Raw genomic sequence first — 55,291 nt, 5'->3', positions numbered from 1 at the left:
CCTGGGCCGGGCACTACGACTACAACACGCTCGACCAGAACGCGGTGATCGGGCCGCATCCGGAGGTCGAAAACTTCATCTTCGCCAACGGCTTTTCCGGCCACGGCCTGCAGCAGGCGCCGGCGGTGGGCAAGGCGCTGGCCGAGTTTCTGGTCCATGGCGACTATCGCAGCATCGACTGCTCGGCCTTCGGCTACGCCCGCATCGCAGAGGGCCGGCCGTTCCGCGAACTCAACGTCATCTAAGGGCAGGCTGTTGCCGGACATGTCGCATGCGGTGCCTCTTTGATTCACCGCATGCTTTGTGTAAAGCAAGGGCGAAACATTCCCCGGAAACAGAACGGGTCAGATACGATGGAAAAGTTCACCAAGCTCACCGGCGTCGCCGCTCCCTTGCCGATCGTCAATGTCGACACCGACATGATCATCCCCAAGGACTACCTCAAGACGATCAAGCGCACCGGGCTCGGTACGGGGCTTTTCGCCGAGATGCGCTACAATGAGGACGGCTCGGAAAACCCCGATTTCGTGCTCAACAAGCCGGCCTACCGCAAGGCGCAGATTCTCGTCGCCGGCGACAATTTCGGCTGCGGCTCCAGCCGCGAGCATGCGCCGTGGGCGCTGCTCGACTTCGGCATCCGCTGCGTGATCTCGACCTCGTTCGCCGACATCTTCTACAACAACTGCTTCAAGAACGGCATTTTGCCGATCACGGTCAGCCAGGAAGACCTCGACAAGCTGATGGACGACGCCTCGCGCGGCGCCAACGCGACCATCTCCATCGATCTCGAGGCCAAGGAAATCCACGGGCCCGATGGCGGCGTGGTCAAGTTCGACCTCGACGATTTCAAGCGCCACTGCCTGCTCAACGGCCTCGACGACATCGGCCTGACCATGGAAAAGGCCCCGTCGATCGACAGTTTTGAGAAGAAATACGCCGAAACCCGCCCCTGGGCGTAAGCTGCGGCATCCGTGGCGCGCCGCTTCGGATTGAAACATATGCAAAGGGCCGCCTCGTGCGGCCTTTTTTCATTCAGGCAGGCACCCGGCCGGCAATGGGCACAGGACAAAAATACCGGTCGAGATGAAAACTGGTAGCTCCCGCGGGCCTGTGGCATGGTCGGGGCAGATTCGTCGCCTCGGGCCGATATTGCCGGCCATGTCGAAACTCCTGATTCGGGGTTGCCATGAACCGGACCGTTTTCTCCCTCGCCGCCGGGCTTGCCCTTGCCGCAAGTGCGCCCGCCTTCGCGCAGGAAGACCCGCCGACCTCGATCCCCTTTGCGGGCGGAACGCTGACCATCACCGAAACCCCGAACCTGGACAGGATCCTTGCCTTCAACGGCAAGCAGCTCGCGCGCAACTATGTCGTGCTCTACGACCGCACGGTCGAGCTGCAGGGTACGAAGGTGGCACTGTTTGCGGTTGGCGACGGCGGCAATGCCTGCGGCCCGGCCACGGTCATCGTCTGGAAGCCGGAGGGCGGGGGTCTCAAGACCACGACAGTGGGCGAGGACTGCGGCGCGCCGCCGGCCGCCGTCACCGACGACAACATCTATTTCGTGCCCTACCTGCGCCCCGGCGCCACCGCCGACGTGCAGAACTGGTCGCCCGAGGACGGGCTGCGCGTGGCCGGGCAGATGAGCTATGTGCCCCAACCCGGCACGCGCTGGGGCGATCTCGACCCGGCGAAAGTCGCCCACCCCTACGATCTCTTCGCCAATGGCGACTTCTACGCCGCCGCCCGCAAACTGCTGGGCGACAAGTTCTCCGATGTCGTCCTGGCGCTCTCGGTTTCCGGCGGGCTGGAAGCAACCGCTTCCGGCGTCTTCTACGGCAGCGGCTGCATCCCGCATGCCTGCGGCGAGGGCAACGGCTTCGTCGCCGTCGACCCCAAGGAAAGGGCGGTCTATTTCGCGCAGGAAAGCGGCGGCGCCACCCCCCGCGCCTGGCCGCCGCTCGATAACTGGCCGGCGGAGGTCCGCGCGGCGATGACAAAATCCTTCAGCGAAGAATAGACGGAGGTTTCATGCGCAAGCTCATCTCCACCGGATCGCCCTTCGAGAAGACCGCCGGCTATTCGCGCGCGGTGGTGCAGGGCGACTGGTGTTTTGTCTCCGGCACCACCGGCTACGACTACGCCACCATGACCATGCCCGACCGCGTGGAAGACCAGACCCGCAACTGCCTCGCCACCATCGCCAGGGCGCTGGAGGAGGGCGGCTTCGCGCTCGCCGACGTGGTGCGCGCGCACTACTACATCACCGACCAGAGTTTCGTCGACGTCGTCTTCCCCATCCTCGGCGAGGCGTTCGGCGAGATCCGGCCGGCCGCGACCATGATCGTCTGCCAGCTCAACAAGCCGGAAATGAAGATCGAGATCGAGGTGACGGCGCTGCGGCGGGGTTGATCTCGATCGGCTCGACAGGCTCTCGGTACACCCCGCCTGTCGTGATTACGTCGCGCGCGCCACAGCCCGCGCCCCTCGTGAAGGTACACGCGGACCACAGCGCATTTTGCTGCGGCAGACTGAGCAACACCCGAAAGCCGATCGCGTTTCAAGCCATCCGCTCGACCCATTGAACCCGCGAAGGGCCCGGCTCGAACGGATCAGCGAAGTATTGGGTTTCGCGGGCCACCTGCCCGTCCCTGAATTCCATGATGCTTACCGTGTAAGACGGTCGCCCGTCATAGGTCAGGATCAATTCCGTGATCCAGAGGTCAGCAGCGCCGAGTATCCGCCGCACCGTGAAGCGCTTCTTGTTCGGCTGTGCGCAACGAGATGACTGGATGTTGTGCCGACCGCGGATGCATTCCCCCGACTGCGGATACTCGAGCACCGCGTCCTCTCGGTAAATCCGGTGCTCCTCTTCGAAGTCGTTCGCGTCGGAGGCGACCCAGTGGCGATCGAGAGCAGCTCGAATCTCGCTGTCTTCCATCTCAATCTTCCTCCCGTTTTCGGTACACGCGCAGGGCCTCTTGGCCCCCTCGCATTCGAGGATACCGCTGCAAGCGCTTCAGAGTCCAAGGTTACACGATCCGGGAACCCCCTTGCGCCGGCGCGCCACATCTGAACTTGGCGCTATCCCGAAAGCGCCCAGCAGCGCACCCGAAAACACTTCCATCCCTGCACCAAGCCTTTCCGTCTTGCGCGCCGGGCGCTTGGCGTTTAGCAAGACCCCGGTTCACCCGCTTTCTGAAAGGTTTTCTCCGATGGCAACGCGCAAGCTTCTTCTCCTGCCGGGCGACGGCATTGGCCCCGAGGCAATGAACGAGGTTCGCAAGCTGATCTCGGTGATGAACGACAAGTTCGGCGCCGGCTTCGAGACCGAGGAAGGCCTGGCCGGCGGCTGCGCCTACGACGCGCACGGCCAGTCGATCTCCGATGCCGACATGGAAAAGGCGATGGCCGCCGATGCGGTTCTGTTCGGCGCCGTCGGTGGCCCGAAGTGGGCCGACGTGCCCTATGAGGTGCGCCCCGAGGCCGGCCTGCTGCGCCTGCGCAAGGACATGCAGCTCTTCGCCAATCTGCGTCCGGCGATCTGCTACCCGGCGCTGGCTTCGTCCTCGTCGCTCAAGCCCGAAGTGGTCGAGGGCCTCGACATCCTCATCCTGCGCGAGCTGACCGGCGGCGTCTATTTCGGCGAGCCCAAGGAGATTATCGATCTCGGCAACGGCCAGAAGCGCGGCATCGACACGCAGGTCTACGACACCTACGAGATCGAGCGCATCGCCGGCGTGGCCTTCGAGCTGGCGCGCACGCGCGGCAACAAGGTCACCTCGATGGAAAAGCACAATGTGATGAAGTCGGGCGTGCTGTGGAAGGAAGTGGTCACCCAGACCCACAAGGCGAAATATGCCGACGTGCAGCTCGAGCACATGCTTGCCGACGCCGGCGGCATGCAGCTGGTGCGCTGGCCCAAGCAGTTCGACGTCATCCTCACCGACAACCTGTTCGGCGACATGCTGTCGGACGTGGCCGCCATGCTCACCGGCTCGCTCGGCATGCTGCCTTCGGCTTCGCTCGGTGCGCCGGATGCCGCCACCGGCAAGCGCAAGGCGCTCTACGAGCCGGTGCACGGCTCGGCGCCCGACATCGCCGGCAAGGGCATCGCCAACCCGATCGCCATGATCGCGTCCTTTGCCATGTGCCTGCGCTATTCCTTCAACATGGTGGCCGAGGCCGACCGTCTCGAGGCGGCGATCGCCGCCGTGCTGGACGATGGCCTGCGCACCAAGGACATCATGTCGGAAGGCAAGACCGAGGTCGGCACCGTCCAGATGGGCGACGCCATCGTGGCGAAGTTCCTGTCGCTCTCGGCATAACGCCCCGGCGCTCTCTGCATTTCCCGGCAAGGCTGCGGCCTGGCCGGGGAATGTCCGGGCCGTCTTCATGTCGGCCCGCTCATTGACTATTCGCGCAAACCGCGTAAAAGCGGCGGCGAACAGGGAACCCTCCGATGCGCGGCCATTTTTCGGCTCATCTCGCATTCGACTTCCCCGGCCTCGATGACAGCCATCGAGTCGGGCGCGGAGCCGCGTCCCTGCTTTCGACCAAAACCATGGCCAAAAAAACGACCACTACGGTCTGATTTCCCTTGGCCTGCTCACCCTCTCCCGGGTCTGGCCCGGGGGTGAAGAGCCCGCAACGGCCGGCGGGCTTTCTCCAAGAAGCGAGCGGAGAGGGACAGGAGTAATCTGAAGATGGGTTTCAAGGTTGCGATCGCTGGCGCCACGGGCAATGTGGGCCGGGAAATGCTCAATATCCTCGAGGAACGCGGCTTTCCCGCCGATGAGGTGGTGCCGCTTGCCTCCCGGCGCAGCCAGGGCACCGAAGTGTCCTATGGCGACAAGACGCTGAAGGTGAAGGCGCTCGACACCTACGACTTCTCCGACACCGACATCTGCCTGATGTCGGCCGGCGGCAACATCTCCAAGGAGTGGTCGCCCAAGATCGGCAAGCAGGGCTGCGTCGTCATCGACAACTCGTCTGCCTGGCGCTACGACCAGGACGTGCCGCTGATCGTGCCGGAAGTGAATCCGGATGCCATCGTCGGCTTCTCCAGGAAGAACATCATCGCCAATCCGAACTGCTCGACCGCCCAGCTCGTTGTGGCGCTGAAGCCGCTGCACGACAAGGCGAAAATCAAGCGCGTTGTCGTCTCCACCTACCAGTCGGTCTCGGGCGCCGGCAAGGAAGGCATGGACGAGCTCTTCACCCAGACCCGCGCCGTCTTCGTGGCCGACCCGGTCGAGGCCAAGAAGTTCACCAAGCGCATCGCCTTCAACGTCATCCCGCACATCGACGTGTTCATGGAGGACGGCTACACCAAGGAAGAGTGGAAGATGGTGGCCGAGACCAAGAAGATGCTCGACCCCAAGATCAAGCTGACGGCGACCGCCGTGCGCGTGCCGGTGTTCATCGGCCATTCCGAAGCCGTCAACATCGAGTTCGAGAACCCGATCACGCCGGAGGAAGCGCGCGACATCCTGCGCGAGGCGCCGGGCTGCCTGGTCATCGACAAGCACGAGGACGGCGGCTACGTCACGCCGATCGATGCTGCGGGCGAGGACGCCACCTATATCTCGCGCATTCGCGAGGACGCTACCGTCGAGAACGGCCTTGCCATGTGGATCGTGTCCGACAATCTGCGCAAGGGGGCTGCACTGAACACGGTACAGATCGCCGAGCTTCTGGTTGCGCGCGGCCTGATCACGCCGAAGAAGAAGGCGGCCTGACCGCATTTCCTGTTCCCCGGCGCGCCGGACCTTTCCGGCGTACCGCGCTTCGAAAACCGGCGCCAAACGCCGGTTTTCTTGGCTTTCAGGCCCGCAAAACGCGCGGTTTGCCTTGACTCCGCCCCCGTTTTCCTGTCTACACGCCCACAATTCCGCGACGAGTAGTCCACTCCGAGCAGCCGACCGGGACCCATAGCGGTATAAAGAGATCCCGGAGGCCAACACCCGGCAGCGCGATGCGCCCCCGGGTGCTTTTCGGCTTTGGGCTTTTGTCTGGCCTCGATGCTTGGCTCTTGCGCGCGGAACCATTACCTCTGGCGGGGAAACCAGTCAGAGACAGAAGGAAGAACGATGTTCGATTCGCTGCAAGAGCGACTTGGCTCCATTCTCAACGGCCTCACCGGCCGTGGCGCGCTGTCGGAGGCCGATGTCTCGGCTGCCCTGCGCGAGGTGCGCCGCGCCCTGATCGAGGCCGACGTGGCGCTGGATGTCGTGCGTTCCTTCGTCGATCGCGTCCGCGAGAAGGCCGTCGGCTCTGCCGTGCTCAAGTCGATCAAACCCGGCCAGATGGTCGTCAAGATCGTCCATGACGAGCTGATCGAGATGCTGGGCGCCGAGGGCGTCGCCATCGACCTCAACGCCCCTGCCCCCGTCGTCATCATGATGGTCGGCCTGCAGGGCTCGGGCAAGACCACCACTTCGGCCAAGATCGCCAAGCGGCTGACCGAGCGCCAGGGCAAGAAAGTGCTCATGGCCTCGCTCGACACGCGCCGTCCGGCCGCGCAGGAGCAGTTGCGCCAGCTCGGCGAGCAGACCAATGTCGCCACGCTGCCGATCATCGCCGGCCAGAGCCCGGTCGACATCGCCAGGCGCGCCGTGCAGGCGGCCAAGCTCGGCGGCCATGACGTCGTCATCCTCGACACCGCCGGCCGCACCCATATCGACGAGCCGCTGATGGTCGAGATGGCCGACATCAAGCGCGCCTCGAACCCGCACGAAATCCTGCTGGTGGCCGACAGCCTCACCGGTCAGGACGCCGTCAACCTCGCCAAGAATTTCGACGAGCGCGTCGGCATCAGCGGCCTGGTGCTCACCCGCATGGACGGCGACGGCCGCGGCGGCGCGGCGCTCTCCATGCGCGCGGTCACCGGCAAGCCGATCAAGCTGATCGGCGTCGGCGAAAAGATGGATGCGCTGGAGGAGTTTTATCCCAAGCGCATCGCCGACCGCATCCTCGGCATGGGCGACATCGTTTCGCTGGTTGAGAAGGCTGCCGAAACCATCGACGCGGAAAAGGCCGCGGCGATGGCCAAAAAGATGCAGTCGGGCAAGTTCGACCTGAACGACCTCGCCGGCCAGTTGCAGCAGATGCAGAAGATGGGCGGCATGGGCGGCATCATGGGAATGATGCCCGGCATGGGCAAGATGAAGGACCAGATCGCCGCCGCCGGCTTCGACGACAAGATGTTCGCGCGCCAGCTCGCCATCATCTCCTCGATGACCAAGGCCGAGCGCGCCAACCCGGACATTCTCAAGCACAGCCGCAAGAAGCGTATCGCGAGCGGCTCGGGCACCGACGCTGCCGAGATCAACAAGCTGCTCAAGATGCACCGACAGATGGCCGACATGATGAAGGCCATGGGCGGCAAGGGCAAAGGCGGCGGCATGATGCGCGGCCTGATGGGCGGTATGGCGCAGAAGATGGGCCTTGGCGGCATGATGCCTGGAATGGGCGGCATGCCCGACCTCTCCAAGATGGACCCCAAGCAGCTCGAGGCGCTGAAGAAGCAGGCGGAAGCCGCCGGCCTCGGCAAGGGCCTGCCGGGTGGCCTGCCCGGTCTCGGCGGCAATGGCGGTCTGCCGGGCCTTCCCGGCGGCATGAAGCTGCCCGGCCTCGGTGGCGGGCTTCCGGGGTTGGGTAAGAAGAAATGAGCGCTGCGATGAACGATTTGGACGTCAAGAACCTGCTCACCCAATATCGCGCCTCGATCGACAATATCGACGCCGCGCTGGTACATATGCTGGCCGAGCGCTTCCGCTGCACCCAGGCGGTGGGCCTTCTCAAGGCCACCTACGGCCTGCCGCCGGCCGACCCGGCGCGCGAGCAGGCGCAAATCGCCCGCCTGCGCCGCCTTGCCGACGACGCGCAGCTTGACCCCGATTTCGCGGAAAAGTTCCTCAATTTCATCATCCGCGAAGTGATCCGCCATCACGAGGCCATCGCCGCTTCGTCGAACGGCTCCGAAAATTCCTCCGCATCACGCGGCGGACAATAGACCACCTGATTAGAACGAACCCTAGGAGAAAAAAATGTCGTTGAAGATCCGTCTGGCCCGCGCGGGCTCCAAGAAGCGTCCCTACTACCACATCGTCATCGCCGACGTGCGTTCGCCGCGCGATGGCCGCTTCATCGAGACCGTGGGCGCCTGGAACCCGATGCTGGCCAAGGACGCCGAGCGCGTCAAGATCGACGAAGAGCGCGTCAAGCACTGGCTTGGCCACGGCGCCCTGCCGACCGATCGCGTCGCCCGCTTCCTCGCCGAAGCCGGCCTGACCAAGCGCGAAGCCCGCAACAACCCGACCAAGGGCGAGCCGGGCAAGAAGGCGCAGGAACGCGCCGCCGCGATCAAGGCTGCCCAGGAAGCTGCTGCCGCGGCCTTGGCTGCCGCCAATGCTGCTCCCGCCGAAGAAGCTTCGGCCGAGTAATTTTCAAGCTTCGGCTGAAATTGCAGACGGCGGGTTCTGGCCCGCCGTTTTCTTTTCGCGCGTCGTCCGCCCCAAAATCCGTCCGCACCCGCGTCAGTCGCGGTGGCCAGCCTGCCGTCGCAACTTCACAGCGTCCGAAACCATGATCCGCATAGAAAACGTCAGCAAGCAGAACAGCCACCGGCTTCTCTTCATCGAGGCCTCCGCGACCTTGCAGAAGCAGGAGAAGATCGGCCTGGTCGGCCCCAACGGCGCGGGCAAGACGACGCTGTTTCGCATGATCACCGGCGCGGATCTGCCCGACGAGGGCCAGGTCTCGGTCGAGCGCGGCGTCACCATCGGCTATTTCAACCAGGATGTGGGCGAGATGGCCGGCTGCAGCGCGGTGGCCGAGGTCATGGAAGGCGCCGGCCCGGTGAGCGCGGTGGCCGCCGAGCTGCGCGAGCTGGAAGCCGCGATGGTGGACCCGGACCGCGCCGACGAACTCGAGGCTGTCATCGAGCGCTATGGCGAGGTGCAGGCGCGCTACGAGGAGCTGGACGGCTATTCGCTCGACGGCCGCGCACGCGAGGTGCTGGCCGGCCTCGGTTTCAGCCAGGAGATGATGGATGGCGATGTCGGTGGCCTGTCCGGCGGCTGGAAGATGCGCGTGGCGCTCGCCCGCATCCTCCTGATGCGGCCCGACGTCATGCTGCTCGACGAGCCGTCGAACCATCTCGACCTCGAAAGCCTGATCTGGCTGGAGGAATTCCTGAAGGGCTATGACGGCGCGCTGCTGATGACCTCGCACGACCGCGCGTTCATGAACCGCATCGTCAACAAGATCATCGAGATCGACGGCGGCTCGCTGACGACCTATTCCGGCGACTATGAATTCTACGAGCAGCAGCGCCAGCTGGCCGACAAGCAGCAGCAGGCCCAGTTCGAGCGCCAGCAGGCGATGCTCGCCAAGGAGATCAAGTTCATCGAGCGTTTCAAGGCGCGCGCCTCGCATGCCTCCCAGGTGCAGAGCCGGGTGAAGAAGCTGGAGAAGATCGACCGCGTCGAGCCGCCCAAGCGCCGCCAGACGGTTTCATTCGAGTTCCAGCCGGCGCCGCGCTCGGGCGAGGACGTGGTCACGCTCAGGAATGTGCACAAGCGCTACGGCAGCCGGATCATCTATGAGGGCCTGGATTTCCAGGTTCGCCGCAAGGAGCGCTGGTGCATCATGGGCATAAATGGCGCCGGCAAGTCGACGCTGTTGAAACTGGTTGCCGGCGCCTCCGAGCCCGACGACGGCACGGTTGCCCGCGGCCCCAGCGTCAAGATGGGCTATTTCGCCCAGCATGCCATGGATCTGCTCGACGGAGACAGGACGGTGTTCCAGCAGCTGGAGGACTCCTTCCCTCAAGCCGGGCAGGCGCCGCTGCGTGCGCTCGCCGGCTGCTTCGGCTTTTCAGGCGACGAGATCGAGAAGAAATGCCGGGTGCTTTCGGGCGGCGAGAAGGCGCGTCTGGTCACGGCGATCATGCTGTTCGACCCGCCGAACCTTCTGGTGCTGGACGAGCCGACCAACCATCTCGACATCGCCACCAAGGAGATGCTGATCGAGGCGCTGTCACGCTACGAGGGCACCATGCTTTTCGTCTCGCACGATCGCCACTTCCTGGCCGCACTGTCCAATCGCGTGCTCGAGCTCACGCCCGACGGCGTCCACCAGTATGGCGGCGGCTATGTCGAATATGTCGAGCGCACCGGCCAGGAAGCCCCAGGCCTGCGGGGCTGAGCGGGCGGAACGTCGACGTTCAATTGGCGCTGGAAGTCGTTCGGCCTGCCTGAAACGGCATCTAGGAATAATAAAACCGCTCGGGCGCGGTCATCTTGGGCGGAGCCTCGCCCAGCGCCTCGAACACCGAGATCTCGCAGACGCGGCACAGCCCGTCCAGCGCGAGGTCGTTGGCCTGGGTGCCGAACGGGTCTTCCAACTCTTCGGACAGCGCATCGAGACCGAAGAAGGAATAGGCGATCAGCGCGGTGAAGAACGGCGTGGCCCATCCTGCCGAGAAGGCCAGGCCGAAGGGCAGCAGCATGCAGAAGATATATGCCGAGCGCTGCAAGAGCAGGGTGTAGGCGAAGGGCAGCGGCGTGCCGGCGATGCGTTCGCAGCCGGCTTGCAGCGCGGTGATCGACGCCAGGCGCTCATCGAGTATGCGGAAGTCCATCGCCTCGATCAGGGCCTCCCGCTTGAGCGCGCCGATCCGGCGTCCCATGCGCCGCACCATCTCGTCGGGCCTGTTCGTAAAGGCTAGCACGGTATCGGCTTCGGCGCCGATGAAGGCGCGCGCCTCTTCCACCGCGTCGACCTTGCGCAGCTCGCCGCGCAGGAAGTGGCAGAAGGCCAGCGCGTCCATCAGCAGGGGTCGCACCTGGCCGCTTTCGGGCGGCACCAGGGCCAGCGCCGCGCGCGAAAAATTCCGGATCTCGAACACCAGCTGCCCCCAGAGCTTGCGGGCCTCCCACCAGCGGTCATAGGCGGCGTTGTTGCGGAAGCCGAGATAGAGCGACAGCGTCACGCCGAGCAGGCCGAAGGGCGCCAGGCCATAATTGCCGAAGTCGAGCCCCAGCGCCTTGATCGCTGCCACCACCGCCAGCGCATACAGGCCGAAGCCGATGATATGCGGCGTGATGCGGGGCACGATGGAGCCGCGCATGATGAAAAACAGTTTCAGCAGCCCTGGACGGGGACGAACGATCATCGGCGGCGGGCTCTCCAAGAGCGGGAATTTGCGGCCATCATGGCCGGCGGGGAGGGTGCGGCACGGCATGATCCGCGACGCTTTTTGTCGCGCGCTTCGTCGGTCTTGTCGACGTGGCATTATGACGGGAGTGTGACAACCCGCTTAATCGAATGGTAAGTCGCCTCGCATAGGTTTCGGCCCAGGCAGCCCGCGCGGATCCCGGCGCGGAGGCATGATGCCGAGCCGCCGCACCGGCCCGCCCGGTATGAAAAACCAGCCACCGATTTGCCGCCCCAGGCGCCCTTTCCCGACGTTTATCGCGGCGGCCCGTGCGCGTGTCCGGTCTTTCGGCTACGAACGACACCCGGAGTCCCATGCCGACGACACAGCTCCTGCCGAACCGCCAGCTTCCGGCCCCGGAAGCCGAGGCCGCCGAGCGGGATTCTTTGCGCATCGACACCGAGTTCGACGACGTCAGGTTGATCCTGCGCCGCTGGCAGTCGGTGCGTCCAGCCTCGGGCGGTCTGCCGCAATATGAAGAGATGGCGCTGGGCAGCGTCGGCCGGTTCGCCGACGAGATGGCCGTGGTGCGCCAGCTGGAGGGCGACGAGCCCGTCATACTGCGTGCCGGCCCGCGCTTCGAGGCGATCGTGGGCGAGGCTTGCGTCGGTCGCATGGCCACGCGGCTGCTTGGGCCCCACGCGCTGGCCATCGGCGAGGCGCTGGCGGCAGCGCGGGAGGCGGCAAGCCCGCGCCTGACGCTGTGCCGGGCGCTGGTCGACGGCATGGTCTCCACCGTCGAGACGCTGGCGCTGCCGCTCGCCTGCCGCTGGCGCGGCGACTATTTCATGCTGTTCCTGCGCCCACGCCGCAGCCAGCTCAACCTGGCGCGCCTGCTCATCAACGCCACCGGCGAAGGCATCATGGCCCTCAGCGCCGTCGAGCGCGGCGGCGTCATTCGCGACTTCTCCATCCTCAGCATCAACGAGGCGGCCGCCCATCATCTCGGCTCGCAGGCCGACCGGCTGCAGTTCGCCCTCCTGTCAGAGGCGCTCGTGCGGCCCGGCCTGTCCGATGCCTTCGCCCGCTTTCGCGAGGCGGCACAGCATCGCCGCGCCACCAGTTTCGAGCTGGAATACAGGCTCGAAGGCCGCCAGGTCTCGCTCAAGGTCGGGGTGGCGATCGCCGACGATCTCCTGGCCGTCACCTTCACCGATGTCGGCGAGCTCAAGGCGCGCGAAACCCTGTTCCGCTCGCTGTTCGACGAAAACCCGGTGCCGATGTATGTGCGCGACGAAAGCGGCGAGCATTTCCTGAACGTCAACGAGGCCGCACTGCGCCTCTACGGCTATGAGCGCGAGGCCTTCTTCACCCTCGGCCTGGCCGGACTTCGCGCTGACGCCGACGCCGGGCAGCACCCGCCCGGGGAAGCAAGCTCCCGCCATGTAACTGCCGACGGCCGCCTGCTCGACGTGGTGGAATACGCGCGCGGCATCGTGGTGGACCATGCGCCGGCCACGCTGTCGACCATAGTCGACGTCACCGAGCGCAAGCGCGCCGAAGAGCACGTTACCTTCCTGGCGCTGCACGATCCGCTGACCGGCGTGGCCAACCGCACGTTGTTCACCCGCGAGCTTGCGCGCGCTGCCCAGAACGAGGCGGCCTTCGCGGTGCTGCTGCTCGATCTCGACGACTTCAAGGTGGTCAACGACACGCTTGGCCATGCTGCCGGCGACGCGCTTCTGGTTGAGATCACCGGCCGCCTGCGCAAGCTCCTGCGCGGCTCCGACCTTATCGCGCGGCTCGGCGGCGACGAATTCGCAGTGCTGCTTCCGGGCGCAGCCTCGCGCGAGGCGGTCTGCGGCCTGGCCGGGCGGCTGCTCGACGAGATTGCCGCCATCCGTACCGTCCAGGGCTCGCAGGTTTCGGTCACCGCCAGCGTCGGCGCCGCGCTGTCGCCGCAGGATGCGACAGATACTGAAAGCCTGCTCAAATGCGCGGACCTTGCCCTCTATCGCGCCAAGAACGTTGCCAAGGGCTCGCTACGCTTCTTCGAGCCCGAGATGGACAGCCAGGTGCGCGACCGGCGCGCGCTGGAGATGGAGCTGCGCGGCGCGGACATAGGCAGGGAGTTCGAGCTGCATTTCCAGCCCATCTTCGCGGTCAAGACCGGGCAGCTGCGCGGCTTTGAGGCGCTGTTGCGCTGGAACAACCCCAGGCGCGGCATGGTCTCGCCCGGCGTCTTCATCCCGCTTGCCGAGGAAACCGGGATGATCGACGCGCTCGGCCGCTGGGTGCTGCGCGATGCCTGCCGCCAGGCGGCCGGCTGGCCGGGACAGCTCGTCGTCGCCGTCAACGTCTCGCCGGTGCAATTCCGCGGCACGGCACTGGTCGCCACCATCGGCGAAGCGCTGGCGCTGTCGGGGTTGCAGCCGACGCGGCTGGAAATCGAGGTCACCGAATCCGTGCTGCTGGCCGACACCGAGTCCAACCTGGCCACGCTGCGCCGCATCCGCGACCTTGGCGCCCGCATCGCGCTGGACGATTTCGGCACCGGCTATTCCAGCCTCAGCTATCTGCGGCAATTCCAGTTCAGCCGCCTGAAGATCGACCGGTCCTTCATCCGCGAGATCGGCGCCAGCCCCGAAGCGCTCGCCATCGTGCGCGCCATCATTGGCCTTGGCGCCAGCCTCGGCATCGACACCACTGCCGAAGGGGTCGAGACGGTGGAGCAATTGCACGCCCTGCAAAAGGAGCAGTGCGGCGAGCTGCAGGGTTTCCTGTTCAGCCCGCCCGTGGCCAGGGATCGCGTGGCCGAGGTCATCGGCACCTATTACGAAACGTCAGCGGCCTGACGAGCGCGGGGCGGAATGCGTCCCTCTCCGATTTGACGGGCGGCACAAATGAAACGGGCGGCGGAGCTGAAAACTCCGCCGCCCGTTGCGTTCGCTCGTCTTGGGAGGTGACTTAGCGAGCCTTGCCCGCCGGCAGCGCCACCGACCCGGCGCTGTCGCCGGAGGTCTGGCGCGACGACACCGGTTCGGTGGTCTTTTCCGTGCCTGCGGTCTTGATCGAGGCGGTCGTGGAGTAGTCGAGCCTGGGTGCCGCGGCCTCGAAGCGGGGGGAATCGGGATAGCGCAGCGTGTCGGCAAAATCGGCGGCGAAAGCGGTACCCGACAGGGTCAGAAGGGCGGCGAAGCCGACAAGGGTCTTTTGCATCATCATTTCTCCAAAAATTCTGTACGTGTATAATATGACGTACATATACGGAGATGAATTCGCGTTTGCAAGCCAAAATCGTACGCGTACGAAAAATTGTCCGGTCGCGGTGCGGCTTCAGAAAAAAACGGGAAAGGGCGCCGGGCGTGCATGGACGGCCCGTGGCGGCATCTGCGCGCTGGCCAGGATCTGCCGCGCGTCGTTGCGCGGCCGCAGGATGTCGGGTCTATGGGCGGGCTAGGCTAGCAGCGCTCTTCCGGCGGCACGAGGGCTTCGACCTTCTGCGCCATCAGCCCGGCCAGCGCCACTTCCATGGAGGCCGCCAGAAATTTACCGGGCTCGCCGAAAGGATAGAAGGGAAAGGCAAGCTGGAGGGAAATGGCGCCGTGGCCGCAGCTCCACAAGAGGGTGGAGATGGCATGCACATCGCCCTTGAATATGCCGGCGTCGATGCAGGCCTGCACGCGCTTCAGCAGGATGCGCAGCGCCGGGTTCCCGCTTTCAAGCTTGCCTATCTCGGTCACCTCTTGCCCGCGGAGCCCCGCCGGGTCGCGGGTCATGAAGATGGTGCGGTACTCGTTGGGATTCTCCAGCGCGAAGACCGCATATTCCTCCATGATCTTGCGCAAGGCCGCCAGTGGCTCGGCCGGCGCGTCGCGTTCCATGCGCTGGGCAAGGGTCTCGAAGGCGTCCTCTGCCAGTGCCAGCAAGATCGCGTGCTTGTCGGCGAAATAAGAATAGACCGACATCGGCGCATACCCGACGCGCTGGGCGAGCTTGCGGATCGTCAGGCCTTCATAGCCCTCCTCCTTCACCAGCTCATGCGCGGCCTCCAGCAGTTCCGCGCGCAAAAGCGCCTTCTTGCGTTCGCGGGGGCTGGCGGGTGTTGGTGTAGGCTGGCTCATGGGATCCTGACAGGCGACAGGCAGAAACAATATACGCCGTACGGCGGCCCAGCAAGCGCGGCCGGGATTTCGCCCCAGCGGGAGGGTCGGACCGAGGCTCCGGGCCGGGTGAATTGCTGACAGCCTCACGCGCCCACCCGCGCCCTGCAGCGGATATTCCCCTCAAGCGGGGATGGAAAGGGCCCCGCAAGACATATGAGCCAGCTTGCCACATTATGCCCTTGATCATGGGGAATTTGCTCCCCAGTGCCAGCGGGACGGGCTGTACACGTCATTTTAACCATGACGCGACAAGCGTGCGGCGCGCGGCTGGCGGAAGACGCAACAGCGACGTGATTCAGGCATTCAGGAGAACAGCATGGCCTTCATAGCCAAGGGAAAGATTTTTGCGGCTGCCGCCTTTGCCGTGCTCGGTCTGGCGACCGGCAGCGCCCATGCGGCGCAATGCGGCAACGACAGCAGCGGCTTCGCCGCCTGGCTGGAAAGCTATAAGGCAGAGGCCAGGGCCCGCGGCATCGATACCTCGCCGCTTGCCGGCGTGAAATACGACACCGGCGTCATCAAGATCGACCGCAACCAGAAGGGCGCCTTCAAGGGCACGCTCGACCAGTTCATGGCGCGCCGCGCGCCGGCATCCTACGTCAAGAAGGCCAAGGGGCTGATGAAGACCCACGCCGCCACCTTCGCCAAGATTGAGCAGCACTATGGTGTCCAGCCCGAGGTTCTGCTGGCCATCTGGGGCATGGAAACCGGCTTCGGCGCCAATTCCGGCAACAGGAGCGTGTTCCAGCCGCTGGCCACGCTGGCCTATGACTGTCGCCGCTCGGCCTTCTTCACGCACGAGCTCGACGCCGCGCTGGAGATCGCCCAGAAGGGTTACATCACTGCCGACCAGATGCGCGGCGCGGGCTTCGGCGAACTTGGCCAGACCCAGTTCCTGCCCTCCAAGTACCTGCAATATGCCGTCGATTTCGACGGCAACGGCCGCCGCGACCTGATCCATTCCACCGGCGACGTGCTGGCCTCGACGGCCAACTTCCTCAAGGGCCACGGCTGGCAGGCTGGCGGCGGCTACGGCCCGGGCGAGGTCAACTACGCCATCTGGAACGAATGGAACCGCGCCACGATCTACCAGCAGGCGCTGTCCAGATTCGCCACCCTGATCGCCAACTGATCCTTTTTGGCGAAGGACAAAAAAAACCCGGCGTTTCCGCCGGGTTTTTCTTTGTGCGGGTCTGGTCGCCTCAGCCCCTGCGGTTGCGAGCGGCCAGAGTGCGCAGGCGCAGCGCGTTCAGCTTGATGAAGCCGGCGGCGTCCTTCTGGTCATAGGCGCCCTGGTCGTCCTCGAAGGTGACGAGCTTGTCGGAGTAGAGCGACTTTTCGCTCTCGCGGCCGGTGACCATGACGTTGCCCTTGTAGAGCTTCAGCGTCACTTCGCCTTCGACATTCTTCTGGCTGAGGTCGATCGCCGCCTGCAGCATCTCGCGCTCCGGCGAGAACCAGAAGCCGTAATAGATGAGCTCGGCATAGCGCGGCATCAGCTCGTCCTTGAGGTGCGCCGCACCCCGGTCGAGCGTGATCGACTCGATGGCGCGGTGCGCGGCGAGCAGGATCGTGCCGCCCGGGGTCTCATAGACGCCGCGGCTCTTCATGCCGACGAAACGGTTTTCCACCAGGTCGATGCGGCCAATGCCGTTGTCGCGGCCATAGTCGTTGAGCTTGGCCAGAAGCGTCGCCGGGCTCATGCGCACGCCGTTGATCGAGACGGCGTCGCCCTTCTCGAAGCCGATCTTGATGACGGTCGCCTGGTCAGGCGCGGATTCGGGCGAAATCGTGCGCATATGCACGTATTCGGGAGCCTCAACCGCCGGGTCTTCCAGCACCTTGCCCTCGGACGACGAGTGCAGCAGGTTGGCGTCGACGGAGAAGGGCGCCTCGCCCTTCTTGTCCTTGGCGACCGGGATCTGGTGCTTTTCGGCGAAGTCGAGCAGGTCGGTGCGGCTCTTGAACGCCCAGTCGCGCCACGGCGCGATGATCTTGATGTCGGGGTTCAGCGCATAGGCCGAAAGCTCGAAGCGGACCTGGTCGTTTCCCTTGCCGGTGGCGCCGTGGGCGATGGCGTCGGCGCCCGTCTTCTCGGCGATCTCGACGAGGTGCTTGGAGATCAGCGGGCGGGCGATCGAGGTGCCGAGCAGGTAGACGCCCTCATAGACGGCATTGGCGCGGAACATCGGGAAGACGAAATCGCGCACGAATTCCTCGCGCACGTCCTCGATGAAGATCTCCTTGATGCCGAGCATCTCGGCCTTCTTGCGGGCCGGCTCGAGTTCCTCGCCCTGGCCGAGATCGGCGGTGAAGGTCACCACTTCGGCGCCGAGCTCGGTCTGCAGCCATTTCAGGATGATGGAGGTGTCGAGGCCGCCCGAATAGGCGAGCACGACCTTTTTGACGTCTTTCCACTTGGACATTGTCGATCCGCTTCCGTTGCCGCGCAGCCGCCCTTGCGGCACCGCGCTTTCTGGCGGCACTTTTAGCAGGAACGGCGAGGCGGGCAAGCTTTGTGCGATCCGGTTTCCGCTGGCCGAGCAGGGTGGATTCGATTAACTTGCCGCCTTCTCAGCCGGGCCCGCGCAAAATGTCGTTCATCCCCGAAGTCGCCGTCATCCTGCAATTCGCCGTCGCCACCTATCTCATCGCCATCACGCCGGGCCCGGACATGACCCTGTTTGTCGGGCGGGCGCTTTCCGAGGGCCGCCGCGCGGGCTTTGCCTGCATGCTGGGCACCTTCACCGGCATCGTCGTTCACACCATGCTGGTGTCGGTCGGCCTCTCGGCGCTCATCGTGGCCGCGCCGCAGGCCTTCATGACTCTCAAGATCGTCGGCGCCGGCTATCTGGTGTGGCTCGCCTGGCAGGCTCTCCGGAACGGCTCGGCCTTTTCACCGGAGACGGTGAAGCGCGCGCCGCGCTCGCTGTTCCAGAACTGGGCGACAGGCGTCGGCATCAACCTGCTCAATCCGAAGATCGTGCTGTTCTTCATGACGTTCCTGCCGCAGTTCGTCTCGGCCCACGATCCGCATGCGCCGGGCAAGCTGTTCTTCCTCGGCATGCTGTTCATCGTGCTGTCGCTGCCGCTCGCCGTGCCGATGGTGGTCGCCGCAGACAAATTCGCCGGCCTGCTCAGGAAGAGCCCGCGGGTGACGCGCATCGTCGACTATCTGTTCGCAGGCGTGTTTTCCGCTCTCGCGCTGAAGATGCTCACGGCGCAGGCGCGCTAAGGCAAGCGCATACCCTGCCGCCAGCCTCCGGCCGTGCGGCCGGCGATCAGCCAGTAGGCCAAGCCTCCAATCATGCCCGCGCCGATGAGCAGCAATGCCATGCGCGGGTCGTCCGGGGGCAGCCAGTAGGGCTCGAGGCCATCGCCGGACACCGACTGCCAGACTGTGCCGGTACCAAATGCGAAGCCGACGACGCTGAGCGCCACCGCCCCGCCGCCGAGCGCATGGACGAGCCAGTCGCGCTTGCCGAGAAATTCGGTGAGCAGGACGACCAGCAGCGACGGGAAGAAGGCGAAATAGGCGATGACCAGCGCCATCAAGGGTATCATGAACACCAGCGAGGCGGTGGCGACGGGATCGCCCGGCTCCGCTCCAAGCGCACCGAGCGCCAGGATGTTGATGAACGCGCTGGCAGCGAGCGCCGCGCCGATATAGCCGAGAAGGACGACCGCTAGCCGGAAGATGATGGCGAGGACGCCGTTCACGCCTCGCCGTGCCCCGCGATCATCATGGCTTCCAGCGCCAGGCGCTCGGACTTCTTCAGACGCTCCGACTCCGACTTCAACTGGCCGCAGGCGGCGAGGATGTCGCGGCCGCGCGGCGTGCGGATCGGCGAGGCGTAGCCGGCCGCGTTGATGAAGTCGGCGAACTTCTCGATCTGCTCCCAGTCCGAGCACTGATAGTTGCTGCCGGGCCAGGGGTTGAAGGGGATCAGGTTGATCTTGGCCGGAATGCCCCGGAGCAGCTTCACCAGCGCCTTGGCGTCTTCGAGGCTGTCGTTGACGTCCTTCAGCATCACATATTCGAAGGTGATGCGCCGCGCATTGGAGAGGCCGGGATATTTGCGGCAGGCTTCCATCAGTTCCTTGAGCGGGAACTTCTTGTTGATCGGCACCAGCAGGTCGCGCAGGTCGTCGTTGGTGGCATGCAGCGAGATCGCCAGCATGACGCCGATCTCCTCGCCGGTGCGGTAGATTTCCGGCACGACGCCGGAGGTGGACAGCGTGATGCGGCGCTTCGAAAGCGCCAGGCCGTCGCCGTCGGACGCGATCAGCAGCGCCTTCTTCACCGCGTCGAAATTGTAGAGCGGCTCGCCCATGCCCATCATGACGATGTTGGACACCTTGCGGCCCTCGCTCGGCACGATGGCGCCGGCGGGTGTATCGCGGTCGGGGAAATCGCCCAGCCGGTCGCGGGCGGAGAGAAGCTGCGCGAGAATTTCCTCTGAGGTGAGGTTGCGCACCAGCTTCTGCGTGCCGGTGTGGCAGAACGAGCAGGTAAGCGTGCAGCCGACCTGGCTCGAGATGCATAGCGTTCCGCGGCCTTCCTCGGGGATGTAAACGGTTTCGATCTCGACCGGGCGGCCCGCACCGCGCGGCGGGAAACGGAACAGCCACTTGCGCGTGCCGTCATTGGAAATCTGCTCTTCCACGATCTCCGGCCGTGCGATGGAAAAGTGCTCGGCCAATGCCGCGCGCAAATCCTTCGATATGTTGAACATATGCGCGAAGTCGGAAACGCCGCGCACATAGAGCCAGTGCCACAGCTGCTGCACGCGCATCTTGGCCTGGCGCTCCGGCACGATGCCGGCGGCGACCAGCGCCTCGGCCATCTCGGCGCGCGTCAGGCCGATCAGCGAGGCCTTTTCCGGCGCGGCGCTGGGGCGCAATGCGTTGCGGGTGCTGTCGGCGGTGAGATCGAGCGAAAAAGCCATGGTACCGGAATTTTTCAGGGGTTGAGGCGGATGCTTCCAAAGCTCCGAATGCGCGCACATAGCACGACTTGGCGCCCGCGTCACGGCCTGTGAGATGGGGCGGGCCGCCGCCAATTCCAAGAGGTCTCCGAGTGCGTGGGCAAGCGATGCTCCTCAACCCTCTTGAGAAAAAGGCCGGATCAACGACCCGGCCTTTCGAAGAAAAAGTGCAAGCTGGCTTACTTGCAGGCCGAGATCGACTGCAGCGCCGCCGAAATGCCCTTCAGCGAGAAGGTGTAGGTGGTGGGGTTGCCGCGTCCGGACTTGGCCGCAATCTTCATGTCGGCGCCGCCCTTCATGGCGGCGATCAGCAGCGGCTCCTCGGCGGCGTTTTCCACCCAGGCCGACTTGCCGCGCGTGAACATTGTGAAGTTCTTGTCGCCGACGCTGACCGTCACCTTCGAATTGGCCTGCAGGTCATAGGAGGCGATGAACTGCGGCTCGTAGGAAACCGATTGTCCGGGGCGCTGGCTGACGAAGAAGAAAATGTCGCCATGGTCGAGATTGGCCGGCTGCTTGTCGGTCGGAACCGTCAGCACATAGCAAACCTTCCCGGTGTTGGCCTGATAGCTGTAGGTGCCCCATGCATTGTGCTGGCCGATCTTGGTGGCTGACTGGGCCAGCGAGGGGGCGGCGCTGGCAATCAGAAACAGGCTCGAAGCGAGAGCAACGAATGGGCGCATTGTTTTTTGGATCCCTGTTCTTTGCGTAATGTGCGGGGGCAGGCAGGAGTCGCGCCGCCCGTGGTAGAGTTCAATTTGGTTTAATCTGGGTTACCAAAGCGTGAATATATCTGACAAGGGTTGGTTTTCGCCATGGTATCGCCGCCTTTTCGCGCGGCCCCGCGAGGGGAAGCGCCGTCCCTGCGGACGTTTGAAGATGACGAAAACGGCAAGAATTTGACTGCCCCTGCCCCGCGATGAAGTGCCGCTATCTGGCGAAAAAAGGCTTCCGGTCGAGCGCGGCGATGAAGCGACTGTCAGTCGAGCGCCGCTAGCGATTCCTGGGCGGCAAGGCGGTGGGCGGGGGTGATGTTGGAGCGAACGGCCGCGATTGCCGCCGCCAGCACCGCGATGTCGTCAGTGAAACCAATTCCCACCATCACGTCGGGAATGGCGTCGACCGGCAGCACGAAATAGGCCAGGGCGGCCAGCAGGATTGCCTTGGCTCGCAGCGGCGTCTGCGCATCCATCGCGCAATAATACGCCGCGACCACCTCTTCCATGAACGGCACGTGTCGCACCGCCTTCCTGGCGGTTCGCCAGAACCCGTCGCGAACGCTCTTTTCGTTGCTGGCAGGATCGCCGGTGTCGAATCTTGCTTTGGCCATCTGAACCCTCCGGTTCGCGCTATGTGGTAAGTATTGCCTTCGCATGCAAGTTTTGCACGCGGCAGCCGCAGCGGGGCAAGGTCCCGATGCTATCGGCCTTTTCCACTTCCGTGTTATGGGAGGGCTGGTTCCATCGACCCCGCAGGCCACCATGACCGCGAGACTTCCGCTTTCGATCCTCTTTGTCTGCCTCGGCAATATTTGCCGGTCGCCGCTGGCAGAAGGGGTTTTTCGTGACGTCCTGGCCGAGCGCGGCTCGGAAGAACCGTTCCTGCTCGATTCGGCCGGCACCGGGGGCTGGCATGCAGGGTCAAGCCCGGACCCGCGCTCCATCGCGGTTGCCGCCCATCATGGTCTCGACATTTCGGGCCAGCGCGCCCGCAAGGTGACGTCGGAAGATTTCGCAAGCTTCGATCTGATCCTCGGCATGGACCGTTCGAATGTCGAGGACATGCGCCGCGTCGCGCCTGTCGAGTACCGTCGGAAGATCCACCTCTTCCTCGACTTTGCCTCAGGCCGGCCGCACGATGTTCCAGACCCCTATTACGGCGGCCCTGACGGCTTCTTTGACCTCTACCGCATGATCCGCGCGGCTTCGGAAGCGCTCGCCGACAGGCTGGAGCGAGACTCCCTGCCGGTCAAAGGCCAGGCTTCTTCCACGACATAGGGTCCGCCGCCGACCGAGTCGCGCGAGGACATCAGAACGAAGCGGCCGACCTTGAAGGGCGCCGCGGAGAAATTGCCGCGTTCCGACAGATACTTCGCCACGTCCTGGGTATTGGGATTTTTCAACCGGGCCAGGGTGACATGCGGCATGAACTTGCGAGCATCGGCCGAAAGGCCGAGGCGCTGGCAGATGCGCTCGATCTCGCCTTGGAGCGCGTGAAGCTCGGGCGAGGGCGAAACGCCGGCCCACACGGCATGCGGCTTTCTGGAGCCGAAGGCGCCGACGCCGGAAAGTTCGAGATGGAAGGTGGGGCGCCGCACCCGGTCCAGCGCATTGGCGATCTCGTCGGCCACATGGCCCTCGATGTCGCCGAAGAAGCGGAGCGTCAGATGGTAATTCTCGACGTCGATCCAGCGGGCTCCCGGAAGGCCTCCGCGCAGCAGGGAGAGGGAAAGCGCTGCGTCACGCGGGATTTCGAGGGCGGTGAACAATCGCGGCATCTCAGCCTCCCCGAATCGAGTTCTTGCCCCTAGCGAATCATCGATCACCGCCGGGGGCAAGCCGTTTGTTGCTCATTTCCGTTCAAGTGACGGCGAGCGCCGCGTCACGACTCCTTCGCATGGGCAGCGATCGCGCTTTCCACCACCGGCAGAATGCGCTCCACCATGCGGTCGATGCCGGCGGCATTTGGGTGCATTCCGTCCTCCAGCAGGGCGGTCTGGTCGGCCGCCACGCCGTCGAGGAAAAACGGATAGAGCGGAACATCGTACTTTTCCGCAAGCCGCGGATAGATCGCATCGAAGGCCGCGGCGTAGTCGCTGCCGAGATTGGGTGCGGCGCGCATGCCGGCAAGCAGCACCGGAATGTTCCGCGCCTTCAGGCGCTGCAGCATGGCGTCGAGGTTCTTTTCGGTGATGTCGGGAGAGATGCCGCGCAGCATGTCGTTGGCGCCGAGCTCGAGGATGACGAGGTGCGTGCCGTCCGGAACCGACCAGTCGAGGCGCGACAGGCCGCCGCTGGAGGTGTCGCCCGAAACGCCGGCATTGGCGATCACCACATCGTGACCATTCTTGCGTAGCGCTGCCTGGAGCTTTTCGGGAAAGCTGTCGCCGGGGTCGAGGCCGTAGCCAACCATCAGGCTGTCGCCGAAGCCGACGATCTGGAACGGCTCGGCGCGGGCCGGTGCTTGCGCCGGGAAGAGAGCCAGGCATGCGGCAAAGAGCGCGAAAATCAAATGTTTGAATGCCATGCCGCAAAACCCATATGATGAAAAATCCTGCATTGCCCTACTCCATATAGGATCGGATAGCCGTGACAGAAGCCGTCATCGACTTGAAGGATGTTTCGCTGACGCTGGGCAGCGGCGCCTCCTCGGTACACGTACTGAAGGGTGTCAGCCTGAGCGTGGCGGCCGGCGAGGCAACGGGCATCGTCGGGCCGTCCGGCTCGGGCAAGTCGACGCTGCTGATGGTTTTGGCCGGCCTTGAGCGGGTCGATTCGGGGACGGTACGAATTGCCGGCGAGGTTCTGAACGGCAAGAGCGAGGACCAGGTCGCGGCGTTTCGCGGCCGCAATGTCGGCATCGTCTTCCAGTCCTTTCACCTGATCCCCAATATGACGGCGCTGGAGAACGTCGCCGTGCCGCTGGAACTGGCGGGCCGGCGCGACGCCTTTGCGGTGGCCGAACGCGAGCTTGCCGCCGTTGGGCTGTCCGATCGTGTCACCCACTACCCCGGCGAATTGTCGGGTGGCGAGCAGCAGCGCGTCGCCATTGCGCGCGCACTGGCGCCCGAGCCGCGCATCCTGATCGCCGACGAACCCACCGGAAACCTCGACCAGGCGACCGGCCGGCAGATTGCCGACCTCTTGTTCGCCAAGGCCAGGGAGCGCGGCATGACGCTGGTGCTTGTCACGCATGATCCCGCGCTCGCAGCGCGCTGCACCCGGCAGGTGGCCATGCGCTCGGGCCGCATCGAGGCCGCCGAGCCGTCGCTTGCCGTCGTTTCGGCTTGAGGCGCCCGATGCCGCTTTCGCAAACCCTTCGGCTGGCGATCCGGTTTTCGCTGCGCGAGATGCGCGGCGGGCTCTCCGGCTTCCTGATCTTCCTCACCTGCATCACGCTCGGCGTTGCGGCCATAGGCGGCGTCAATTCTGTGGCGCGCTCGATCACTGCGGGCGTCGCCAACCAGGGCCAGGTGCTTCTGGGCGGCGACATGCGCTTTCAACTCAACCAGCGCGAGGCGAGTGCCGAGGAGGCCGGCTTTCTGCGCGGGCTGGGCACAGTTTCGGAAAGCATCAACATGCGCTCCATGGCGCGGCTTGAGAACGGCTCGGACCAGTCCCTGGCCGAGGTGAAGGCAGTGGATGGCGCCTACCCGCTGTTCGGTGCGCTGAAGACCGATCCGGCGCTACCGCGCGACGAGCTTTTCGCTGAAAGGGATGGGGCGTTCGGCGCCATTGCATCCGACCTGCTGTTCGAGCGCCTGGGCCTGAAACCCGGCGACCGCATCAGGCTTGGAACCGCCACCTTCCAGCTTCGTGCCAAGATCGCCAGCGAGCCGGACGCGATCTCGGAAGGTTTTGGCTTTGCGCCGCGGCTGATGGTTTCAATCGAGGGCATGCGGGCATCCGGCCTGGTACAGCCCGGCAGCCTGGTCGAATATGCCTACAAGCTGCGCCTGCCCGCTGGCAGCAGCGAGGCACGGATTGCCGACATCCGCCAGCAGGCTGGCGATGAATTTCCGCAGGCCGGCTGGAGCATCCGCACGCGCACCAACGCCGCACCGGCGCTTTCGACCAACATCGAGCGCTTCTCGCAGTTCCTCACGCTGGTCGGGCTCACCGCGCTGGTGGTCGGGGGCGTCGGCGTTGCCAATGCCGTTCGGGCCTATCTGGATGGCAAGCGCGGCGTGATTGCCACATTCAAGAGCCTCGGAGCCTCCGGCGGCTTCGTCTTCGCGGTCTATCTGGTGCAGATCCTGATGATCGCGTCGATCGGCATCGTCGTCGGCCTGGTGATCGGCGCGTTGATGCCGCTGGCGGCGAACGCAGCGCTGTCCTCGGTCATTCCGGTGCCGGCCGAAGGGGGCCTCTATCCCGGCGCGCTGGCGATTGCCGCCTTGTTCGGCTTCCTGGTGACGCTGGCCTTTGCGCTGCTCCCGCTTGGGCATGCGCGCGGTGTGCCGGCAACGGCGCTTTTTCGCGAGATGGGCTTTGGCAGCGGCGGCCTGCCCCGCCTGCCCTATGTTGCGGCGGCCTTGTCGCTGGCTGCGTTGCTGGCCGCTCTCGCGATCTGGTTTTCCGGCGATCGGCGCATCGCCGCGATCTTCCTCGGCGCGATGGTGTTCGCCTTCGTGGTGCTGCACGGCGTCGGCATGGCTGTGCAGTGGATCGCCCGCAGAAGCCCGCGCGTGCGCTCGACAGCACTTCGCCTGGCAATCGGCAACATCCACCGCCCAGGCGCTTTGACCCCGTCAGTGGTGCTGTCGCTCGGGCTCGGCCTGACGCTGCTGGTGACGCTGGCGCTAATCGACGGCGACCTGCGCCGCCAGATCGCGGGCAGCCTGCCGAAGGAGGCACCCAATTTCTTCTTTGTCGACATCCAGCCAAGCGAGGTCGACGCCTTCGCCGCGCTGCTTGGCAAGGAGGCGCCCGACGGAAAGCTCGTGCGGGTGCCCATGCTGCGCGGCCGCGTCATGGCGTTGAACGGCGTCGACGTGCAGAAGCTGCAGGTGCCCCCGGCCGGCGCCTGGGTGCTGCGCGGCGACCGCGGCCTCAGCTACACGAAGAACCTTCCCGAAAACTCGACGCTCTCGGCCGGCACCTGGTGGCCGCAGGACTATCAGGGCGAACCGCTGGTCTCCTTCGCCGCGCAGGAGGCAGGCGAACTCGGCCTCAAGCTGGGCGATACGGTGACGGTGAATGTGCTCGGCCGCAACGTCACGGCCAAAATCGCCAACTTCCGCGAGGTGAAGTGGGAATCGATGGGCATCAACTTCGTGATGGTGTTCTCGCCCAATACATTCGCAGGCGCGCCGCATTCCTGGCTGGCGACGCTGACCACCAAGGATACGGATGTCGGCGAGGAGGCACGCATCCTCAACGCCGTCACCCGCGCTTTTCCGGCCGTCACCAGCGTTCGCGTCAAGGACGCGCTGGAGGTGGTCAATCATCTCGTCGGCCAGCTCGGCACCGCGATACGGGTCGCCGCCAGCGTGGCGCTGATCGCTTCGGTGCTGGTGCTGGCGGGGGCGCTTGCCGCCGGCAACCGCGCCCGTATCCACGACGCGGTGGTGCTGAAGACGCTCGGCGCCACACGCCGTACGCTGATTGCCGCCTTCTCGCTCGAATATATGCTGATCGGGCTTGCGACTGCTGTTTTCGCGCTCGCGGCGGGCGGCGTTGCGGCGTGGTTTGTTGTCGCACGGATCATGAAGCTGCCTTCTTCCTTCCAGCCCGAGGTCGCGGTGGCCACGCTTTTGATCGCGCTTGCGGTCACCGTCGGGATGGGATTGCTGGGAACCTGGCACGTGCTTGGCCACAAGGCCGCCCCGGTGCTGCGCAATCTCTAACCGAGAAACGAGTGGCGGTGCTGCGGCCCGGCGCACATTAAATCATGGTTCATGAAACCATTTTCCAAAGCTTTTCAGGACAATCACGTTGCATTGCGTGCTGTAACGGGTCTTGTTCTCGCCCAAAAGAATCATCATATTTGCCAGCAGGCATGCTGGAGTCCCGCCAGCGGCGCCTGGGCTCGTGAGAACCCGACACCGGACGGGGCAGAAGCAACAGAGGAAATCAATGGCTGACCTTCGCAACTATCAGACACGGGCAGCGCCAGCGGGCGTCCGCACCGCCGGTGTCATCGACGAGGGCCTGCGCGCCTATATGCTCAAGGTCTACAACCTTATGGCGCTTGGCCTCGCAATCACCGGCGTAGCCGCCCTGGCTACGATGATGATGACAACGACGAATGACCCGGCAACGGCCGTGGCGACGTTGGCCAACGGCAAGATGCTGACCAGCGCCGGCGTGGCGCTCTATGGCTCGCCGCTGAAGTGGCTGGTCATGCTGGCGCCGCTCGGCATGGTGTTCTTCCTGAGCGCGCGCATCCAGACCATGACGGTTTCGGGCGCGCAGACGGCGTTCTGGGTGTTTTCGGCCCTGATGGGCCTGTCGCTGTCGTCGATCTTCCTGGTCTTCACGGCGCAGAGCATCGTCCAGACCTTCTTCATCACCGCCGCCGCATTCGGCGCGCTGTCGCTGTGGGGCTACACGACACGCCGCGACCTGAGCGCCATGGGCACCTTCATGGTGATGGGCCTGTTCGGCCTCATCATCGCCATGCTGGTCAACCTGTTCCTGCAGTCCTCGGCGCTGCAGTTCGCCATCTCGGGCATCGGCGTGCTGGTGTTTGCCGGCCTGACCGCCTACGACACGCAGAGCATCAAGGAGATGTATTTCGAGGGCGACGATGTGCTGGTCGCCGGCCGCAAGGCCATCATGGGCGCGCTGAGGCTCTACCTCGACTTCATCAACCTGTTCACCTTCCTGCTGCAGTTCCTCGGCAACCGCGAATAAGAGGCGGCTGGTTCAAAAACAAGATCGGGGCGGCCCAAAAGGCCGCCCTTTTCTTTTGGCCGGCTTGCCGCTTAAAATCGGGCATCAATGTCATGGTGCCTAAAAAATGAGCAGTATTGAAATCCGGTCGGCAGAGGAAGACGATCTCGATGCCATCACCGCAATCTATGCCGACGCGGTCTTGCACGGCACGGCCAGCTACGAGCTGGAGCCGCCGTCGCGCGAGGAGATGGAACTGCGCTTCGCAGCACTTCGCGATCCCGGCTATCCCTATCTGGTGGCGGTGCGCGACGGGGCGATCCTTGGCTTTGCCTATGCCGGACCGTTCCGGCAGCGCCCGGCCTATCGTTTCATCGTCGAGGATTCGATCTATGTCGCCCCCGAGGCGAAGGGACAGGGGATAGGAAGCCTGCTGCTGGAGCGTCTCGTGGCCGAGACGGAAGCACTGGGCTTCCGCCAAGTCGTCGCGGTCATCGGCGATGGCTCGCCGGAGAGTGCCTCGGTGCGGCTGCACGAGAGGCTTGGCTTCCGCCACTCGGGCCTGCTGGAAGGGTCGGGCTACAAGCACGGCCGCTGGCTGGACACGGTGTTCATGCAGCTTGCGCTGAACGGCGGTTCTTCCGTTTCGCCCGATCCGGCTTCGCTGCCCGCCCGCATGGGGCCGCCGCAGGGCTGAGCCAGCCGCCCGCAGCTCGGCCTGCTCAGGCCTGTTGGATTACCCGGAGCTTCTTGTCGAACACGCCGAGGACGCGGGCCAGTTCGTGCCCGCGCTTGACGACGAGACCGCCGGCGGCGACCACGCTGAACGCCCCTTGCTTGCGCGCAAGCTGCGGGTCCTTCACGATCTGGTACAGGGGCGTCTCGCTGGTCCGGCGGAACACCGAGAACACGGCGCGATCGTCCAGATGGTCGATCGCATAGTCGCGCCATTCGTTGGCGGCGACCATGCGGCCGTAAACCCTGAGGATCTGGTCGAGCTCGCGTCTTTCGAATGAAACGCTCTGGGCGCGCGTTTCGCGCCGTGCCTCGGGAAAGGGAATCAATATTCCTATTTCTTCCCCACCCTCCCCTGCGGTTCCGCGTTTCGACATCCGGCGCGCTTCCCATGACAGTTTGGCAACGACCAAGGTTGCGCTTTCGCGCAGCAATTGCAAGCCCGCAGCCGGCTAAAGTGCGCCGCTTCGGCAGGCATTTCGGTAGATAAAGCCTGGCGCCGCAGCCTTCGGCATGCTGCCCCGCCGAAGCCGGCGCTCACGAACGGGTACAGCGTGTTTTCAATGGTGATTCAGCGCCATAATTCCGCCGTTTTTTACCCGCGTTCGCGCCCCATTGTCGGACAAACTTATCAACGTTGCCTGAGACGGTTCGGTCCGGCACCGGCCTGTAAACCCCAAGCCCCCCGCCCACGGGCCAGCGTCGGATCGAACCAACCTCGGTTCTCTTCCTTGAACCCCGGGTACGACGATCCCCTAAACTCCAGCCGGCGCCTGCGTTTTATGGGTGCCGGTTTTTTGCAGCGGCCTATCCCCGGGGCTGGGCCTCGAGCTTGCGATAGGATGCGGCGCCGAGAACAGGGCCAGGCACTCCGTCCTTGCCGACGGCCTGCAGCAGTACCGCGCAACCGCCACTTTCGGGAATGTTCCTGGCTGGCACCTCGTAGGTGGTCGCCTCGCCGCGCCAGACCCCGGCGGCCTGCACATTGGTCACGGAGTTCCAGTAGGTGATGACCCTGCCTTCGTTCTCGCCTTCCTTCATGCGCACCGCCTGTGGCGGCGCGAAAAAGACCAGCATCACATAGGCCTTGGGGGCGATTCCCTGCGCCGGGCCGGCGTTGATTATCAGGCTGTCGCCGTGGTGGCGAACGCTGACGTCCACGCTAAGCCCCTCGCCCGAGCTGTTCAGTTGCCGAAATGCCGCGTCGATTTCGCTGCGCTTGCCCCCATTCACATGCACGCGCCCATTGATAACGGCCTGCGGCGTGTAGACCGAGCGGGCGCCGAAGGCGCGCATATAGGAATATTGGCGATCGGTGCTTTCCGAATTGCTCAGCGTGTCGCGCCAGCCGAGATAATCCCAATAGTCGACATGATAGGCTATCGCGACAAGATCGCTGGCGTTGGCGAATTTTTCGAAGATCTTGTCGGCCGGGGGGCAGGTTGCGCAGCCCTGGCTGGTGAACAGTTCGATGACGCCTCGCGGCCGCGCGCTTTCGCCCGCCGTGGCCTCCTCGCCCAACAGGGGCAGCGCCAGCAGCACAAGTGCCACCCGAAATACGTAACCAATTGTCATGACCGTTCCAAAAGACAGCGTGTGGCAGGTTGCCTGCCCTTCCTCCGCCGGAAGAATAGCCAGATGGCGGCGCAAACGTGAAGTCACGTTGCGGTGACATGTGTCAGGGATTACCGCGGTCACTTTCGGCAGCCCAAAGAAAAACCGCCGGTGCTGGCACCGGCGGTTTCGATGTTGTGGTTGCGTTCCGGCGTCAGGCCGCCAGGTCGCGCAGAACGTATTGCAGGATGCCGCCGTTCTTGAAGTAGTCGAGCTCGTCGACCGTATCGATGCGGCACAGGATCGGCACTTCCTTCACGGCGCCATCCGCGAAGGTGACCTTGGCGATCATCTTCTGGCGCGGGCGGATGTTCTCCAGGCCATCGATCGTCACTGTCTCGTCGCCCTTGAGGCCGAGGGTGGCCCAGGAGGTGCCTTCCTCGAACACGAAGGGAATGACACCCATGCCGACCAGGTTCGAGCGGTGGATGCGCTCGAAGGACTGGGCGATCACCGCCCGCACGCCGAGCAGGTTGGTGCCCTTGGCCGCCCAGTCGCGCGAGGAGCCGTTGCCGTATTCGATGCCGGCGAAGATGACCAGCGGCACGCCTTCCTGGCGATACTGCATGGCCGCGTCGTAGATCGGCATCTCTTCCTTGGACGGATAGTGGATGGTGTAGCCGCCTTCGCGGCCGTTCTCGCCCAGCATGTGGTTGCGGATACGGATGTTGGCGAAGGTGCCGCGCATCATCACTTCATGGTTGCCGCGGCGCGTGCCGTACTGGTTGAAGTCGGCAACGGCCACGCCGTTGTCGGTGAGGTACTTGCCGGCCGGCGAGGCCGCCTTGATCGAACCGGCCGGCGAGATGTGGTCGGTGGTGATCTTGTCGCCGAACAGGCCGAGCACGCGGGCACCCTTGATGTCGCTGATCGCGCCGGGCTTCAGCCCCATGCCCGCGAAATAGGGCGGGTTCTGCACATAGGTCGAGGCATCGTCCCAGGTGTAGGTCTGGCCGGAGGGCGCCTGCACCTTCTGCCAGTTCTCGTCGCCCTTGAACACGTCGGCATATTTGCGGGCAAACAGCTCACGCGTGACGTTCCTGGCGATGAACTCCTCGATCTCCTGGGTCGAAGGCCAGATGTCCTTCAGGAACACCGGGTTTCCGTCCTTGTCCTCGCCGATCGGCTCGGTGGTGAGGTCCCTGGTCACGGTGCCGGCGAGCGCATAGGCGACCACCAGCGGCGGCGAGGCGAGATAGTTGGCCTGCACGTCGGGCGACACACGGCCTTCGAAGTTGCGGTTGCCGGAAAGCACGGCCGCCGCGATCAGGCCCTTGTCGTTGATGGTCTTGGAGATCGGCGCCGGCAGCGGGCCGGAGTTGCCGATGCAGGTGGTGCAGCCGAAGCCGACGAGGTTGAAGCCAATCTGATCGAGCTCCTTCTGCAGGCCCGACTTTTCCAGGTATTCGGCAACGACCTGCGATCCGGGAGCGAGCGAAGTCTTGACCCACGGCTTCTGCTTGAGGCCGAGGCGGTTGGCGTTGCGGGCGAGAAGACCCGCGCCGATCAGCACGCTGGGGTTCGAGGTGTTGGTGCAGGAGGTGATCGCTGCAATCACCACGTCGCCGTGGCCGAGATCGTGGTCCGTGCCTTCCACTGCATAGCGCTTGGCGATCTCGGACGTCTTCTTGTACTCAGTCTCCATCGCCATGGTGAAGCCGGCCGGGATGGTCTCCAGCGCGGCGCGGCCCTCGGGGCGCTTCGGGCCGGCCATGGAGGGCACCACCTCGCCAAGGTCGAGCTCGAGCGTGTCGGTGAAGACCGGGTCAGCCGAAGAGGTGTCGCGCCACATGCCCTGGGCCTGGGAATAGGCCTCGACCAGCGCGATGCGGTCTTCGGCGCGGCCGGACATGGTGAGATAGCGCACGGTTTCCGTATCGACCGGGAAGAAGCCGCAGGTCGCGCCATATTCGGGGGCCATGTTGCCGATGGTTGCGCGGTCGGCCAGCGTCATGTTGGAGAGGCCGGGACCGAAGAACTCGACGAACTTCCCCACCACGCCCTTCTTGCGCAGCATCTGGGTGACGGTCAGCACCAGGTCGGTGGCGGTGACGCCTTCCTTGAGTTTGCCCGTGAGGCGGAAGCCGATCACCTCCGGCAGCAGCATGGAAACCGGCTGGCCGAGCATGGCGGCTTCAGCCTCGATGCCGCCCACGCCCCAGCCGAGGACGCCGAGGCCGTTGACCATGGTGGTGTGCGAATCAGTGCCCACGCAGGTGTCCGGATAGGCCGTGGTCACGCCGTCCTCGGTGTTGGTCCATACCGTCTGGGCGAGATATTCGAGGTTCACCTGGTGGCAGATGCCGGTGCCGGGCGGCACCACGCGGAAGTTGCGGAACGCCTGCTGGCCCCACTTCAGGAACTTGTAGCGCTCTTCGTTGCGCTCATATTCGAGCTCGACGTTGCGGGCGAAGGCGCGCGGCGTGCCGAACTCGTCGACGATGACGGAGTGGTCGATGACCAGATCGACGGGCACGAGCGGGTTGATCTTCTCGGGGTCGCCGCCGAGGTTCTTGATGCCGTCGCGCATCGCGGCGAGGTCGACCACGGCCGGAACGCCGGTGAAGTCCTGCATCAGCACGCGGGCCGGGCGATAGGCGATCTCGACGCCGGCGGTGCCCTTATCGGTCAGCCAGCTGGCAACCGCCTGGATGCTTTCCTTGGTGACGGATCGTCCGTCCTCGTTGCGAAGAAGATTCTCGAGAAGCACCTTCATCGAATAGGGAAGCTTGGAAATGCCAGCCAGGCCGTTCTTTTCGGCCTCGGGCAGGCTGTAATAGACATATTCCGCCCCGCCCGCCTGAAGCGTCCTGCGGCAATTGAAGCTGTCGAGAGATTTGGACATTTGCGATCCCATCCTGGTCGTTCTGCCTGAGCGGGAACGGACTCCTGTGGCATGCAAATCACGCGCAAAGGTGCGGGTACGGCCATTTCCGCTGTCCGCTCCCGAGCGTTCCGGCCGTTTGAAGGCGGCAGGGCAGCTGGCTCGGCGCTAATTCTAATACCACGCCGACCGCTGGCATGGTTGGCTGGCATATAGAGAATTTTCTAGAATAGTTCTAGAGCGATAAAGGCAAATTTGCTGCAATGCACATCGGCCGCGGGGGCCATCAGGAAGCATGAGGAACCGATGCGGCTGATCGCCGAAAATATCGAGGGGCGGCGCGGCGGCGAAGCGGTCTTTTCCGGCCTCGGCTTCACGCTGGGCGAGGGTGGCGGCCTCGTCGTCACCGGCCCGAACGGCGCCGGCAAGTCGACGCTGCTGCGTATCGTGGCCGGGCTTCTGCCGCTCGCCGCCGGGCATTTGGCGCTCGAGGACGGTGGCGAGGATTTCCCGTCCGTTTCGTCTGCGTGCCACTATCTCGGGCCCGAGAACGCGATGAAGACAGCACTTTCGGTGTCCGAAAACCTCGCCTTCTGGCAGGCCTTTTTCGGGCGGCCGCACCTTTCCGTCATCGAGGCGCTGGAGATGGTGGAGCTGGAAACGATCGGCCACCTGCCCTTCGGCTATCTCTCCACCGGGCAGAGACGGCGCGTTTCCATCGCCAAGCTTCTGGTCAGCCATCGCCCGGTGTGGCTGCTCGACGAGCCGACTTCGGGGCTGGACAAGCGTTCGGAGGCGCAGTTTTCCGGATTGATGCGCACGCATCTTCTTGGAGGCGGGATCATCGTGGCCGCGACACACCTGCCGCTAGGGCTGGAAGGCGTGCAGGAACTCAGGATGGGGGGACGCTGATGTTCGCACTCTACCTCCGCGATGTCAGGCTCGGCGTCCGTGCCGGCGGCGGTGCGCTGACCGGCGTGCTGTTCTTCCTTGCCGTCATCGCCACCATCCCCTTCGGCGTCGGCCCCGACCTCAACCTGCTGGCGCGCATCGGCCCGGCGATTCTGTGGGTCGGCGCGTTGCTGGCCTCGCTGCTTGGGCTCGACCGGCTGTTCCAGGCCGACCGGGAGGACGGCTCGCTCGACCTTCTCCTCCTCAACCACGACCGGCATCTGCTGGCCTTTACCGTCTTCGTCAAATGCCTGGCCCATTGGACCGCAAGCGTGCTGCCGCTGGTGGTGGCTGCCCCGCTGCTCGGACTGTTCATGAACATGGAGCCGCTGGGCATCGGGGCGGCCGCGCTGACGCTGCTGGTCGGCACGCCGGCCATCACCTTCATCGGGGCGGCGGGCGCGGCCGTCGCAGTGGCGCTGCCGCGCGGCGGCCTGCTGGTTTCAGTGCTGGTGCTGCCCCTGGTGATCCCGGTGCTGATCTTTGGCGTCTCGGCCAGCTATGGCGCGGTGAACCACCCGAACCCTTTCCTACAGCCTTTCCTCATCCTTTGCGCGCTGACCCTCTTTCTGGCCGTCATCGGCCCGGCGGCTGCGGCGCTTGCCCTGCGATCGAGCGCAGACTGAGGGGGATCACGAACCGGTCAACCCGAATTCGTCGCAGGTGATTCGATTGCGGAGCCGCATCGTCGCGGCTATGTAACGGCCATGAGCAAAGCATGTTCTCATAGCGCGCAGCGCGGTGGAAGCCGCGCATTGGTGCGCGGCAGGAGGCCCCGATGAGCGCCCATGCGCTTTATGTCACGGCTGCCTATGGCATTTCGGTGCTGGCGATCGTCGGGCTGGTGGCGTGGATTCTTGCCGACCAGCGCGCCCGGCGACGCGAGATGGCCGAGCTGGAAGCAAGCGGCGCCCGCCGCCGCTCCGACCGCAAGGGAGCGTCGAAATGAGCGCCCAGGGCGAACCGGCAAGGCCGCGCCGGCGGCTGCTGGTGCTGCTGCCGCTGCTGGTGTTTCTCGGATTGGCCGGCGTGTTCCTGAGCCAGCTTCTTTCCGGCCGCGATATCTCCGCGGTGCCCTCGGCGCTGATCGGCCATATGGCCCCTGAAACCAAACTGCCGCCGCTGGAAGGCATTTCGCTGCCGGGCCTCGATACCTCGGCCTTCGTCGGCAAGGTCACGCTGGTGAACGTGTTCGCTTCCTGGTGCGCGCCCTGCCGCGAGGAGCACCCTGTGCTGATGGCGCTCTCGCAGGACAACCGCTTCGACCTCGTTGGGCTGAACTACAAGGACAAGCCCGACAATGCGCGCCGTTTCCTCGGCGATCTCGGCAATCCCTACAAGGCTGTCGGCGTCGATGCGGCCGGCCGTGCGGCAATCGACTGGGGCGTCTACGGTGTGCCCGAAACCTTCGTCATCGGCCGTGACGGCAAGGTTCTGTTCAAGCATGTCGGGCCGGTCACGCCGCAATCCGTCCAGAGGCTGCTGATGCCCGAAATCGAAAAGGCGTTGGCCGCGCCGACATCCTGACCGATCCGCACAAGGGGCGGCCAGGCCCCTCGCCTTAGCCGTAGATTTCGCGATAGGCCTGATAGAGCATCTCGCTGCGGTTGCCGTTCATGTCGGAGAGATCGCGCGGGGTCAGGCTCTGGATCTCGGCAACAAGTGCGTTGTAGCGGCGGCGCTTGGCGATGCGGTTCTTGGCCTGGGCGATGACATTCGAAAAGATCATGGCGGGTTCTCCTTCTGGGCCGCCGCTTTCCGGCGGCGGTTCGGCTCCTCTCTCACGGGGCCGATGATCGCCGCGATCATGCTGCAATGCAACATGCGTTGCTGCAATGCAGCATTGCACGGCCTGCAACTCCGGTTAACGAAGTCCAAACAACAACGCGCCCACGAGGCTTATCGCGGGCGCGCTTTGGCAAAAGTGCTGGAAGTGTCGGTCTACTTCTTGAACTGCTCGTCCAGCGAGTGCCGCATGATCAGCGGCATCTGGCTGAAGGTGAACAGGAGTGTGATGGGCATGATGCCCCAGACCTTGAAGGCCACCCAGGCGTCGGTCGAAAAATTCCGCCACACCACCTCGTTGGCAACCGCCAGGAACAGGAAGAAGAAGCCCCAGCGCAGGGTAAGCAGCCTCCAGCCTTCCTCATCGAGGCGGAAGGCGCTGTCGAAAATATAGCCCAGCAGCGACTTGCCGAACAGCAGCCCGCCCAGAAGCGTGACGCCGAACAGCGTGTTGACGATTGTGGGCTTCATCTTGATGAAGATGTCATCCTGCAGCCAAAGCGTCAGCGCGCCGAAGACGAAGACGACGATGCCCGACACCAGCGGCATGATCGGCAGAGTGCGCATCAGCGCCCAGGACACGGCGAGCGCCAGGGCGGTGGCGATCATGAACAGGCCGGTGGCGACGAAGATCGGGCCGCCGAAATCGCCGAGCACCGGGAATTTTTCCACCAGCCAGGCGCCGCGCGCATTGGCGAAGAAGAACACCAGCAGCGGCCCGAGCTCGAGTGCGAGCTTCAGCAGCGGGTTGACTTCCTTCTTCTTCGGGTCGGACGGGTCGCGTTCGAAGACGGGTTCGGTCATGGTTTCCTTTCAGATCCCCGGCGGGGGTCCGGTCTAGGCTACTCCAGCGATCGCTTTTGCGAAATCGCCTGCGGAAAATGGTTCGAGGTCGTCCACCTGCTCGCCGACGCCGATGAAATAGACCGGCAGGCGGTGCTTGGCGGCGATGGCGACCAGAATGCCGCCGCGCGCCGTGCCGTCGAGCTTGGTCATCACCAGCCCGTTGACGCCAGCGATATTGCGGAAGATCTCGACCTGGTTCAGCGCGTTCTGGCCGGTGGTGGCGTCGACCGTCTGCAGCACCGTGTGCGGGGCTTCCGGATCGAGCTTGCCAAGCACGCGCACGATCTTCTCCAGTTCCGCCATCAGCTCGGCCTTGTTCTGGAGCCGGCCGGCGGTGTCGATGATCAGCACGTCTGAGCCGGCCGCCTTGGCCTTCTCGAAGGCGTCGTAGGCGAGGCCGGCGGCATCGGCGCCGAGCTTGGAGGAAACGACCGGCGAGCCGGTACGCTCGCCCCAGATCTTCAGCTGTTCGATGGCCGCTGCGCGAAAAGTGTCGCCGGCGGCCAGCATCACCGAGAGGCCGCCTTCGGTCAGCTTGGCGGCCAACTTGCCGATGGTGGTGGTCTTGCCGGTGCCGTTGACGCCCACCACCAGGATGACATGCGGCTTGTGCGACAGGTCGAGTTCGAGCGGCATTGCGACCGGCTTCAGCACCTTCTCGACCTGCTCGGCCATGATGGTGCGCACTTCGGTGTCGGAGACGTCCTTGCCGTAGCGGCTGGACGAGAGCGCGTCGGTGATGCGGATGGCTGTTTCCATGCCGAGGTCGGCGCGGATCAGCACCTCCTCCAGCTCCTCAAGCGTGTCCTCGTCCAGCTTGCGCTTGGTGAAGACGCCGGCGATGCTGCTGGAAAGTTCCTTCGAGGAGCGCGAAAGCCCCTGCCTGAGCCGCTGGAACCAGCTGGACCTGGGCTCGGGCGCTGCGGGCGCGGCCGGCTGTGCCTTTTCTTCGACCTTCCTGGCAACAGTGACCTTGCCGGCGGGGAGAGCGGCCGCGCCGGAAGCCGGGGATTTCGGCGCTTCGGCAAGAGCTGCGGCCGCATGCAGCTGCACGGCTTCCACCTGGGACACGGGAGGCTCGATCGCCGCGATCTCAGGGGCGACCTCGTCGCGCAGCGGATCGATCTCCACCGGCGACGGCTGGCGCAGCGGTGGCAAGATCTCGGCAGACGGCAGTTCGCCAGCTGGTTCCTGCAGCGGTATGCGAGGCTCGGCGGAAACCTCGATGAATTTGGAAACCGGCTCGGGCTGCCGCAACACCCATCCGGGAATCTCGACGGGCGATGTCCCGGGCTGTTCCGCCGGTTGCGTCGGCACCTCCAGGGGCGGTTCGGGAATTTCGGCCGGGGCGGGCTCCGGCACGACCGGCGCCGGCTCGGGTTCGGCAGGCGTGGGGGCGGGAGCCGGCTCGTCCGGCTGCGGGGTCGGCGCGGGCTCCTGCGGTCCAGGCACCGCCTCTTCTGAGGGGGCCTTTTCAACCGGCGCCTCGGTTTCGTGCGTCAGCTGCTCCAAAGCTTCTGTTATCGGAGCTTCCGCCTCCGGCGCAGCTCCCTCACCCGGCTTCTTGCCGAAGGAAAAGACTTTCTTGATGAAGCCGAATGCCATGTCGTGTCTTCTTTAGGCCGCGGCCATTGCGGCGGGCGCGGCAATCAGCCGGGCGCCGTCATGGCCGGTGATTGTGGCGGCGACGATGCTGCCAGGCGCTCCGCCATCGATCGCCGCCAGCGTGAACCCTTCGGTGCGGCCAAGCCCGTCGCGCTCGACCAAGATAGACTGGCTGGTGCCGACAAGCCTTTCCAGATGCCGCTGATAGGCCGCCTCGCCGGCGGCGCGCAGCCTTGCGGCGCGCTCCTTGATGGCGCGGCCGTCAACCTGCGGCATGCGCGCGGCGGGCGTGCCCTCGCGCGGGCTGAACGGAAATACGTGCAGATGGGTCAGTCCGCATTCCTCCACGATCCTCAGCGAGTTCTCGAACATCGCCTCGGTCTCGGTCGGGAAGCCGGCGATCATGTCGGCGCCGAAGACGATGTCGGGGCGCAGCCGCCGCACCTCCTCGCAGAAACGGATGGAGTCGTCGCGTAGATGGCGCCGCTTCATGCGCTTCAGGATCATGTCGTCGCCCGCTTGCAGCGACAGGTGCAGATGCGGCATCAGCCGCTTCTCGGTGGCGATCGCCTCCATGAGGTCGTCATCGGCCTCGATGGAATCGATGGAAGAGAGCCGCAGCCGCTGCACCTCGGGCACTTGGCGCAGGATCGTCTTCACCAGCTTGCCGAGCTTGGGCGCGCCCGGCAGGTCGGCGCCGAAACTGGTCATGTCGACGCCGGTCAGCACCACCTCGGCATAGCCGTTGCCGGTGAGCCGCTTGATCTGATCCACCACCGCGCCCATCGGCACCGAGCGCGAGTTGCCGCGCCCGTAAGGGATGATGCAGAAGGTGCAGCGATGGTCGCAACCGTTCTGCACCTGAACGAAAGCGCGCGCCCGGCCCTCGATGGCGTCGACCATGTGGGATGCCGTCTCGCGCACGGAAAAGATGTCGTTGACGCGCGCCTTCTCGGTGTCGTTGACGCCGAAATCGGGCAGCGCGCGGTAATTGTGCGCCTTCAGCTTCTCTTCGTTGCCGAGCACGAGGTCGACCTCGCCCATGGCGGCGAAGGCGTCGGGATCGGTCTGGGCGGCGCAGCCGGTGACGATGATGCGCGCATCGGGATTTTCGCGCCGCGCCTTGCGGATCGACTGCTTGGCCTGGCGCACGGCCTCGGCCGTGACGGCGCAGGTGTTGAAGATGACGGCGCCATTCTTCAGCGCGCCCAGCCCGGCGGCTTCCGCCTCGCGGCGCATCACTTCCGACTCATAGGTGTTGAGCCGGCAGCCAAAGGTGACGATGTCGATAGCCATCAGGCGACGTCCTGCTGGTCGCGCCGCCACGCACCCGTGGCGGGGTCGAAGGTGCCAGAGAATTCCCACTCGGCCGGGCCGGTCATGACGACGTGGTCGTCGTCGCGCCATTCGATCACCAGCGGGCCGCCGGGAACGGTGACGGTGACCTTGCGGTCGGTGCGCCGCGTGCGCACACCGCAGACGGCTGCCGCGCAGGCGGCCGAACCGCAGGCGCGCGTCAGGCCGGCGCCGCGCTCCCAGGTGCGCAGCGAAATCGCGTCGCGCGCGGTGACCTGGGCAATGGAGATGTTGGCGCGCTCGGGGAAGATCGGGTGGTTTTCGAGCAGGGGGCCGAAGCGTTCCAGTTCGTAGGACCAGACGTCGCCGTCGACCCAGAAGATGGCGTGCGGGTTGCCCATCGAGGCGACGGAGGGCGAATGCAACACCGGCGCATCGATCGGCCCGATCTGCAGCTCGATCATGCGGGTGTCGCGGAATTCCTCGGCAAGCGGAATGTCCTGCCAGCCGAAGCGCGGCTTGCCCATGTCGACCGAGATCAGCCCGTCTTCATGCTCCTCGGCATTCAGGATGCCGGCGACCGTCTCGAAGGTGAAGACCTTCTGCCCGGTCTCGGCTGCCAGCGCCTGCACCACGCACCTTGTACCATTGCCGCAGGCCTGCGCCCGGCTGCCGTCGGAATTGACGATCTCGATGTAATTCATGGTGCCCCGCGTGCGCGGGTCATGAATGGCCATGATCTGGTCAAACCTGGTCGCCGGGTCAGCATTGAGGGCGACGGCCGCCGCCGGGGTCACATGGTCGGCACGGCCGCGCATGTCGGCAACGATGATTTCGTTGCCGAGTCCGTTCATCTTGGCGAAGGGTGCTGCGCTTTCCATTGCGGCCTATATGGCGGAAACCACGGCGGATTACCAGTGCAGAAGGGCTTTGCGAGGCCGCGGCCTGGCTGGCTGGCCTATGCCTTGCGGCTCGCCTCGAACAGGAACCAGGCGCGGCGCTCGGCCTCATCGATGAAGGTTTCCAGCAGGCTCGTGGTGGCGACGTCGTTTTCCTCGCTGCAAAGATCGTGGGTGCTGCGCATGCTGGCGATCAATGCCTCGTTGTCCTCGCGCAGTTCGCCAAGCATGTCCTGCGGCGACACGAAGTCGGCGTCGTTGTCCTCGATGCGCTGCAGGCGAGCAATATGGCCGATCGAGCGCAGCGTGGTGCCGCCCAGCTTGCGGGCGCGTTCGGCCAGTTCGTCGGTCATTTCGAAGATCTGTTCCGAATGCTCGTCCAGCAGCAGGTGATAGTCGCGGAAATGAGGCCCGCTGACATGCCAGTGGAAATTCTTGGTCTTCAGGTAAAGGGCAAAGACGTCAGCCAGGAGCGCGTTGAGCGCGCCGGTAATGTCGCGGCGGGCATTGTCGCCCAGGCTGGTGGGCGTGGTGAGCGGGGCTTTGCGGCGGCTTTTGGCAGTGGCGGTGTCCGGCATGGTGGAAGCTCCCTTTGAAAAGTGCGTTGCCATCCAGAAATGCAGACCCGGCAACTCCGTTCCCTGTGGGACGCTCCCTTCAAGCAGCCGGAGGAATGTCCCAAACCTCGCCAGCCAGCATGGCGCGAAAGGTCTCGCCCGAGACGTCATGGGTCTCCAGCGCTTCCTGCAGTCTCGTGCGGGGCTCCTCGATCGGCTCGTTGGTCAGGTGGAACGTGCCCCAGTGGCAGCCGGCGGCGAAGGCGGCGTTGCACAGCAGCATCGCACGCACCGCCTCGTCGGGGTTCTGGTGGTGCGGCGCCATGAACCAGCGCGGCTCATAGGCGCCGATCGGCAGGATGGCCAGGCGCAGCCTGCCGTGCTCTTCGGCTATTCTCCGGTAGTGCGCGCCATCGTGAAAGCCGGTGTCGCCGGCGAAATAGATCTTGCCAGCCGTGGTCTCGACGACGAAGCCGGACCACAGTGCCATGCGCCGGTCCTTCGTTCCACGCGCCGACCAGTGATGGGCGGGTTCCACGTGGATGGCCGCGCCGTCTAACTCGAACCTGTCGCCCCAGTCGCCGGTCACGATCCGGACGTCCGGCACGCGGCGGCGGATGATCGTGTCATTGCCGAGCGGGGTGATGACCAGCGGATCGTGCGCGGAATGCAGGCGCCTCAGGGTGGCCAGGTCCAGATGGTCATAATGATTGTGGCTGACCAGTACGATGTCGATCGGCGGCAGGTCGCTGAACGCTATGCCCGGCTGGCTGACGCGCTTCGGCCCGGCAAAGCGCAGTGGCGACACCCGCGCCGACCACACCGGGTCGGTGAGGATGTTGAGGCCTGCCGTCTGGATCAGCAGCGAGGCGTGGCCAACCATGGTGATGCGCAGGCCGCCGCCGTCAATTCGTGGCGCGGGCCTTGCCGGCGGGAAGGGGCTCGGCCACCTGGCCGGCCATTTGGGGCGGGGTGTGCCAAGCTGCCATTTCAGCAGGGCCGAATAGCTGGCCGGCGCCTTGCCGCCGGGATTGAAGAAGCAACGGCCGTCGAAATGGTCGCTCGCGGGGCCCTGGTAGTAAGGATTGGCGGCTTTCTGCTTCTTCGCCATCGTCTGGATCGATCGCCATTCGCGCGGGCACTGCGCCCGTTTTCGGTTCGCTGCCAAAGATAAGGATGGCGGGCGCTGGCGCAAGCATTTGCCGGCGGAAAGGCCAATGACTGGAGCGCCAATTTGCTAGGTTGTGCCCGAACGAAGGAGAGGGAAGGTGAAGAAGCGCACGAAGGAACCGTGGATGGCGGCGGATGAATTCGGCCGCTCCCTGCCGATGGGAGTGGGCATCAATCTGCTGGTCGACGAGATCGAGCCGATGGCGATGTTCTGTCGCGACGTGCTGGGCGCAACCCTCATCTATTCGGACGAGGATTTCGCGGCCGTGCAGTTGCTTGGGTCGGTGTTCATGCTTCATGCCGATCACAGCTATCGCGACAACCCGATGGCCGGCGTGATCGCAGGCGTCGAAACTCGGGGCGCGGGCCTGGAAATCCGGCTGTACGGGGCTGACCCTGATCGCGCGGAAGCCTTGGCGCGCCAGCACGACCACATCGTACTCTCGGGAGCCGTGGACAAACCCCACGGGCTGCGCGAGTGCCACTTGGTCGGGCCATGCGGTTATGTTTTCGTGCCAAGTGTGCGGATTGGCCGATAACGTCCGGGACCCCGGTGCTGCGGCAATTTTGCAACAATCTCTCCCGCAAACCGTATTTTAACCATATGCGGTTGAAATATCGCCAACATCATACTGTGTGTGGGGCGACTGATAATGCACGGCGCGGCCGTTTCCCCCGGAGGTTAGGCATGATTTTTTCGAGGACGGGCCTTTTGGCAGTTTCGCTGGCGGCATTGGCGGTGAGCGGGTGTCAGAGTTCGCGCATGGCTCCCTGGGAAGGGCAGCAGCCGGCTCCGCTTGCCGCTGCGCCGTCGGGCCAGGTGACGAGCGGCGCGCTTCCGCCGCCGGTTGCCCCCGGAGCTGTCGACCCCTCGCAATTCCCCCCGGCGCCCGGGGCTGACACCCAGATGGCCGGCCTGCCGCCGGCAGCCGAGGCTTCCGCCAATGCGCCGGAGCTGACCGCCGGCAGCGTTGCTGGCGTCTGGAACGCCACCGTTGCGGGCCAGAGCTGCCGCGTGGCCACCCCGCAGACCAAATTCGGCCAAGGCTATCGCGCCGGGCCGCTGCGCTGCCCCGCGCCCATCGACAGCGTCAAGTCGTGGAGCGTCTCCGGCAAGCAACTCACGCTCTACGACGAGAACGGCAGCACGCTGGCCAGGCTCTATTCGTCCGGTGCCGAAAGGTTCGACGGCCAGACCGAAACCGGGATTCCGATCTCGCTGAGCAGATAAAGCGTGACGAACCTCTGTCTTTGCGCTTCGATAGGACCGTCGAAGCGCCTGGCATTCCGAGACAAGACCCATGCATCTGCGTGACGGCATACAGACGCGTGCCACCGTCAGGCAGCGTTACGACCACCTGGTGGAGACCCGTGCGCTTGCGCGCGACCCCGCTCAGGAAGAGATCGTTGCGGCGCTGGACCAGCTGATCGACGAGCTCTGCGCGAAACGGCTGGCGAAGAAGTCCAGCGCGCTCGGCTGGCTGTTCGGCAAGAAGCGCGACCGCCACGCGCATGTCGAAGGGCTCTACATCCATGGTCATGTCGGTCGCGGCAAGACCATGCTGATGGACATGTTCTTCGAGCTGGTTCCGGTCCGTCGCAAGCGCCGCATGCACTTCAACGACTTCATGGCCGATGTGCAGGATCGCATCCAGAAACAGCGGCTGGCGCGCAAGAATGGCGAGACCAAGCAGGACGACCCGATACCGCCCGTGGCTGCTGCGCTCGCCGAAGAAGCCTGGGTCCTGTGCTTCGACGAGTTCACCGTCACGGATATTGCCGACGCGATGATCCTGTCGCGGCTGTTCTCGGCGCTGTTCGCCAACGGCGTGGTGCTCGTGGCGACTTCCAACGTCGCTCCCGACAATCTTTATCGCGACGGGCTCAACCGGGGGCTGTTCCTGCCGTTCATCGATGTGCTGAAGCGGCACGTGCAGGTGCTGGACCTCGATGCCGACAAGGACTATCGCCTGGAAAAGCTGAACCGCATGCCGGTTTATCTCACCCCCGCCGGCCTCGCAGCCGACAGGCAGATGGACGAGGCCTGGCACTCGGTGACGAAGGGGCAGGCGGTCGCGCCAGCCACGCTGACGGTCAAGGGGCGGCATGTCGCCGTGCCGCTGGCAACCGGGGATGCGGCGCGCTTCACCTTTGCCGACCTTTGCGAACACCCGCATGGCGCGCGCGACTTTCTCGCCATCGCGGCCCGCTACTCGACCATCTTTCTCGACCACGTCCCGGTACTGGCCGAAGGCAAGCGCAACGAGGCCAAGCGCTTCATCCTGCTCATCGACACGCTCTACGACCAGCAGGTGCGCCTTGTGCTCAGCGCCGAAGCGCCGCCCCAGCACCTTTACGCGGGCAAGCGGGGCACCGAAGCGTTCGAATTCGACCGCACCGTTTCGCGTCTGATGGAGATGCAGAGCAGCGATTGGCTGGACGGCTGGGCGGCGCGCCACGGGGCAAAGCCGGCGCATGCAGAAGAAGCGGGCAAAGCTGCGTCGGTGTAAGACATTTTTTACGATAAATTTTGACGTTTACGTAAATCCCGACCTATCTAACCGATTGAAATAATTGGGGCCAAAATAATCGGTTGAATTTCCGCGCCCATGAGGCTATTTCACCCTGCGGACTTCTGGCTACATACCCCTGTTCAATCTGGCCTAAGCGCTCATCTCCGGCGCCACCATGCGCCCGGACACAGCAAAGGGAAAATATCCTCACATGGCACGCAACAAGATAGCCCTCATCGGTTCCGGCATGATCGGCGGCACGCTCGCCCACATGATCGGTCTCAAGGAACTTGGCGACGTCGTTCTGTTCGACATTGCGGAAGGCATCCCGCAGGGCAAAGGATTGGACATTGCTGAATCTTCGCCTGTCGACGGCTTCGACGCGAGCTATGTCGGCGTCAACGACTATGCCGGCATCGAGGGCGCCGACGTGTGCATCGTCACCGCTGGCGTGCCGCGCAAGCCCGGCATGAGCCGCGATGACCTGCTCGGCATCAACCTGAAGGTCATGGAGCAGGTCGGCGCCGGCATCAAGAAATACGCTCCCAACGCTTTCGTCATCTGCATCACCAACCCGCTGGACGCCATGGTCTGGGCGCTGCAGAAGTTCTCTGGCCTGCCGAAGAGCCACGTCGTCGGCATGGCCGGCGTGCTCGACAGCGCCCGCTTCCGCTACTTCCTGGCCGACGAGTTCAAGGTCTCGGTTGAGGACGTTTCGGCCATGACGCTTGGCGGCCACGGCGACGACATGGTGCCGATGGTGCGCTATTCCACGGTCGCCGGCATCCCGCTGCCGGACCTCGTCAAGATGGGCTGGACCAGCCAGGAAAAGCTGGACGCCATCGTCGAGCGCACCCGCAAGGGCGGCGGCGAGATCGTCGGCCTGCTCAAGACCGGCTCGGCCTTCTACGCCCCGGCCGCATCTGCCATTGCTATGGCCGAAAGCTATCTTAAGGACAAGAAGCGCGTCCTGCCCTGCGCGACCTATCTCAGCGGCCAGTATGGCATCAAGGACATGTATGTCGGCGTGCCGGTGGTGATCGGCGCCAACGGCGTGGAGCGCATCATCGAGCTCGACTTCAACAAGGACGAGCAGAAGATGTTCGAGAAGTCCGTCGACGCGGTGAAGGGGCTCTGCGAAGCCTGCGTGACGATCGCTCCGAACCTCGGCAACAAGTAAGGGCTGGCCGATGAACATTCATGAATATCAAGCCAAGGCGCTGCTGAAGGAATTTGGTGCGCCGGTGGCCGATGGCGTCGCCATCTTCAGCGCCGACGAGGCGGAAGCCGCAGCCAGGAAGCTGCCGGGGCCGCTTTATGTGGTGAAGAGCCAGATCCATGCCGGGGGCCGCGGCAAGGGCAAGTTCAAGGAACTGTCCCCCGACGCCAAGGGCGGCGTGCGGCTGTCCAAGTCGATTGACGAGGTGGTGGCCAACGCCAAGGAAATGCTTGGCAACACGCTGGTGACCCAGCAGACCGGCCCGGCCGGCAAGCAGGTCAACCGCCTCTATATCGAGGACGGCGCCGACATCGCGCGCGAGCTCTATCTCTCGATCCTGGTCGACCGTTCGGTCGGCCGTGTCGCTTTCGTGGTTTCCACCGAGGGCGGCATGGACATCGAGCAGGTGGCGCACGACACGCCGGAGAAGATCATCACCGTGGCGATCGACCCCGATACGGGCGTGACCGCCGCCGATGTGGCCAAGCTCAACGAAGCGCTGCAGCTTTCGGGCGAAGCGGCCGCCGACGGCGAAAAGCTGTTCCCGGTCCTCTACAAGGCCTTCGTCGAGACGGACATGAGCCTGCTCGAGGTCAACCCGCTGATCGTCATGACCAGCGGCCGGCTGCGCGTGCTCGACGCCAAGGTCTCGTTCGACAACAACGCGCTGTTCCGCCATCCGGAAATTCTCGAGCTGCGCGACACCACCGAAGAGGACGAGAAGGAAATCGAGGCCTCGAAATACGACCTCGCCTATGTCGCCCTCGACGGCAACATCGGCTGCATGGTCAACGGCGCCGGCCTGGCGATGGCCACCATGGACATCATCAAGCTCTACGGCGCCGAGCCTGCCAACTTCCTCGACGTCGGCGGCGGCGCCTCCAAGGAGAAGGTCACCGCGGCGTTCAAGATCATCACCGCCGACCCGGCGGTCGAAGGCATCCTGGTCAACATCTTCGGCGGCATCATGAAGTGCGATGTCATCGCCGAGGGCGTGATCGCGGCGGTCAAGGAAGTGGGCCTCAAGGTTCCGCTGGTGGTGCGCCTCGAAGGCACCAATGTCGAGCTTGGCAAGAAGATCATCGACGAGAGCGGGCTGAACGTGATTTCCGCCGACGACCTCGACGACGCCGCCAAGAAGATCGTCGCGGCGGTGAAGGGAAACTGAGCTTATGTCCATTCTCATCGACAAGAACACCAAGGTTCTGGTTCAGGGCCTGACCGGCAAGACCGGCACCTTCCACACTGAGCAGGCGCTGGCCTATCACGGCACGCAGATGGTGGGCGGCATCAACCCGAAGAAGGGCGGCGAGACCTGGACCGGTTCCAACGGCGAAGCGCTGCCGATCTTTTCCAGCGTTGCCGAGGGCAGGGAGCGCACGGGCGCCAACGCGTCGGTGGTCTATGTGCCGCCGGCAGGCGCCGCCGCCGCCATCATTGAGGCGATCGAGGCCGAGATCCCGCTGATCGTCTGCATCACCGAGGGCATCCCGGTGGCCGACATGGTCAAGGTCAAGGCCCGGCTGGAAAAGTCGAAGTCGCGTCTGATCGGCCCGAACTGCCCCGGCATCGTCACGCCCGACCAGTGCAAGATCGGCATCATGCCCGGCAACATCTTCCGCAAGGGCTCGGTCGGCGTGGTTTCGCGCTCGGGCACGTTGACCTATGAAGCGGTGTTCCAGACGACGAATGCCGGGCTCGGCCAGTCCACGGCGGTGGGCATCGGCGGCGACCCGGTCAAGGGCACGGAATTCATCGACGTGCTCGAGATGTTCCTGTCCGACGAGGAAACCAAGTCGATCATCATGATCGGCGAGATCGGCGGTTCGGCCGAGGAAGACGCTGCCCAGTTCCTGATCGACGAGGCCAAGCGCGGGCGCAAGAAGCCGATGGCCGGCTTCATCGCGGGCCGCACCGCCCCTCCCGGCCGCACCATGGGCCATGCCGGCGCGGTGATCTCCGGCGGCAAGGGCGGCGCCGAGGACAAGATCGCGGCAATGGAAGCCGCGGGCATCCGCGTCTCTCCGTCGCCGGCCCGTCTCGGCACCACGCTCGTCGAGGCGCTCAAGGGCTGAGCCTCTGCAATGCGCCGGACGGTCATCAGGCCGGCGCATTCAAGTTCGAGAAAGGACGGGAAACCGTTCATTCGCGGCGGTGGCCGCATGCTAGGCAAGGAGACGGAGCGGCAGGCTCCGGAGTTAGTATGTCGCGACAAGATCAGGTCAACGACCAATTTTCCCTCACCTCGTTCCTCTATGGCGGCAACGCCGATTACATCGACGCCCTCTATGCCGCCTACCAGGACGATCCGCAGTCGGTCGACCCTGAGTGGCAGGCTTTCTTCGGTTCGCTGAAGGATGATGCCGGCGACATCCGCAAGAACGCGCGCGGCGCTTCCTGGGCAAAGGATGGCTGGCCGCTCCAGGTCAATGGCGAGTTGGTGTCCGCCCTGGACGGAAACTGGGGCCTCATCGAGAAGCACATCGAAAAGAAGGTGAAGGACAAGGCCGTCGCCAAGGGCGAGCCGCTGTCCGACAAGGACGTGCTGCAGGCCACCCGCGATTCGGTTCGCGCCATCATGATGATCCGCGCCTACCGCATGCGCGGCCACCTGCACGCCAAGCTCGACCCGCTCGGCATCGCCAATCCGATCGAGGACTACGACGAGCTTTCGCCGGCCTCCTACGGCTTCACCGAGGCCGACTACGACCGCAAGATCTTCATCGACCACGTGCTGGGGCTGGAATACGCGACCATCCGCGAGATGCTCGACATCCTGCAGCGCACCTACTGCTCGACGCTCGGCGTCGAGTTCATGCACATCTCCCACCCCGAGGAAAAGGCCTGGATCCAGGCCCGCATCGAGGGGCCGGACAAGGGCATCGCCTTCACCGCCGAGGGCAAGAAGGCGATCCTGCACAAGCTGCTCGAGGCGGAAGGCTTCGAGCAGTTCATCGACGTCAAGTACAAGGGCACCAAGCGCTTCGGCCTCGACGGCGGTGAGTCGCTGATCCCGGCCCTGGAGCAGATCGTCAAGCGCGGCGGCCAGCTGGGCATGAAGGAAATCGTGCTCGGCATGGCCCATCGCGGCCGTCTCAACGTGCTGTCGCAGGTGATGGCCAAGCCGCACCGCGCCATCTTCCACGAATTCAAGGGCGGCTCCTTCGCCCCTGACGACGTCGAAGGCTCGGGCGACGTGAAGTACCATCTCGGTGCTTCCTCCGACCGCGAGTTCGACGGCAACAAGGTTCATCTGTCGCTGACCGCCAACCCCTCTCACCTGGAAATCGTCGACCCGGTGGTGATGGGCAAGGCCCGCGCCAAGCAGGACCAGCTCTACGGCCGCAACCCGCGCCACGAGATCGTGCCGCTAGAAGAGCGCGCCAAGGTGCTGCCGCTGCTGCTGCATGGCGATGCTGCCTTTGCCGGGCAGGGCGTGGTGGCTGAAATCCTCGGGCTTTCCGGCCTGCGCGGCCACCGCGTTGCCGGCACGCTGCATTTCATCATCAACAACCAGATCGGTTTCACCACCAACCCGCGCTTCTCGCGCTCTTCGCCCTATCCGTCGGACGTGGCCAAGATGATCGAGGCGCCGATCTTCCACGTCAACGGCGACGACCCGGAAGCGGTGGTCTTCGCCGCCAAGGTGGCGACCGAATTCCGCATGAAGTTCCACAAGCCGGTGGTTGTGGACATGCTCTGCTATCGCCGGTTCGGCCACAACGAGGGCGACGAGCCGGCGTTCACCCAGCCGATCATGTATCGCAGTATCCGCAACCACAAGACGACGTTCCAGCTCTACGCAGAGAAGCTGATCGCCGAAGGGCTGGTGACGCAGGCCGAGATCGAGAAGATGAAGGCCGAGTGGCGCGCGCATCTGGAGGCCGAGTTCGAGGCCGGGCAGAGCTACAAGCCCAACAAGGCCGACTGGCTGGACGGCGCCTGGTCGGGCCTGCGCGCGGCCGACAATCAGGACGAGCTGCGCCGCGGCAAGACCGCCGTGCCGGTGAAGACGCTGAAGGAGATCGGCAAGAAGCTGACCGAGGTGCCCGCTGGCTTCGAGGCGCACAGGACCATCGTCCGCTTCCTCGATGCTCGCCGCAAGATGATCGAGTCGGGCGAGGGGCTAGACTGGTCGACGGCCGAGGCCCTGGCCTTCGGCTCGATCGTGCTCGAGGGGCATCCGGTGCGTCTGTCGGGCCAGGATTCCGAGCGCGGCACATTCTCGCAGCGCCATTCGGTGCTCTACGACCAGCGCGACGAGAGCCGCTACATTCCGCTCAACAACCTGTCGCCCGCCCAGGCCAACTACGAAGTCATCAACTCCATGCTTTCGGAAGAGGCCGTGCTCGGCTTCGAATACGGCTATTCGCTGGCCGATCCGAAGGCGCTGACCTTGTGGGAAGCCCAGTTCGGCGACTTCGCCAACGGCGCGCAGGTGGTGTTCGACCAGTTCATCTCGTCGGGCGAGCGCAAGTGGCTGCGCATGTCGGGCCTGGTCTGCCTGCTGCCGCACGGCTTCGAAGGGCAGGGGCCGGAGCACTCCTCCGCAAGGCTGGAGCGCTTCCTGCAGCTTTGCGCGGAAGACAACATGCAGGTCGCAAACTGCACCACGCCGGCCAACTACTTCCACATCCTGCGGCGTCAGCTGAAGCGCGACTTCCGCAAGCCGCTGATCCTGATGACGCCGAAGTCGCTGCTGCGCCACAAGCGCGCGGTCTCGACGCTGGCCGAACTGTCGGCCGAGAGCTCGTTCCACCGCCTGCTGTGGGACGATGCGCAGTTCCTGCCCGATCAGCCGATCAAGCTGGTCAAGGATTCGAAGATCCGTCGTGTCGTGCTCTGTTCCGGCAAGGTCTATTATGACCTCTATGAGGAGCGCGAGAAGCGCGGCATCAACGACATCTACCTGCTGCGTGTCGAACAGCTCTACCCGTTCCCGGCCAAGGCGCTCATCACCGAGCTGTCGCGCTTCCGCGGCGCGGAAATGGTGTGGTGCCAGGAAGAGCCCAAGAACATGGGCGCTTGGTCCTTCATCGACCCGTACCTGGAATGGGTGCTGGCGCATATCGACGCCAAGCATCAGCGGGTGCGCTACACCGGCCGCCCGGCGGCGGCATCCCCCGCCACCGGCCTGATGTCGAAGCATCTCGAGCAGCTCCAGGCTTTCCTGGACGACGCTCTCGGCGAATAATTACTCAGTTCAGAAAACGGATAGGCAAAAAAAAATGGCTACCGAAATCCGCGTCCCGACCCTTGGCGAATCCGTCAGCGAGGCAACCATCGGCAAGTGGTTCAAGAAGGTCGGCGACGCGATCGCCGCGGACGAGCCGCTGGTGGAGCTCGAGACCGACAAGGTGACGATCGAAGTGCCGGCGCCCGCCGCCGGCCGGCTGGTGGAAATCGCCGTGCAGGAAGGCGACACCGTCGGTGTCAGCGCCCTGCTCGGCACCATCTCGGAAGGTGCGGCGGCTGAAGCAAAGCCGGCTGCCGCCGCCGCCTCGGCGACCGTGGGCGAAGCGGTCGAAATGACCGCCAGGCTCGCCGGTGCCAGCGCGATCGAGGAGCGCAAGATGCCGCCAGCGCCGGCTGCCGCGAAGCTGATCGCCGAAAGCCACCTTGCCGTCGACCAGATTGCCGGTTCCGGCAAGCGCGGGCAGGTCCTCAAGGGCGACGTGCTCGGTGCGATCGCCAAGGGTATCGCGGCCGCGCCGGTTGCTCCTGCGGCCGCACCGGCTCCCGCCGTCGCGCGTGCGCCGGCACCGGCGGCCGACGAGGTGCGCGAGGAGCGCGTGCGCATGACCAAGCTGCGCCAGACCATCGCGCGCCGCCTGAAGGACGCCCAGTCGACCGCCGCCATGCTCACCACCTTCAACGAGGTGGACATGAAGGCTGTGATGGACTTGCGCGCCAAATACAAGGACGTGTTCGAGAAGAAGCACGGCGTGAAGCTCGGCTTCATGGGCTTCTTCACCAAGGCCGTGACGCATGCGCTGAAGGAAATCCCGGCGGTCAACGCCGAGATCGACGGCACCGACATCATCTACAAGAACTACGCCCATATCGGCGTGGCTGTTGGCACCGAAAAGGGGCTCGTGGTGCCTGTGGTGCGTGACGCCGACCAGATGTCGATTGCCCAGATCGAGAAGGAAATTGGCCGCCTCGGCATCGCCGCGCGCGACGGCAAGCTCTCGGTCGCCGACATGCAGGGCGGTACCTTCACCATCTCCAACGGTGGCGTCTACGGCTCGCTGATGTCGACGCCGATCCTCAATGCACCGCAGTCCGGCATCCTCGGCATGCACAAGATCCAGGAGCGGCCGATGGTCGTCGGCGGGCAGATCGTCATCCGCCCGATGATGTATCTGGCGCTGTCCTACGATCATCGCATCGTCGACGGCAAGGAAGCCGTGACCTTCCTGGTGCGCGTCAAGGAAAGCCTGGAGGATCCGGAACGCCTGGTGCTGGACCTCTGAGGTCCGGCCACGCGAAGCGCCGGCGCGTTCGCTCGTTCGGATGCGCCGCGGCCGCTTCGGCTTGGAACGACGCATGAGCCTTTTCCGAAAACCGATTCCGGTTTGCAGGGTCATGCGCTAGGCTTGCTGCCGATAGGAGCGGACCAATGGCCTTCGAACCCGACATCCCACCGATCCAGGTGCATCTGTGCGCCAAGGGCGGTCGCCATGTCTGGGCCTTCAACGCACCGCTCGAAACGGGGTGGTGATGGGGGCACGGGGGCTGGTCATGCTTCGGAATGTTGCGCTGGCGCTGGCGGGCAGTGCCGGCGCGCTGCCTGCAGGCGCTGCATCAGCAGCCTGCCCGATGGAGCTTGCCGTCTATGGCGATCGCGACAAGGCGGCCACGATCGATTTCGTGCCGCGAGGCGAGGGGGCGGTGAGCAATCGCTTCCGCATGGCGCTCGACAATGACGTGGTGCTGGATGGCATCGTGATGTGGAGCGACGCCGTCGCGCGACCGAACGGCATGCTGATGTACAAGTGCCCGGAGGGCGACGTGACCGGCGAAGAACTGGCGGCCTGCACGGTCTGGCAGGGCGTGATCTACTCCAGCGACAAGTCCGGCAAGATCGATCTGCTGCCTGCCGAAGGCACGGACGCGCCCGAAACGCTGATCTTCCCCGACCTCGCCTATTCGCTGCGCTTTTCCTCGGCCTATGAGCAAGGTGGCTTCTCCAGGCTGCCGTGGGATGTATTCGCCTTGCAGGGTTGTCAGGAATGAGTGCTGGCGAACGGGTTCTGCTGGTGACGGGCGGCGGGCGCGGCATCGGCGCGGCTATCTGTCGGCTCGCCGCCAAGGCCGGCTATCGGCTCGCGGTCAACTACGCTTCCAATGATGCGGCGGCCGCAGCGCTTGTGCGCGAGATAGAGGCGGATGGCGGCAAGGCGATTGCGGTCAAGGGCGATGTCGGCAATGAAGCCGATGTCGTTGCCATGTTCGAGGCGGTCGACCGCGCATTCGGCCGGCTCGACGCGCTCGTCAACAATGCCGGCATCGTCGACATGAAAGCGCGCGTCGACGAGATGAGCGTGACGCGGCTGGAGCGGATGATGCGCGTCAACGTCATCGGCTCGATGCTGTGCGCCCGCGAGGCGGTGAAGCGCATGTCGACGCTTCATGGCGGCAAGGGCGGCGCCATCGTCAACATCTCCTCGGCTGCCTCGCAGCTCGGCTCGCCGGGCGAATATGTCGACTACGCCGCCTCCAAAGGCGCGATAGACACCTTCACCATAGGCCTTGCCCGCGAGGTGGCGGAGGAGGGCGTGCGCGTCAACGCCGTGCGGCCGGGCATCATTGACACCGAAATCCATGCCTCCGGTGGTCAGCCGGATCGCATCGCGGCGATACGCGGCTTCGTGCCGATGAAGCGCGAAGGCAAGGCTGAGGAAGTTGCCCGTGCCGTGCTCTGGCTCTTGTCGGACGAGGCATCCTATACGACGGGCGGAATTTTGAACGTAAGCGGCGGTCGCTGATCGCCAGGCAGAAGGACAGAGAAATGGCATATGATGTGGTGGTGATCGGTTCGGGCCCGGGCGGCTATGTGTGCGCCATCAAGGCAGCACAGCTCGGCCTGAAGACGGCCGTGGTGGAGAAGCGCGAAACCTTCGGCGGCACCTGCCTCAACATCGGCTGCATCCCTTCCAAGGCACTGCTGCATGCGTCGGAGGCGTTTGCCGAGGCCAGCCATTCCTTCGACACGCTTGGCGTCGAGGTCGAGCCGAAGCTCAACCTGAAGAAGATGCTGGCGCACAAGGATACGACGGTGGCGGCCAATGTCAGCGGCGTGGCCTTCCTGTTCAAGAAGAACAAGATCGACAGTTTCCGCGGCACCGGCAAGGTCGTTTCGGCCGGCAAGGTTTCCGTCACGGCGGAAGACGGCAGCGTGCAGGAGATCGAGACGAAGAACATCGTCATCGCCACGGGCTCCGATGTTGCGGGCATCCCCGGCGTGAAGGTCGACATCGACGAGAAGGTGATCGTCTCCTCCACCGGCGCGCTCGAACTCGACAAGGTGCCGGAGAACATGGTCGTGGTCGGCGGCGGCGTCATCGGCCTGGAGCTCGGCTCGGTCTGGGCGCGTCTGGGCGCCAAGGTCACCGTGGTCGAATATCTCGACACCATCCTCGGCGGCATGGACGGCGAGGTGGCAAAACAGTTCCAGCGCATGCTGGGCAAGCAGGGGCTTGCCTTCAGGCTCGGCTCCAAGGTGACCGGCGTTGCCAGGACGGACAAGGGCGCGAGCGTGACCTTCGAGCCGGTCAAGGGCGGCGACGCCGAGACCATCGAGGCCGACGTGGTGCTCGTGGCCACCGGCCGCGCGCCTTACACCAATGGTTTGGGCCTCAAGGAAGCCGGCGTCGAGATGGACGAGCGCGGCCGCGTGAAGATCGACGCACATCTGCAGACCAACGTGCCGGGCATCTACGCCATCGGCGACGTGATTGCCGGGCCGATGCTCGCCCACAAGGCCGAGGACGAAGGCGTGGCCGTGGCCGAGATCCTCGCCGGCCAGGCAGGCCATGTGAACTACGACGTCATCCCGAGCGTGGTCTACACGAGCCCGGAGGTGGCTTCCGTCGGCAAGACAGAGGAAGAGCTGAAGAAGGCCGGCGTCGAATACAAGGTCGGCAAGTTCCCCTTCACCGCCAATGGCCGCGCGCGCGCCATGCTGCACACCGACGGCTTCGTGAAGATCCTGGCCGACAAGGCGACAGACAAGGTGCTGGGTGCCCACATCGTCGGCTTCGGCGCTGGCGAGATGATCCACGAGGCGGCGGTGCTGATGGAATTCGGCGGCTCGGCGGAAGACCTTGCCCGCACCTGCCACGCGCACCCGACCATGTCGGAGGCGGTCAAGGAAGCCGCGCTGGCGACCTTCTTCAAGCCT

General features: G+C 64.8%; 54 protein-coding genes (2 of these 54 cut by a window edge). 33 read left to right on the top strand and 21 right to left on the bottom strand.

Annotated features, from left to right (window positions below):
• From AC3A4H_RS15075 to AC3A4H_RS15060, 4 genes are all read left to right on the top strand, one after another.
• On the top strand, nucleotides 1–245 hold the final stretch of the coding sequence (locus AC3A4H_RS15075) for an NAD(P)/FAD-dependent oxidoreductase (RefSeq protein ID WP_487767406.1). It extends 925 nt beyond the left edge of the window; the window shows 245 of its 1,170 coding nt (coding positions 926–1,170); its start codon lies off the left edge, out of view; it ends in the stop codon at nucleotides 243–245.
• 108 nt (nucleotides 246–353) lie between these two features.
• Nucleotides 354–959 (top strand): 3-isopropylmalate dehydratase small subunit, encoded by a 606-nt coding sequence (leuD, locus tag AC3A4H_RS15070; protein WP_487767405.1) that lies wholly within the window; start codon nucleotides 354–356, stop codon nucleotides 957–959.
• A 227-nt stretch (nucleotides 960–1,186) separates the two neighbouring features.
• Entirely contained in the window at nucleotides 1,187–2,017 is an 831-nt protein-coding gene (locus tag AC3A4H_RS15065) for an Ivy family c-type lysozyme inhibitor (RefSeq protein ID WP_487767404.1), read from the top strand.
• An 11-nt stretch (nucleotides 2,018–2,028) separates the two neighbouring features.
• On the top strand, nucleotides 2,029–2,409 hold the full coding sequence (locus AC3A4H_RS15060; RefSeq protein WP_487767403.1) for a RidA family protein: 381 nt from the start codon (nucleotides 2,029–2,031) through the stop codon (nucleotides 2,407–2,409).
• Between the two features lie 148 nt (nucleotides 2,410–2,557).
• Here AC3A4H_RS15060 and AC3A4H_RS15055 read toward each other — a convergent pair whose 3' ends face one another.
• On the bottom strand, nucleotides 2,558–2,938 hold the full coding sequence (locus AC3A4H_RS15055; protein ID WP_487767402.1) for a nuclear transport factor 2 family protein: 381 nt from the start codon (nucleotides 2,936–2,938) through the stop codon (nucleotides 2,558–2,560).
• A 274-nt stretch (nucleotides 2,939–3,212) separates the two neighbouring features.
• Between AC3A4H_RS15055 and leuB the strand changes: the two genes are divergently transcribed.
• The 6 genes from leuB to AC3A4H_RS15025 all read left to right on the top strand — a co-directional run bounded on the left by leuB (nucleotide 3,213) and on the right by AC3A4H_RS15025 (nucleotide 10,209).
• Complete coding sequence (gene leuB / locus AC3A4H_RS15050) at nucleotides 3,213–4,325, top strand: 3-isopropylmalate dehydrogenase (RefSeq protein WP_487767401.1); 1,113 nt, start codon at nucleotides 3,213–3,215, stop codon at nucleotides 4,323–4,325.
• 378 nt (nucleotides 4,326–4,703) lie between these two features.
• Nucleotides 4,704–5,738, top strand: a complete 1,035-nt coding sequence (locus tag AC3A4H_RS15045; RefSeq protein WP_487767400.1) for an aspartate-semialdehyde dehydrogenase — start codon at nucleotides 4,704–4,706, stop codon at nucleotides 5,736–5,738.
• A 351-nt stretch (nucleotides 5,739–6,089) separates the two neighbouring features.
• Nucleotides 6,090–7,670, top strand: a complete 1,581-nt coding sequence (ffh, locus tag AC3A4H_RS15040; protein WP_487767399.1) for a signal recognition particle protein — start codon at nucleotides 6,090–6,092, stop codon at nucleotides 7,668–7,670.
• An 8-nt stretch (nucleotides 7,671–7,678) separates the two neighbouring features.
• Nucleotides 7,679–8,014: a chorismate mutase gene (locus AC3A4H_RS15035; RefSeq protein WP_348778709.1), complete on the top strand. Its 336-nt coding sequence runs from the start codon at nucleotides 7,679–7,681 to the stop codon at nucleotides 8,012–8,014.
• Nucleotides 8,015–8,048: 34 nt separating this feature from the next.
• On the top strand, nucleotides 8,049–8,444 hold the full coding sequence (gene rpsP / locus AC3A4H_RS15030) for a 30S ribosomal protein S16 (RefSeq protein ID WP_348778708.1): 396 nt from the start codon (nucleotides 8,049–8,051) through the stop codon (nucleotides 8,442–8,444).
• Nucleotides 8,445–8,586: 142 nt separating this feature from the next.
• A complete protein-coding gene (locus tag AC3A4H_RS15025) occupies nucleotides 8,587–10,209 on the top strand; it encodes an ABC-F family ATP-binding cassette domain-containing protein (protein WP_487767398.1) in 1,623 nt (540 codons plus the stop codon).
• 61 nt (nucleotides 10,210–10,270) lie between these two features.
• Here AC3A4H_RS15025 and AC3A4H_RS15020 read toward each other — a convergent pair whose 3' ends face one another.
• Nucleotides 10,271–11,179: a bestrophin family protein gene (locus AC3A4H_RS15020; RefSeq protein WP_487767397.1), complete on the bottom strand. Its 909-nt coding sequence runs from the start codon at nucleotides 11,177–11,179 to the stop codon at nucleotides 10,271–10,273.
• Nucleotides 11,180–11,535: 356 nt separating this feature from the next.
• Between AC3A4H_RS15020 and AC3A4H_RS15015 the strand changes: the two genes are divergently transcribed.
• Nucleotides 11,536–14,016, top strand: a complete 2,481-nt coding sequence (locus tag AC3A4H_RS15015; RefSeq protein ID WP_487767396.1) for a putative bifunctional diguanylate cyclase/phosphodiesterase — start codon at nucleotides 11,536–11,538, stop codon at nucleotides 14,014–14,016.
• A gap of 112 nt (nucleotides 14,017–14,128) precedes the next feature.
• Here AC3A4H_RS15015 and AC3A4H_RS15010 read toward each other — a convergent pair whose 3' ends face one another.
• Together AC3A4H_RS15010 and AC3A4H_RS15005 are read right to left on the bottom strand one after the other, a co-directional pair.
• Nucleotides 14,129–14,383, bottom strand: coding sequence for a hypothetical protein (locus tag AC3A4H_RS15010; RefSeq protein WP_487767395.1), 255 nt, complete (start codon nucleotides 14,381–14,383; stop codon nucleotides 14,129–14,131).
• A gap of 239 nt (nucleotides 14,384–14,622) precedes the next feature.
• Nucleotides 14,623–15,285 (bottom strand): TetR/AcrR family transcriptional regulator, encoded by a 663-nt coding sequence (locus AC3A4H_RS15005; RefSeq protein WP_487767394.1) that lies wholly within the window; start codon nucleotides 15,283–15,285, stop codon nucleotides 14,623–14,625.
• A gap of 358 nt (nucleotides 15,286–15,643) precedes the next feature.
• Here AC3A4H_RS15005 and AC3A4H_RS15000 point away from each other — a divergent pair, with 358 nt between their 5' ends.
• Nucleotides 15,644–16,459 carry a lytic murein transglycosylase gene (locus tag AC3A4H_RS15000; protein WP_487767393.1) on the top strand — a complete coding sequence of 272 codons (816 nt, stop codon included), beginning with the start codon at nucleotides 15,644–15,646 and terminating at the stop codon, nucleotides 16,457–16,459.
• 70 nt (nucleotides 16,460–16,529) lie between these two features.
• Here the strand turns inward: AC3A4H_RS15000 and AC3A4H_RS14995 are convergent, their stop codons facing one another.
• Entirely contained in the window at nucleotides 16,530–17,753 is a 1,224-nt protein-coding gene (locus AC3A4H_RS14995) for an argininosuccinate synthase (protein ID WP_487767392.1), read from the bottom strand.
• 167 nt (nucleotides 17,754–17,920) lie between these two features.
• Between AC3A4H_RS14995 and AC3A4H_RS14990 the strand changes: the two genes are divergently transcribed.
• Nucleotides 17,921–18,562 carry a LysE family translocator gene (locus AC3A4H_RS14990; protein ID WP_487767391.1) on the top strand — a complete coding sequence of 214 codons (642 nt, stop codon included), beginning with the start codon at nucleotides 17,921–17,923 and terminating at the stop codon, nucleotides 18,560–18,562.
• On the opposite strand, the gene AC3A4H_RS14985 is transcribed toward AC3A4H_RS14990, so the two are convergent.
• From AC3A4H_RS14985 to AC3A4H_RS14970, 4 genes are all read right to left on the bottom strand, one after another.
• Nucleotides 18,559–19,047 (bottom strand): hypothetical protein, encoded by a 489-nt coding sequence (locus AC3A4H_RS14985; RefSeq protein WP_487767390.1) that lies wholly within the window; start codon nucleotides 19,045–19,047, stop codon nucleotides 18,559–18,561. The two genes, AC3A4H_RS14990 and AC3A4H_RS14985, sit on opposite strands and share 4 nt — an antisense overlap.
• The gene (gene rlmN, locus AC3A4H_RS14980; RefSeq protein WP_348778698.1) at nucleotides 19,044–20,276 is read right to left on the bottom strand and encodes a dual-specificity RNA methyltransferase RlmN; all 1,233 of its coding nucleotides are present in this window, start codon (nucleotides 20,274–20,276) and stop codon (nucleotides 19,044–19,046) included. Before rlmN ends, AC3A4H_RS14985 begins: the two co-directional genes overlap by 4 nt.
• Before the next feature lie 218 nt (nucleotides 20,277–20,494).
• On the bottom strand, nucleotides 20,495–20,998 hold the full coding sequence (locus AC3A4H_RS14975; protein WP_348778697.1) for an invasion associated locus B family protein: 504 nt from the start codon (nucleotides 20,996–20,998) through the stop codon (nucleotides 20,495–20,497).
• A gap of 296 nt (nucleotides 20,999–21,294) precedes the next feature.
• Complete coding sequence (locus AC3A4H_RS14970) at nucleotides 21,295–21,645, bottom strand: YkvA family protein (protein ID WP_487767389.1); 351 nt, start codon at nucleotides 21,643–21,645, stop codon at nucleotides 21,295–21,297.
• Between the two features lie 151 nt (nucleotides 21,646–21,796).
• Between AC3A4H_RS14970 and AC3A4H_RS14965 the strand changes: the two genes are divergently transcribed.
• A complete protein-coding gene (locus AC3A4H_RS14965) occupies nucleotides 21,797–22,312 on the top strand; it encodes a low molecular weight protein-tyrosine-phosphatase (protein ID WP_487767388.1) in 516 nt (171 codons plus the stop codon).
• Here the strand turns inward: AC3A4H_RS14965 and thpR are convergent.
• Both thpR and AC3A4H_RS14955 read right to left on the bottom strand, forming a co-directional pair.
• Nucleotides 22,219–22,812, bottom strand: a complete 594-nt coding sequence (gene thpR, locus AC3A4H_RS14960) for an RNA 2',3'-cyclic phosphodiesterase (protein ID WP_487767387.1) — start codon at nucleotides 22,810–22,812, stop codon at nucleotides 22,219–22,221. The genes AC3A4H_RS14965 and thpR overlap by 94 nt on opposite strands.
• Nucleotides 22,813–22,916: 104 nt before the next feature.
• Nucleotides 22,917–23,561, bottom strand: coding sequence for an arylesterase (locus AC3A4H_RS14955; protein ID WP_487767386.1), 645 nt, complete (start codon nucleotides 23,559–23,561; stop codon nucleotides 22,917–22,919).
• Between the two features lie 62 nt (nucleotides 23,562–23,623).
• Here AC3A4H_RS14955 and AC3A4H_RS14950 point away from each other — a divergent pair, with 62 nt between their 5' ends.
• The 4 genes from AC3A4H_RS14950 to AC3A4H_RS14935 all read left to right on the top strand — a co-directional run bounded on the left by AC3A4H_RS14950 (nucleotide 23,624) and on the right by AC3A4H_RS14935 (nucleotide 28,568).
• Nucleotides 23,624–24,325 carry an ABC transporter ATP-binding protein gene (locus tag AC3A4H_RS14950; RefSeq protein WP_487767385.1) on the top strand — a complete coding sequence of 234 codons (702 nt, stop codon included), beginning with the start codon at nucleotides 23,624–23,626 and terminating at the stop codon, nucleotides 24,323–24,325.
• A gap of 8 nt (nucleotides 24,326–24,333) precedes the next feature.
• Nucleotides 24,334–26,883, top strand: a complete 2,550-nt coding sequence (locus tag AC3A4H_RS14945; protein ID WP_487767384.1) for an ABC transporter permease — start codon at nucleotides 24,334–24,336, stop codon at nucleotides 26,881–26,883.
• Nucleotides 26,884–27,112: 229 nt separating this feature from the next.
• Nucleotides 27,113–27,892, top strand: a complete 780-nt coding sequence (locus tag AC3A4H_RS14940) for a Bax inhibitor-1/YccA family protein (protein WP_348778689.1) — start codon at nucleotides 27,113–27,115, stop codon at nucleotides 27,890–27,892.
• A 106-nt stretch (nucleotides 27,893–27,998) separates the two neighbouring features.
• Nucleotides 27,999–28,568 (top strand): N-acetyltransferase family protein, encoded by a 570-nt coding sequence (locus AC3A4H_RS14935; protein ID WP_487767383.1) that lies wholly within the window; start codon nucleotides 27,999–28,001, stop codon nucleotides 28,566–28,568.
• 25 nt (nucleotides 28,569–28,593) lie between these two features.
• On the opposite strand, the gene AC3A4H_RS14930 is transcribed toward AC3A4H_RS14935, so the two are convergent.
• From AC3A4H_RS14930 to acnA, 3 genes are all read right to left on the bottom strand, one after another.
• Nucleotides 28,594–28,983, bottom strand: coding sequence for a DUF2794 domain-containing protein (locus AC3A4H_RS14930; RefSeq protein ID WP_487767601.1), 390 nt, complete (start codon nucleotides 28,981–28,983; stop codon nucleotides 28,594–28,596).
• Nucleotides 28,984–29,413: 430 nt separating this feature from the next.
• Nucleotides 29,414–30,181: a DUF1223 domain-containing protein gene (locus AC3A4H_RS14925; RefSeq protein ID WP_487767382.1), complete on the bottom strand. Its 768-nt coding sequence runs from the start codon at nucleotides 30,179–30,181 to the stop codon at nucleotides 29,414–29,416.
• Between the two features lie 193 nt (nucleotides 30,182–30,374).
• The gene (gene acnA, locus AC3A4H_RS14920; RefSeq protein ID WP_487767381.1) at nucleotides 30,375–33,065 is read right to left on the bottom strand and encodes an aconitate hydratase AcnA; all 2,691 of its coding nucleotides are present in this window, start codon (nucleotides 33,063–33,065) and stop codon (nucleotides 30,375–30,377) included.
• A gap of 285 nt (nucleotides 33,066–33,350) precedes the next feature.
• On the opposite strand from acnA, the gene ccmA reads away from it, so the two are divergent.
• From ccmA to AC3A4H_RS14900, 4 genes are all read left to right on the top strand, one after another.
• On the top strand, nucleotides 33,351–33,956 hold the full coding sequence (gene ccmA, locus AC3A4H_RS14915) for a heme ABC exporter ATP-binding protein CcmA (protein WP_487767380.1): 606 nt from the start codon (nucleotides 33,351–33,353) through the stop codon (nucleotides 33,954–33,956).
• The gene (gene ccmB / locus AC3A4H_RS14910) at nucleotides 33,956–34,621 is read left to right on the top strand and encodes a heme exporter protein CcmB (protein WP_487767379.1); all 666 of its coding nucleotides are present in this window, start codon (nucleotides 33,956–33,958) and stop codon (nucleotides 34,619–34,621) included. Before ccmA ends, ccmB begins: the two co-directional genes overlap by 1 nt.
• Before the next feature lie 152 nt (nucleotides 34,622–34,773).
• Nucleotides 34,774–34,944, top strand: coding sequence for a heme exporter protein CcmD (gene ccmD / locus AC3A4H_RS14905; protein WP_487767378.1), 171 nt, complete (start codon nucleotides 34,774–34,776; stop codon nucleotides 34,942–34,944).
• A complete protein-coding gene (locus AC3A4H_RS14900; protein ID WP_487767377.1) occupies nucleotides 34,941–35,522 on the top strand; it encodes a DsbE family thiol:disulfide interchange protein in 582 nt (193 codons plus the stop codon). Before ccmD ends, AC3A4H_RS14900 begins: the two co-directional genes overlap by 4 nt.
• Nucleotides 35,523–35,556: 34 nt before the next feature.
• On the opposite strand, the gene AC3A4H_RS14895 is transcribed toward AC3A4H_RS14900, so the two are convergent.
• The 7 genes from AC3A4H_RS14895 to AC3A4H_RS14865 all read right to left on the bottom strand — a co-directional run bounded on the left by AC3A4H_RS14895 (nucleotide 35,557) and on the right by AC3A4H_RS14865 (nucleotide 42,094).
• Nucleotides 35,557–35,724: a hypothetical protein gene (locus AC3A4H_RS14895; RefSeq protein WP_348778682.1), complete on the bottom strand. Its 168-nt coding sequence runs from the start codon at nucleotides 35,722–35,724 to the stop codon at nucleotides 35,557–35,559.
• A gap of 212 nt (nucleotides 35,725–35,936) precedes the next feature.
• A complete protein-coding gene (locus tag AC3A4H_RS14890) occupies nucleotides 35,937–36,584 on the bottom strand; it encodes a septation protein A (RefSeq protein ID WP_348778681.1) in 648 nt (215 codons plus the stop codon).
• 33 nt (nucleotides 36,585–36,617) lie between these two features.
• Nucleotides 36,618–38,231 (bottom strand): signal recognition particle-docking protein FtsY, encoded by a 1,614-nt coding sequence (gene ftsY / locus AC3A4H_RS14885; RefSeq protein WP_487767376.1) that lies wholly within the window; start codon nucleotides 38,229–38,231, stop codon nucleotides 36,618–36,620.
• Nucleotides 38,232–38,243: 12 nt separating this feature from the next.
• A complete protein-coding gene (mtaB, locus tag AC3A4H_RS14880) occupies nucleotides 38,244–39,527 on the bottom strand; it encodes a tRNA (N(6)-L-threonylcarbamoyladenosine(37)-C(2))-methylthiotransferase MtaB (RefSeq protein WP_487767375.1) in 1,284 nt (427 codons plus the stop codon).
• On the bottom strand, nucleotides 39,527–40,408 hold the full coding sequence (dapF, locus tag AC3A4H_RS14875; RefSeq protein WP_487767374.1) for a diaminopimelate epimerase: 882 nt from the start codon (nucleotides 40,406–40,408) through the stop codon (nucleotides 39,527–39,529). The genes mtaB and dapF overlap by 1 nt, the downstream gene beginning before the upstream one ends.
• Nucleotides 40,409–40,485: 77 nt before the next feature.
• A complete protein-coding gene (locus AC3A4H_RS14870) occupies nucleotides 40,486–41,004 on the bottom strand; it encodes a Dps family protein (RefSeq protein ID WP_487767373.1) in 519 nt (172 codons plus the stop codon).
• A 79-nt stretch (nucleotides 41,005–41,083) separates the two neighbouring features.
• Entirely contained in the window at nucleotides 41,084–42,094 is a 1,011-nt protein-coding gene (locus AC3A4H_RS14865) for an MBL fold metallo-hydrolase (RefSeq protein WP_487767372.1), read from the bottom strand.
• 157 nt (nucleotides 42,095–42,251) lie between these two features.
• On the opposite strand from AC3A4H_RS14865, the gene AC3A4H_RS14860 reads away from it, so the two are divergent.
• From AC3A4H_RS14860 to lpdA, 11 genes are all read left to right on the top strand, one after another.
• Complete coding sequence (locus AC3A4H_RS14860; RefSeq protein WP_487767371.1) at nucleotides 42,252–42,692, top strand: VOC family protein; 441 nt, start codon at nucleotides 42,252–42,254, stop codon at nucleotides 42,690–42,692.
• A gap of 149 nt (nucleotides 42,693–42,841) precedes the next feature.
• The gene (locus tag AC3A4H_RS14855) at nucleotides 42,842–43,384 is read left to right on the top strand and encodes a protease inhibitor Inh/omp19 family protein (RefSeq protein ID WP_487767370.1); all 543 of its coding nucleotides are present in this window, start codon (nucleotides 42,842–42,844) and stop codon (nucleotides 43,382–43,384) included.
• Nucleotides 43,385–43,454: 70 nt separating this feature from the next.
• On the top strand, nucleotides 43,455–44,663 hold the full coding sequence (gene zapE / locus AC3A4H_RS14850; protein ID WP_487767369.1) for a cell division protein ZapE: 1,209 nt from the start codon (nucleotides 43,455–43,457) through the stop codon (nucleotides 44,661–44,663).
• Nucleotides 44,664–44,877: 214 nt separating this feature from the next.
• Nucleotides 44,878–45,846 carry a malate dehydrogenase gene (mdh, locus tag AC3A4H_RS14845; protein ID WP_487767368.1) on the top strand — a complete coding sequence of 323 codons (969 nt, stop codon included), beginning with the start codon at nucleotides 44,878–44,880 and terminating at the stop codon, nucleotides 45,844–45,846.
• A gap of 10 nt (nucleotides 45,847–45,856) precedes the next feature.
• Nucleotides 45,857–47,053, top strand: a complete 1,197-nt coding sequence (sucC, locus tag AC3A4H_RS14840; RefSeq protein WP_487767367.1) for an ADP-forming succinate--CoA ligase subunit beta — start codon at nucleotides 45,857–45,859, stop codon at nucleotides 47,051–47,053.
• 4 nt (nucleotides 47,054–47,057) lie between these two features.
• Complete coding sequence (gene sucD / locus AC3A4H_RS14835; RefSeq protein ID WP_487767366.1) at nucleotides 47,058–47,960, top strand: succinate--CoA ligase subunit alpha; 903 nt, start codon at nucleotides 47,058–47,060, stop codon at nucleotides 47,958–47,960.
• 128 nt (nucleotides 47,961–48,088) lie between these two features.
• Nucleotides 48,089–51,079 (top strand): 2-oxoglutarate dehydrogenase E1 component, encoded by a 2,991-nt coding sequence (locus tag AC3A4H_RS14830; protein ID WP_487767365.1) that lies wholly within the window; start codon nucleotides 48,089–48,091, stop codon nucleotides 51,077–51,079.
• A 34-nt stretch (nucleotides 51,080–51,113) separates the two neighbouring features.
• On the top strand, nucleotides 51,114–52,361 hold the full coding sequence (gene odhB / locus AC3A4H_RS14825; RefSeq protein ID WP_487767364.1) for a 2-oxoglutarate dehydrogenase complex dihydrolipoyllysine-residue succinyltransferase: 1,248 nt from the start codon (nucleotides 51,114–51,116) through the stop codon (nucleotides 52,359–52,361).
• Nucleotides 52,362–52,629: 268 nt separating this feature from the next.
• Complete coding sequence (locus tag AC3A4H_RS14820; RefSeq protein WP_487767363.1) at nucleotides 52,630–53,124, top strand: hypothetical protein; 495 nt, start codon at nucleotides 52,630–52,632, stop codon at nucleotides 53,122–53,124.
• The gene (locus tag AC3A4H_RS14815; protein ID WP_487767362.1) at nucleotides 53,121–53,876 is read left to right on the top strand and encodes an SDR family oxidoreductase; all 756 of its coding nucleotides are present in this window, start codon (nucleotides 53,121–53,123) and stop codon (nucleotides 53,874–53,876) included. The genes AC3A4H_RS14820 and AC3A4H_RS14815 overlap by 4 nt, the downstream gene beginning before the upstream one ends.
• Nucleotides 53,877–53,899: 23 nt before the next feature.
• Nucleotides 53,900–55,291: the 5' portion of a dihydrolipoyl dehydrogenase gene (lpdA, locus tag AC3A4H_RS14810; RefSeq protein WP_487767361.1), read on the top strand. 12 nt of this gene lie beyond the right edge of the window; the window shows 1,392 of its 1,404 coding nt (coding positions 1–1,392); it begins with the start codon at nucleotides 53,900–53,902; the stop codon falls past the right edge of the window.

The organism is Pseudaminobacter sp. Soil_N_29, assembly GCF_057656055.1.
This window is presented reverse-complemented; position numbering and strand designations above follow the sequence as displayed.

Coding starts and splice junctions, on each gene's coding strand:
- AC3A4H_RS14975 (WP_348778697.1), bottom strand. CDS start 20,998: ATGCGCCCATTCGTTGCTCTCGCTTCGAGCCTGTTTCTGATTGCCAGC.
- sucD (WP_487767366.1), top strand. CDS start 47,058: ATGTCCATTCTCATCGACAAGAACACCAAGGTTCTGGTTCAGGGCCTG.
- AC3A4H_RS14900 (WP_487767377.1), top strand. CDS start 34,941: ATGAGCGCCCAGGGCGAACCGGCAAGGCCGCGCCGGCGGCTGCTGGTG.
- AC3A4H_RS14995 (WP_487767392.1), bottom strand. CDS start 17,753: ATGTCCAAGTGGAAAGACGTCAAAAAGGTCGTGCTCGCCTATTCGGGC.
- dapF (WP_487767374.1), bottom strand. CDS start 40,408: ATGGAAAGCGCAGCACCCTTCGCCAAGATGAACGGACTCGGCAACGAA.
- AC3A4H_RS14870 (WP_487767373.1), bottom strand. CDS start 41,004: ATGCCGGACACCGCCACTGCCAAAAGCCGCCGCAAAGCCCCGCTCACC.
- AC3A4H_RS14965 (WP_487767388.1), top strand. CDS start 21,797: ATGACCGCGAGACTTCCGCTTTCGATCCTCTTTGTCTGCCTCGGCAAT.
- AC3A4H_RS15065 (WP_487767404.1), top strand. CDS start 1,187: ATGAACCGGACCGTTTTCTCCCTCGCCGCCGGGCTTGCCCTTGCCGCA.
- AC3A4H_RS15055 (WP_487767402.1), bottom strand. CDS start 2,938: ATGGAAGACAGCGAGATTCGAGCTGCTCTCGATCGCCACTGGGTCGCC.
- AC3A4H_RS14935 (WP_487767383.1), top strand. CDS start 27,999: ATGAGCAGTATTGAAATCCGGTCGGCAGAGGAAGACGATCTCGATGCC.
- AC3A4H_RS15015 (WP_487767396.1), top strand. CDS start 11,536: ATGCCGACGACACAGCTCCTGCCGAACCGCCAGCTTCCGGCCCCGGAA.
- AC3A4H_RS14940 (WP_348778689.1), top strand. CDS start 27,113: ATGGCTGACCTTCGCAACTATCAGACACGGGCAGCGCCAGCGGGCGTC.
- AC3A4H_RS15045 (WP_487767400.1), top strand. CDS start 4,704: ATGGGTTTCAAGGTTGCGATCGCTGGCGCCACGGGCAATGTGGGCCGG.
- mtaB (WP_487767375.1), bottom strand. CDS start 39,527: ATGGCTATCGACATCGTCACCTTTGGCTGCCGGCTCAACACCTATGAG.
- thpR (WP_487767387.1), bottom strand. CDS start 22,812: ATGCCGCGATTGTTCACCGCCCTCGAAATCCCGCGTGACGCAGCGCTT.
- AC3A4H_RS15005 (WP_487767394.1), bottom strand. CDS start 15,285: ATGAGCCAGCCTACACCAACACCCGCCAGCCCCCGCGAACGCAAGAAG.
- AC3A4H_RS14890 (WP_348778681.1), bottom strand. CDS start 36,584: ATGACCGAACCCGTCTTCGAACGCGACCCGTCCGACCCGAAGAAGAAG.
- AC3A4H_RS14830 (WP_487767365.1), top strand. CDS start 48,089: ATGTCGCGACAAGATCAGGTCAACGACCAATTTTCCCTCACCTCGTTC.
- rpsP (WP_348778708.1), top strand. CDS start 8,049: ATGTCGTTGAAGATCCGTCTGGCCCGCGCGGGCTCCAAGAAGCGTCCC.
- ftsY (WP_487767376.1), bottom strand. CDS start 38,231: ATGGCATTCGGCTTCATCAAGAAAGTCTTTTCCTTCGGCAAGAAGCCG.
- ccmD (WP_487767378.1), top strand. CDS start 34,774: ATGAGCGCCCATGCGCTTTATGTCACGGCTGCCTATGGCATTTCGGTG.
- AC3A4H_RS15060 (WP_487767403.1), top strand. CDS start 2,029: ATGCGCAAGCTCATCTCCACCGGATCGCCCTTCGAGAAGACCGCCGGC.
- mdh (WP_487767368.1), top strand. CDS start 44,878: ATGGCACGCAACAAGATAGCCCTCATCGGTTCCGGCATGATCGGCGGC.
- AC3A4H_RS15020 (WP_487767397.1), bottom strand. CDS start 11,179: ATGATCGTTCGTCCCCGTCCAGGGCTGCTGAAACTGTTTTTCATCATG.
- AC3A4H_RS14820 (WP_487767363.1), top strand. CDS start 52,630: ATGCTTCGGAATGTTGCGCTGGCGCTGGCGGGCAGTGCCGGCGCGCTG.
- AC3A4H_RS15035 (WP_348778709.1), top strand. CDS start 7,679: ATGAACGATTTGGACGTCAAGAACCTGCTCACCCAATATCGCGCCTCG.
- zapE (WP_487767369.1), top strand. CDS start 43,455: ATGCATCTGCGTGACGGCATACAGACGCGTGCCACCGTCAGGCAGCGT.
- AC3A4H_RS15010 (WP_487767395.1), bottom strand. CDS start 14,383: ATGATGCAAAAGACCCTTGTCGGCTTCGCCGCCCTTCTGACCCTGTCG.
- AC3A4H_RS14970 (WP_487767389.1), bottom strand. CDS start 21,645: ATGGCCAAAGCAAGATTCGACACCGGCGATCCTGCCAGCAACGAAAAG.
- AC3A4H_RS15025 (WP_487767398.1), top strand. CDS start 8,587: ATGATCCGCATAGAAAACGTCAGCAAGCAGAACAGCCACCGGCTTCTC.
- AC3A4H_RS14855 (WP_487767370.1), top strand. CDS start 42,842: ATGATTTTTTCGAGGACGGGCCTTTTGGCAGTTTCGCTGGCGGCATTG.
- rlmN (WP_348778698.1), bottom strand. CDS start 20,276: ATGGCTTTTTCGCTCGATCTCACCGCCGACAGCACCCGCAACGCATTG.
- AC3A4H_RS14955 (WP_487767386.1), bottom strand. CDS start 23,561: ATGGCATTCAAACATTTGATTTTCGCGCTCTTTGCCGCATGCCTGGCT.
- ccmB (WP_487767379.1), top strand. CDS start 33,956: ATGTTCGCACTCTACCTCCGCGATGTCAGGCTCGGCGTCCGTGCCGGC.
- ccmA (WP_487767380.1), top strand. CDS start 33,351: ATGCGGCTGATCGCCGAAAATATCGAGGGGCGGCGCGGCGGCGAAGCG.
- leuD (WP_487767405.1), top strand. CDS start 354: ATGGAAAAGTTCACCAAGCTCACCGGCGTCGCCGCTCCCTTGCCGATC.
- ffh (WP_487767399.1), top strand. CDS start 6,090: ATGTTCGATTCGCTGCAAGAGCGACTTGGCTCCATTCTCAACGGCCTC.
- AC3A4H_RS14925 (WP_487767382.1), bottom strand. CDS start 30,181: ATGACAATTGGTTACGTATTTCGGGTGGCACTTGTGCTGCTGGCGCTG.
- leuB (WP_487767401.1), top strand. CDS start 3,213: ATGGCAACGCGCAAGCTTCTTCTCCTGCCGGGCGACGGCATTGGCCCC.
- AC3A4H_RS14895 (WP_348778682.1), bottom strand. CDS start 35,724: ATGATCTTTTCGAATGTCATCGCCCAGGCCAAGAACCGCATCGCCAAG.
- odhB (WP_487767364.1), top strand. CDS start 51,114: ATGGCTACCGAAATCCGCGTCCCGACCCTTGGCGAATCCGTCAGCGAG.
- AC3A4H_RS14865 (WP_487767372.1), bottom strand. CDS start 42,094: ATGGCGAAGAAGCAGAAAGCCGCCAATCCTTACTACCAGGGCCCCGCG.
- AC3A4H_RS14930 (WP_487767601.1), bottom strand. CDS start 28,983: ATGTCGAAACGCGGAACCGCAGGGGAGGGTGGGGAAGAAATAGGAATA.
- acnA (WP_487767381.1), bottom strand. CDS start 33,065: ATGTCCAAATCTCTCGACAGCTTCAATTGCCGCAGGACGCTTCAGGCG.
- AC3A4H_RS14815 (WP_487767362.1), top strand. CDS start 53,121: ATGAGTGCTGGCGAACGGGTTCTGCTGGTGACGGGCGGCGGGCGCGGC.
- AC3A4H_RS14990 (WP_487767391.1), top strand. CDS start 17,921: ATGTCGTTCATCCCCGAAGTCGCCGTCATCCTGCAATTCGCCGTCGCC.
- sucC (WP_487767367.1), top strand. CDS start 45,857: ATGAACATTCATGAATATCAAGCCAAGGCGCTGCTGAAGGAATTTGGT.
- AC3A4H_RS15000 (WP_487767393.1), top strand. CDS start 15,644: ATGGCCTTCATAGCCAAGGGAAAGATTTTTGCGGCTGCCGCCTTTGCC.
- AC3A4H_RS14945 (WP_487767384.1), top strand. CDS start 24,334: ATGCCGCTTTCGCAAACCCTTCGGCTGGCGATCCGGTTTTCGCTGCGC.